The 55,470-nt window shown below is 61.0% G+C and carries 56 protein-coding genes and 1 pseudogene (1 of these 57 only partly in view); 30 read left to right on the forward strand and 27 right to left on the reverse strand.

Going from position 1 to position 55,470, the window contains the following annotated elements; all coding sequences use genetic code 11:
• The first annotated feature begins 15 nt into the window (after positions 1–15).
• A complete protein-coding gene (locus tag FJ954_RS18520; protein WP_140662456.1) occupies positions 16–231 on the forward strand; it encodes a DUF2945 domain-containing protein in 216 nt (71 codons plus the stop codon).
• A gap of 80 nt (positions 232–311) precedes the next feature.
• On the opposite strand, the gene FJ954_RS18525 is transcribed toward FJ954_RS18520, so the two are convergent.
• On the reverse strand, positions 312–959 hold the full coding sequence (locus tag FJ954_RS18525; RefSeq protein WP_140662322.1) for a uracil-DNA glycosylase family protein: 648 nt from the start codon (positions 957–959) through the stop codon (positions 312–314).
• A gap of 325 nt (positions 960–1,284) precedes the next feature.
• Here FJ954_RS18525 and FJ954_RS18530 point away from each other — a divergent pair, with 325 nt between their 5' ends.
• Positions 1,285–2,130, forward strand: coding sequence for a LysR family transcriptional regulator (locus tag FJ954_RS18530; protein WP_140662458.1), 846 nt, complete (start codon positions 1,285–1,287; stop codon positions 2,128–2,130).
• A 19-nt stretch (positions 2,131–2,149) separates the two neighbouring features.
• Here the strand turns inward: FJ954_RS18530 and FJ954_RS18535 are convergent, their stop codons facing one another.
• The 3 genes from FJ954_RS18535 to FJ954_RS18545 form a co-directional block, all read right to left on the reverse strand.
• Positions 2,150–2,911 carry an ATP-binding protein gene (locus FJ954_RS18535; protein ID WP_140662323.1) on the reverse strand — a complete coding sequence of 254 codons (762 nt, stop codon included), beginning with the start codon at positions 2,909–2,911 and terminating at the stop codon, positions 2,150–2,152.
• A gap of 181 nt (positions 2,912–3,092) precedes the next feature.
• The gene (locus FJ954_RS18540) at positions 3,093–3,596 is read right to left on the reverse strand and encodes a plastocyanin/azurin family copper-binding protein (RefSeq protein ID WP_181177859.1); all 504 of its coding nucleotides are present in this window, start codon (positions 3,594–3,596) and stop codon (positions 3,093–3,095) included.
• The gene (locus FJ954_RS18545; protein WP_140662325.1) at positions 3,593–4,006 is read right to left on the reverse strand and encodes a DUF5602 domain-containing protein; all 414 of its coding nucleotides are present in this window, start codon (positions 4,004–4,006) and stop codon (positions 3,593–3,595) included. Before FJ954_RS18545 ends, FJ954_RS18540 begins: the two co-directional genes overlap by 4 nt.
• A gap of 423 nt (positions 4,007–4,429) precedes the next feature.
• On the opposite strand from FJ954_RS18545, the gene FJ954_RS18550 reads away from it, so the two are divergent.
• The 5 genes from FJ954_RS18550 (at position 4,430) to FJ954_RS18565 (ending at position 7,189) form a co-directional block, all read left to right on the forward strand.
• A complete protein-coding gene (locus FJ954_RS18550; RefSeq protein ID WP_140662326.1) occupies positions 4,430–4,954 on the forward strand; it encodes a PTS sugar transporter subunit IIA in 525 nt (174 codons plus the stop codon).
• A 143-nt stretch (positions 4,955–5,097) separates the two neighbouring features.
• The gene (locus FJ954_RS18555; protein ID WP_140662328.1) at positions 5,098–5,562 is read left to right on the forward strand and encodes a group III truncated hemoglobin; all 465 of its coding nucleotides are present in this window, start codon (positions 5,098–5,100) and stop codon (positions 5,560–5,562) included.
• A 47-nt stretch (positions 5,563–5,609) separates the two neighbouring features.
• Positions 5,610–6,074 (forward strand): Rrf2 family transcriptional regulator, encoded by a 465-nt coding sequence (locus FJ954_RS18560; RefSeq protein WP_140662330.1) that lies wholly within the window; start codon positions 5,610–5,612, stop codon positions 6,072–6,074.
• Between the two features lie 36 nt (positions 6,075–6,110).
• Positions 6,111–6,254, forward strand: coding sequence for a hypothetical protein (locus tag FJ954_RS31635; protein WP_181177860.1), 144 nt, complete (start codon positions 6,111–6,113; stop codon positions 6,252–6,254).
• Between the two features lie 689 nt (positions 6,255–6,943).
• The gene (locus tag FJ954_RS18565; RefSeq protein WP_064994254.1) at positions 6,944–7,189 is read left to right on the forward strand and encodes a DUF982 domain-containing protein; all 246 of its coding nucleotides are present in this window, start codon (positions 6,944–6,946) and stop codon (positions 7,187–7,189) included.
• Between the two features lie 396 nt (positions 7,190–7,585).
• Here the strand turns inward: FJ954_RS18565 and fdhF are convergent, their stop codons facing one another.
• The 4 genes from fdhF to glp all read right to left on the reverse strand — a co-directional run bounded on the left by fdhF (position 7,586) and on the right by glp (position 13,780).
• Positions 7,586–10,378 carry a formate dehydrogenase subunit alpha gene (gene fdhF / locus FJ954_RS18570; RefSeq protein WP_140662332.1) on the reverse strand — a complete coding sequence of 931 codons (2,793 nt, stop codon included), beginning with the start codon at positions 10,376–10,378 and terminating at the stop codon, positions 7,586–7,588.
• Entirely contained in the window at positions 10,378–12,048 is a 1,671-nt protein-coding gene (locus tag FJ954_RS18575) for an NAD(P)H-dependent oxidoreductase subunit E (protein WP_140662334.1), read from the reverse strand. Before FJ954_RS18575 ends, fdhF begins: the two co-directional genes overlap by 1 nt.
• A 146-nt stretch (positions 12,049–12,194) precedes the next feature.
• Entirely contained in the window at positions 12,195–12,446 is a 252-nt protein-coding gene (locus FJ954_RS18580) for a sulfurtransferase TusA family protein (RefSeq protein WP_140662336.1), read from the reverse strand.
• Between the two features lie 77 nt (positions 12,447–12,523).
• Complete coding sequence (glp, locus tag FJ954_RS18585) at positions 12,524–13,780, reverse strand: gephyrin-like molybdotransferase Glp (RefSeq protein ID WP_140662338.1); 1,257 nt, start codon at positions 13,778–13,780, stop codon at positions 12,524–12,526.
• A 141-nt stretch (positions 13,781–13,921) separates the two neighbouring features.
• Here glp and FJ954_RS18590 point away from each other — a divergent pair, with 141 nt between their 5' ends.
• Both FJ954_RS18590 and mobA read left to right on the forward strand, forming a co-directional pair.
• Complete coding sequence (locus FJ954_RS18590) at positions 13,922–14,815, forward strand: formate dehydrogenase accessory sulfurtransferase FdhD (protein WP_140662340.1); 894 nt, start codon at positions 13,922–13,924, stop codon at positions 14,813–14,815.
• On the forward strand, positions 14,805–15,446 hold the full coding sequence (mobA, locus tag FJ954_RS18595; RefSeq protein WP_181177861.1) for a molybdenum cofactor guanylyltransferase MobA: 642 nt from the start codon (positions 14,805–14,807) through the stop codon (positions 15,444–15,446). Before FJ954_RS18590 ends, mobA begins: the two co-directional genes overlap by 11 nt.
• On the opposite strand, the gene FJ954_RS18600 is transcribed toward mobA, so the two are convergent.
• The 5 genes from FJ954_RS18600 to FJ954_RS18620 are packed head-to-tail and all read right to left on the reverse strand — an operon-like array spanning position 15,430 to position 20,831.
• Entirely contained in the window at positions 15,430–17,379 is a 1,950-nt protein-coding gene (locus FJ954_RS18600) for a molybdopterin biosynthesis protein (protein WP_140662342.1), read from the reverse strand. The two genes, mobA and FJ954_RS18600, sit on opposite strands and share 17 nt — an antisense overlap.
• Before the next feature lie 14 nt (positions 17,380–17,393).
• A complete protein-coding gene (locus FJ954_RS18605) occupies positions 17,394–18,521 on the reverse strand; it encodes a molybdopterin-binding protein (protein WP_140662344.1) in 1,128 nt (375 codons plus the stop codon).
• 42 nt (positions 18,522–18,563) lie between these two features.
• A complete protein-coding gene (locus FJ954_RS18610) occupies positions 18,564–19,391 on the reverse strand; it encodes an extracellular solute-binding protein (protein ID WP_140662345.1) in 828 nt (275 codons plus the stop codon).
• Between the two features lie 21 nt (positions 19,392–19,412).
• Complete coding sequence (locus FJ954_RS18615; RefSeq protein ID WP_140662347.1) at positions 19,413–20,135, reverse strand: ATP-binding cassette domain-containing protein; 723 nt, start codon at positions 20,133–20,135, stop codon at positions 19,413–19,415.
• Positions 20,136–20,138: 3 nt separating this feature from the next.
• Positions 20,139–20,831, reverse strand: coding sequence for an ABC transporter permease (locus tag FJ954_RS18620; protein WP_140662349.1), 693 nt, complete (start codon positions 20,829–20,831; stop codon positions 20,139–20,141).
• Positions 20,832–20,926: 95 nt separating this feature from the next.
• On the opposite strand from FJ954_RS18620, the gene FJ954_RS18625 reads away from it, so the two are divergent.
• Positions 20,927–21,802 (forward strand): helix-turn-helix transcriptional regulator, encoded by an 876-nt coding sequence (locus tag FJ954_RS18625; RefSeq protein WP_140662463.1) that lies wholly within the window; start codon positions 20,927–20,929, stop codon positions 21,800–21,802.
• Between the two features lie 26 nt (positions 21,803–21,828).
• On the opposite strand, the gene FJ954_RS18630 is transcribed toward FJ954_RS18625, so the two are convergent.
• Positions 21,829–22,035, reverse strand: a complete 207-nt coding sequence (locus tag FJ954_RS18630) for a DUF6494 family protein (protein ID WP_064994243.1) — start codon at positions 22,033–22,035, stop codon at positions 21,829–21,831.
• A gap of 128 nt (positions 22,036–22,163) precedes the next feature.
• Between FJ954_RS18630 and FJ954_RS18635 the strand changes: the two genes are divergently transcribed.
• On the forward strand, positions 22,164–23,423 hold the full coding sequence (locus FJ954_RS18635) for a hypothetical protein (protein ID WP_246681102.1): 1,260 nt from the start codon (positions 22,164–22,166) through the stop codon (positions 23,421–23,423).
• A 2-nt stretch (positions 23,424–23,425) separates the two neighbouring features.
• Here FJ954_RS18635 and FJ954_RS18640 read toward each other — a convergent pair whose 3' ends face one another.
• A complete protein-coding gene (locus tag FJ954_RS18640) occupies positions 23,426–25,462 on the reverse strand; it encodes a 4Fe-4S binding protein (RefSeq protein ID WP_140662352.1) in 2,037 nt (678 codons plus the stop codon).
• Between the two features lie 110 nt (positions 25,463–25,572).
• Between FJ954_RS18640 and FJ954_RS18645 the strand changes: the two genes are divergently transcribed.
• The 10 genes from FJ954_RS18645 (at position 25,573) to FJ954_RS18690 (ending at position 34,839) form a co-directional block, all read left to right on the forward strand.
• Entirely contained in the window at positions 25,573–26,319 is a 747-nt protein-coding gene (locus FJ954_RS18645) for a biotin/lipoate--protein ligase family protein (RefSeq protein ID WP_140662353.1), read from the forward strand.
• The gene (locus FJ954_RS18650) at positions 26,310–26,852 is read left to right on the forward strand and encodes a DUF6505 family protein (RefSeq protein WP_140662355.1); all 543 of its coding nucleotides are present in this window, start codon (positions 26,310–26,312) and stop codon (positions 26,850–26,852) included. Before FJ954_RS18645 ends, FJ954_RS18650 begins: the two co-directional genes overlap by 10 nt.
• The gene (locus tag FJ954_RS18655) at positions 26,849–27,865 is read left to right on the forward strand and encodes a DUF6352 family protein (protein ID WP_140662357.1); all 1,017 of its coding nucleotides are present in this window, start codon (positions 26,849–26,851) and stop codon (positions 27,863–27,865) included. Before FJ954_RS18650 ends, FJ954_RS18655 begins: the two co-directional genes overlap by 4 nt.
• A gap of 5 nt (positions 27,866–27,870) precedes the next feature.
• Positions 27,871–28,395, forward strand: a complete 525-nt coding sequence (locus tag FJ954_RS18660; RefSeq protein WP_348641139.1) for a DUF3305 domain-containing protein — start codon at positions 27,871–27,873, stop codon at positions 28,393–28,395.
• Positions 28,392–29,105: a DUF3306 domain-containing protein gene (locus FJ954_RS18665; protein WP_140662358.1), complete on the forward strand. Its 714-nt coding sequence runs from the start codon at positions 28,392–28,394 to the stop codon at positions 29,103–29,105. Before FJ954_RS18660 ends, FJ954_RS18665 begins: the two co-directional genes overlap by 4 nt.
• A 192-nt stretch (positions 29,106–29,297) precedes the next feature.
• Positions 29,298–29,969 (forward strand): molecular chaperone TorD family protein, encoded by a 672-nt coding sequence (locus tag FJ954_RS18670; protein WP_140662360.1) that lies wholly within the window; start codon positions 29,298–29,300, stop codon positions 29,967–29,969.
• A gap of 42 nt (positions 29,970–30,011) precedes the next feature.
• Entirely contained in the window at positions 30,012–30,221 is a 210-nt protein-coding gene (locus FJ954_RS18675) for a formate dehydrogenase (protein ID WP_140662362.1), read from the forward strand.
• 7 nt (positions 30,222–30,228) lie between these two features.
• Entirely contained in the window at positions 30,229–33,150 is a 2,922-nt protein-coding gene (locus FJ954_RS18680; RefSeq protein WP_140662364.1) for a formate dehydrogenase subunit alpha, read from the forward strand.
• Positions 33,151–33,166: 16 nt separating this feature from the next.
• Positions 33,167–33,763 (forward strand): formate dehydrogenase FDH3 subunit beta, encoded by a 597-nt coding sequence (gene fdh3B, locus FJ954_RS18685; RefSeq protein WP_064994234.1) that lies wholly within the window; start codon positions 33,167–33,169, stop codon positions 33,761–33,763.
• Positions 33,764–33,819: 56 nt separating this feature from the next.
• Positions 33,820–34,839, forward strand: a complete 1,020-nt coding sequence (locus tag FJ954_RS18690) for a formate dehydrogenase subunit gamma (RefSeq protein WP_140662366.1) — start codon at positions 33,820–33,822, stop codon at positions 34,837–34,839.
• Between the two features lie 48 nt (positions 34,840–34,887).
• Here FJ954_RS18690 and FJ954_RS18695 read toward each other — a convergent pair whose 3' ends face one another.
• The 7 genes from FJ954_RS18695 to FJ954_RS18725 form a co-directional block, all read right to left on the reverse strand.
• Positions 34,888–35,073, reverse strand: a complete 186-nt coding sequence (locus tag FJ954_RS18695; protein WP_140662368.1) for a hypothetical protein — start codon at positions 35,071–35,073, stop codon at positions 34,888–34,890.
• 58 nt (positions 35,074–35,131) lie between these two features.
• The gene (locus FJ954_RS18700; RefSeq protein ID WP_181177862.1) at positions 35,132–35,806 is read right to left on the reverse strand and encodes a hypothetical protein; all 675 of its coding nucleotides are present in this window, start codon (positions 35,804–35,806) and stop codon (positions 35,132–35,134) included.
• A gap of 675 nt (positions 35,807–36,481) precedes the next feature.
• Complete coding sequence (locus FJ954_RS18705; protein WP_140662369.1) at positions 36,482–37,729, reverse strand: diguanylate cyclase; 1,248 nt, start codon at positions 37,727–37,729, stop codon at positions 36,482–36,484.
• Positions 37,730–38,169: 440 nt separating this feature from the next.
• On the reverse strand, positions 38,170–38,868 hold the full coding sequence (locus tag FJ954_RS18710; RefSeq protein WP_140662371.1) for an ABC transporter ATP-binding protein: 699 nt from the start codon (positions 38,866–38,868) through the stop codon (positions 38,170–38,172).
• Positions 38,865–40,700 (reverse strand): branched-chain amino acid ABC transporter ATP-binding protein/permease, encoded by a 1,836-nt coding sequence (locus FJ954_RS18715; RefSeq protein WP_140662373.1) that lies wholly within the window; start codon positions 40,698–40,700, stop codon positions 38,865–38,867. Before FJ954_RS18715 ends, FJ954_RS18710 begins: the two co-directional genes overlap by 4 nt.
• A 12-nt stretch (positions 40,701–40,712) precedes the next feature.
• A complete protein-coding gene (locus tag FJ954_RS18720; RefSeq protein ID WP_064995207.1) occupies positions 40,713–41,588 on the reverse strand; it encodes a branched-chain amino acid ABC transporter permease in 876 nt (291 codons plus the stop codon).
• A 183-nt stretch (positions 41,589–41,771) separates the two neighbouring features.
• Entirely contained in the window at positions 41,772–43,124 is a 1,353-nt protein-coding gene (locus FJ954_RS18725; RefSeq protein ID WP_181177863.1) for a substrate-binding protein, read from the reverse strand.
• Between the two features lie 221 nt (positions 43,125–43,345).
• Between FJ954_RS18725 and FJ954_RS18730 the strand changes: the two genes are divergently transcribed.
• Entirely contained in the window at positions 43,346–44,083 is a 738-nt protein-coding gene (locus tag FJ954_RS18730) for a Crp/Fnr family transcriptional regulator (protein ID WP_140662377.1), read from the forward strand.
• A gap of 287 nt (positions 44,084–44,370) precedes the next feature.
• Here the strand turns inward: FJ954_RS18730 and FJ954_RS18735 are convergent.
• A pseudogene (locus FJ954_RS18735) lies at positions 44,371–44,520 on the reverse strand (IS481 family transposase); the annotation flags it as partial.
• A 142-nt stretch (positions 44,521–44,662) separates the two neighbouring features.
• On the opposite strand from FJ954_RS18735, the gene FJ954_RS18740 reads away from it, so the two are divergent.
• The 7 genes from FJ954_RS18740 (at position 44,663) to FJ954_RS18770 (ending at position 50,668) form a co-directional block, all read left to right on the forward strand.
• Positions 44,663–45,196: a sigma-70 family RNA polymerase sigma factor gene (locus FJ954_RS18740; protein WP_064995211.1), complete on the forward strand. Its 534-nt coding sequence runs from the start codon at positions 44,663–44,665 to the stop codon at positions 45,194–45,196.
• Positions 45,183–45,968, forward strand: coding sequence for a hypothetical protein (locus FJ954_RS18745; RefSeq protein WP_140662379.1), 786 nt, complete (start codon positions 45,183–45,185; stop codon positions 45,966–45,968). Before FJ954_RS18740 ends, FJ954_RS18745 begins: the two co-directional genes overlap by 14 nt.
• 1,379 nt (positions 45,969–47,347) lie before the next feature.
• On the forward strand, positions 47,348–48,550 hold the full coding sequence (locus FJ954_RS18750) for an FAD-binding domain (protein WP_140662381.1): 1,203 nt from the start codon (positions 47,348–47,350) through the stop codon (positions 48,548–48,550).
• A gap of 374 nt (positions 48,551–48,924) precedes the next feature.
• Entirely contained in the window at positions 48,925–49,167 is a 243-nt protein-coding gene (locus tag FJ954_RS18755) for a hypothetical protein (protein ID WP_140662383.1), read from the forward strand.
• Positions 49,168–49,337: 170 nt separating this feature from the next.
• Positions 49,338–49,835 carry an invasion associated locus B family protein gene (locus FJ954_RS18760; RefSeq protein ID WP_140662385.1) on the forward strand — a complete coding sequence of 166 codons (498 nt, stop codon included), beginning with the start codon at positions 49,338–49,340 and terminating at the stop codon, positions 49,833–49,835.
• 73 nt (positions 49,836–49,908) lie between these two features.
• Positions 49,909–50,103, forward strand: coding sequence for a hypothetical protein (locus tag FJ954_RS18765; RefSeq protein ID WP_140662387.1), 195 nt, complete (start codon positions 49,909–49,911; stop codon positions 50,101–50,103).
• Positions 50,104–50,122: 19 nt separating this feature from the next.
• Positions 50,123–50,668, forward strand: coding sequence for an SH3 domain-containing protein (locus FJ954_RS18770; RefSeq protein WP_140662389.1), 546 nt, complete (start codon positions 50,123–50,125; stop codon positions 50,666–50,668).
• Between the two features lie 297 nt (positions 50,669–50,965).
• Here the strand turns inward: FJ954_RS18770 and FJ954_RS18775 are convergent, their stop codons facing one another.
• The 4 genes from FJ954_RS18775 to FJ954_RS18790 form a co-directional block, all read right to left on the reverse strand.
• Positions 50,966–52,597: a tetratricopeptide repeat protein gene (locus FJ954_RS18775; RefSeq protein WP_140662391.1), complete on the reverse strand. Its 1,632-nt coding sequence runs from the start codon at positions 52,595–52,597 to the stop codon at positions 50,966–50,968.
• Positions 52,598–52,929: 332 nt separating this feature from the next.
• Complete coding sequence (locus tag FJ954_RS18780; RefSeq protein WP_140662393.1) at positions 52,930–53,607, reverse strand: GNAT family protein; 678 nt, start codon at positions 53,605–53,607, stop codon at positions 52,930–52,932.
• Between the two features lie 80 nt (positions 53,608–53,687).
• On the reverse strand, positions 53,688–54,641 hold the full coding sequence (locus tag FJ954_RS18785; RefSeq protein ID WP_140662395.1) for an alpha/beta fold hydrolase: 954 nt from the start codon (positions 54,639–54,641) through the stop codon (positions 53,688–53,690).
• 65 nt (positions 54,642–54,706) lie between these two features.
• Complete coding sequence (locus FJ954_RS18790) at positions 54,707–55,156, reverse strand: hypothetical protein (protein ID WP_140662397.1); 450 nt, start codon at positions 55,154–55,156, stop codon at positions 54,707–54,709.
• An 85-nt stretch (positions 55,157–55,241) separates the two neighbouring features.
• On the opposite strand from FJ954_RS18790, the gene FJ954_RS18795 reads away from it, so the two are divergent.
• A protein-coding gene (locus tag FJ954_RS18795; RefSeq protein ID WP_140662398.1) for a TetR/AcrR family transcriptional regulator crosses the window boundary here: on the forward strand, positions 55,242–55,470 show its 5' portion. 395 nt of this gene lie beyond the right edge of the window; only the first 229 of its 624 coding nucleotides appear in the window; its start codon is at positions 55,242–55,244; its stop codon lies off the right edge, out of view.

Below are 55,470 nucleotides of genomic sequence, written 5' to 3' on the forward strand. Positions count from 1 at the left end.
CCCGCGACCGTCTCGATGACGAAACGGTTTGAAGTCGGGGATCGGGTGAGTTGGAACTCGGAGGCAGGTCGCGTCAACGGAACGATCATTCAGATTCATACCCAAGATATAGACTATAAAGGCCACACGCATCACGCGAGCCCGCAGTCTCCTCAATACGAGATCAAGAGCAGCAAGACCGACCACGTGGCCCTGCACCGCGGCCAGGTGCTGACCCGATTAAGCGACTGAGGGGAGCAACGCGTGGACGGGTCTCCCTGAACACGGACAGAACTTTCGGGCCATCGGGTGCCGAGTCCGCCGCACGCTGATCATGCCGCCGGCTCGTGAGGGGCAGCCGCGCTGCCCAGGACAGCAGAAACCCGGGTGCGCAAGTGAGGCACCAGTTCGTTCTCGAACCAGGGGTTGCGACGCAGCCAGACTGTGCTGCGCCACGAGGGATGGGGCAGCGGGATGACTGTCGGACCATAGGTGCGCCACGCGGCAACGGTCGCGGTCATCAAGCTCCCCGAGGCGTGTTGCAACGCCCACCGTTGAGCGTAACCGCCGACCAGGAGCGTCAGTTCCACTCTAGGCAAGCACGCCAGAAGCGACCGTCGCCAGAGCGCGGCACACCGGGACGGTGGCGGGTGGTCGCCCCCTTTGGGATTGGTCCCGGGAAAGCAGAACGCCATCGGAGCCACGCCAATTCGCGAATCCCCATAGAAGACACTGCGATCCAGCCCAAGCCACTCGCGCAAGCGGTCACCTGAGGGGTCGTCGAATGGCAATCCGCACTCATGCACCCGTCGTCCTGGCGCTTGGCCGCAGATCAAGAGCCGGGTCTCGGAAGTGACCTGCACCACCGGGCGCGGTTCATGGCTGAATTCCCCAGCACAGGCGCGACAGGAACGAATGCTCGAAAGCAACGCGTCAAGTTGCGGCGCTTCCGACCTAGCGCGTGTTTCGGGACTCCCCAAGTCGGGCCTAGTTGCAGCAACCTCAACCAAATCGTTCTAAACCTGTTGGTGTCCTACCTACGATCAGTTCAACTACTGACCATTGAATGTGGGAGCCAGGGTAAGATTCGACCAGCCGCCACTGGGGCAGCGCGACCGTTCGCCGCGGTGAGGCAAACCCCGACACGAGATCGGGCCGCGTCGACTTGTTTGGTCGACATGTCCCGCCTAGCTGTGGCCGCGTCAACCTCGCCGAACAACCGTTTCCGAAGTCAGATTTGGACGGCATCTATCCGACAAATGATTTCGATTGACCTTTTAACGCAGTTTTCATGTTATGATCGCCATGGACATCGAGCTCGCTCGCACTTTTATCGAAATCGTTTCGACAGGGAGTTTCATTCGGGCTTCGGAGCGCTTGAACGTCGCCCAGACGACCGTGAGCGCACGAATCCGTAACCTCGAGCAGCAACTGGGTCGCCAGCTTTTCGTCCGCCACAAGGGCGGCGCTTCGCTCACTCCCGCCGGCGAGCAGTTCCTGCGCCACGCCCCGATGTTCGTCCAGTTGTGGCAACGCACCCTTCACCAGGTTGCCGTGCCCCCGGGACGCCGAGCTGTTCTGACGGTCGGCAGCGAAGTCAGCCTTGCCCAACCCCTTCTGCTCGACTGGGTCCGATGGATGCGTCAATCCCTTCCGGATATCGCGCTTCGTGTGCACGTCGATGTGCCGCAGGACTTGATCAAACAAGTCGCATCCGGACTCGTCGACGTGGCGATCATGTACGCGCCCCAGCATCGACCCGGCCTGAAAATCGATCTGCTTCTGGAAGAAAAACTCGTGTTTGCGACCACCAATTCCGAAGCGCGCCTCTTGGACGGGTCTGATTATGTCTATATGGATTGGGGTCCGGACTTTGGACATCACCACGGGATGAGTTTCCCAACTGCTGCGCCCGATCTTACTTTCGATCTCGGTTCGCTCGCATTGAACTATGTTCTTGCGGTGGGCGGCTCGGGATATTTCAGGATGAGCTCTGTGCAGCCTCACATAGTGGCCGGCCGGCTGCACCTTGTGCCCGAAATGCCGCAGTTCTCCTATCCGGTTTACGCGGTGCAATCCGCAAATGCGGATGATAGCGTAATAGGTCCTGCCCTGACAGGATTGCATTCCGTCGCAAGCGCCGACAAATAATAGCAGCTCTTTTCGGCGTCTAAGTGTCCGCTTGGATTGACGGGAACAGGAGCTCCACTGTTGTCCCAATCCCTTGTTCACTCCTTATCCGGATCCGACCATTAACCGCCCGCGCCAATGCCTGCACTTGCAACATCCCTATCCCGGTGCCCTTCTCACCCTTTGTGGTGAAGAAAGGATCGAATACCTTCCGCAAGACTTCCGGAGCCATGCCGCAACCATGGTCTTTGACGCGAACGCGTGCGTAGGTACCCGGCCCGGGTGGGTCAGGTGTCATGGTCGTTTGCACGAATCGCTCAGTGATGACGTGAATCTCCCCGCCACCTGGCATCGCATCTCGCGCGTTTATGACGAGATTAAGCACTGCAGCGTCGAACAGCGCTGGGTCGATCAAGCAGTCCGGGACGTCGGAACCAAGCTCCAGCTTGACGCGGACATCGGGACCGGCGCCATACCTTAGGAGGGGCGCGAAAGACTTGAGGAACTCATTCAAATTGCCAGCATGGGCATCGAGTTCCTGATGCTTTGCGAAGGCGAGTAGCTGTGACGTTAGCTCGATCCCTCGATCGATCCCTTCCCGCGCTGCGGCAATGTAGGCACGCACGCTTTCGGGCGCGTCAGCTCTCCGCTCCGCGAGCCCGAGCCCGGATTGGATTACTGCCAGGAGATTTCTGAAATCATGGGCAATACCGCCAGTCATCTCGCCCAGCGCAGCAAGCCGGTGCGTCGCACGTTCGCGTTGCTCGACTGCAGTTCGGACATCGAGAGGCGTGTCGGGCATCGGAGTGCGCGCGTCGCGTTCGGCCCGAGATGTTCGTTGAGTTTCACACGGAAACACACAGCCTGTCATGGAAGTCGCCCCTAAAGGTCACTGACGACATCCGAGCAACCCGCGCTCCCATCAATATCGTCGTATTCTGTCTCATTTGTTGCTGAGGGCCGTTCCTTTCCATGCGCATGATCTAAACACGCCGGACGACCCTTTTCGTCATAATGTCCTCGACAATCGGGAATGCCTTGAGGACCTGCTCCGGTAGGTCGCCATTTGCTCCGACCATTTCAGACCAGCCGTGTGCCTCTGGTTCGCCGACGATGATACGGCCGACCATCCCGGCATGCTCATGGGGGACACAATAGTAATCGTACACCCCCTGCTCGGTGAAGGTAACCGAAAAGCTTTGCTTGGGCAGGAGGTAGTCGGAATCCCATGGTTTTGCCGCCTTGGGCATGCGAAGCGGTCGCTGTGTGGTTGTGTGCGAATTGCCAGGATTGAGATTGGTCCAGCGGACCGTCTGACCCGGTTTGATCAGAATACCGATCGGATCGAACCAGACTTGTGAACCGTCGTCGCTCCCTTGCATCTTGATTTCCACCATCTCGCCGGCCCATACCGACAGAGAAGACAGGGAAAGGGCGGCGGCGAGACCGCCGCCCGCGCCCAATATCTCACGGCGCGTGAGTATCATTTGGCGACCCGCGCCTCATCTGCGGCTGGGACATGCCACAGCACAACGTGGATATGCGGCTCTTCGACCCCTGGATGACCGGCATTGTAGTAGACGTCGACGTGGTCGACATTGCCGCCGGGCGCGGCGAGGTTGTCGAAGCGTTTGTCCGGATTGAGATCTTTGATCGGCAGCATATAGATGGTGCTGACAATTTTGCCGTCGTGATCATAGGCAAGGAACGGACCGGCCGGCAGTGTCGCCGGATCGACAAAAAGTTGGCCCATGCCAGGTAGGAAGTCGGGCAGCTTCACAAGCTTGCTGACCTGTTGGTAAGGCGCGGCTGGCGGGGATTTGGTGACCTCAGACGCCGCCATGGCGCAGAGCGAGCTGGCCATTGTCACGACAAGTGCGAGGGCGAGCTTCTTCATAGGTTATCTCCTTGCTGAATTCAAAAGTCGCGATGGCCGAATTTGGGAGACCGGTACACGAAATCGTTGTTTAGCTTGTTGATACGGCCAGTCGCGCCCTTCCAGTAAGTAGGAGACCCTTATTTTCGTCAAACGAAATTAGCAGGCATTTCAGTGCAGTAATTCTGCTTGCGCCGCCCGCACTGTTTGCTTGATTTCGCGAAATCTTTCACTACCTCTCAATTGCCATGAATATGTTCAGCCTCGATTTCCGGCGAGAGCCAAACAGCCTTAAAATGGGCTCTTAGCCCGGACGCGACAAGGCACTGGCTTCGCGGCCGGGACAGCCAGGATTCCACTTCATTCGAAGGTGAAGGCAGCCCTGCTTAAGCAGGGCGGCTGATCACTGCGATCGCGTTTGGATCGACACGAAGGTTGACGCTCATGATCTCCCCCATCTTGTCAGAAGAAGACATCTCGCTTGACCTCGTGACAAAGGGGAAGCAATCAGCCTTGTCAAAAATCGCGATTAGGATTGCGCGAAGAACTGGGGTTGACCAGCACGTGGTTCTGCGCGGTCTTTTCGACCGCGAGCGTCTCGGCTCGACCGGCATCGGCCGTGGCGTCGCGATCCCCCACGCTCTACTCAGCACAATCTACTCGCCTGTCGCGTCTTTGACTCGCTTGGCCCAGCCCATTGATTTCGAGGGTCCAGACGACGATCCCGTAGATCTCATTTACACTGTGCTCTGGCCGCGCTCTGCCTCTTCCGCCTTTCTCCCTGCTCTTTCGCAAATGTGCCGGTTGTTTCGGGGCTCTCAGGTTCGAGAGCAACTCCGGCAGGCACGGTCATCCGATGAGATGTTGGCGATCCTCGAAACTGAATCGCATCAGGAATTCCCCCCCAATTTGCATACTTCCCGGGTCCGACCTGACACCGAAATGTCCAGGCAGTTCGGCAACGCCTAGACTAGGTCCCCAGGCGACGTTGGGGCCGGACCTGGGAACTTTTCGAAAAGATACATTGACAGGCTATGTTTTATTGCCATCATTATGGGCGAGCCGAGGCTTGAACCCGCTTGGATGGGACAGAGGAAGCCAGGAGCAAACAGATGAGCCAGAATGATCAGAGCAGGAGGACGATCGTCGTCGACGGCGTCCCATTGCCGGAGCTGCTCGATGAGACAACGATCCGCGAGGTGGTCCACGGTTTTTACGGCGAAATTCGACATGATGACCTTCTCGGCCCCATTTTCCACGATCGGATCGAGCCAGACAGTTGGCCACAGCATCTAGCGAAGATGTGTGACTTCTGGTCTGCTACGTTGCTTCGGACGTCCCGATATGAGGGGCGGCCACTGCCGCCACACCTGGCCATAGCCGGCCTCGGCGAGACGCATTTCCGTCGCTGGTTAAAGTTGTTTCGCAAGACGGTGCACCGCATTTGCCCGCCCGAGGTGGCAGCGCTTTTTATCGACCGCGCGCTTCGGATCGCGCACAGTTTCCGTTTAGCAATTGCCTTCAACCGCGGTGAGACCACGATTGGCATCGCACCTATTGTCGAGAAGGACCTTTGATGCAGACTGGTTGGTAGGGATTCTCGCGCCAACAGCAGGAGAGATGCATGCGGCTGACTGCCTTCTCAGACTACGCGTTGCGAATGCTGATGTACGCCGCCTCCGCCGGTGACCGGCTGATCACGATCGAGGAAGCTGCGCGCGCCTTCAACATATCGAAGACGCATCTGAACAAGGTCGCCAATACCCTCACCCGCAACGGCTATCTGAAAGCCATCCGTGGCCGTTCCGGCGGCCTTGTTCTCGGACGGCGGCCCGAGATGATCCGGATCGGCGACGTCGTGCGGTTGACGGAGCCGGATTTCGCACTGGTTGAATGTTTCGCGACTGATGGAAACCAATGCGTACTAACTGCATCTTGCAAGCTTTCAGGGATGTTTGGTGAAGCGATTGCCTCGTTCCAGAGCACCCTGGACCGCTACACGCTGGCCGACCTCATGCTGACGCCGAGGGACTTCCTTGGCAGCCCGAAAAGACCCGCTGGCAACGGCGCCGCGCACAACGTCGCATGATTATTTCGTTACGTTTTGCTCCGATGGAGACGCCCCATGCCTGAACCAAAGAAGAAGGAAAAACCGTTACCGAGGGAGATCGATTCCGGTATCGACCCCGACAACAGCCTGCTGCCAATGCTTCTTGGCGGGCTTGTCTTGATAGTCCTCGGCGCGATTGTCGTCATGATGTTTGTCTAGTTGGCGACGCCCTGCATGACGCTGTGGCAAAAACATCGTTCAGCAGCATCCGTGCAATCAAGCGCCCGCGTGACGCCAATGTAAGGCGCGGGCACTCTCGTGATGTCGCCGCTGGGGATATGTTGTCTCAGAACAGAGTCCACTTGAGTCCGCCGAAGACAATCGGAGCGCATTAGGCGACAACATGGCGCCAGTTTACGACGGCGGTACGTGGCCGGACTGTGTGCGCCATCGGTGTTGGTGCCTAAGTACAATCGGGTCCGAGAATCCTCAGTCCGATGAAGTGAGTTCGTGAACAAAAAAGGCCGGATCAGGTTTGGAGGTAAATACCTCCAGAGGGGAACGCGTCGACGAATGGGGAGAAACGCCCGACGCAACACCTATGTGGGACGCGTGACCTTATCTATCAATATCAGGGTGGTGGACCAGCGACTTGGCGGCGCCAACTGAATGGGCCTTTTTGCGAGATCAAAATGGCAGGCAGAATTGCCTGCCATTTTACGACGGACGCGGCGCCGCCGACCCAGTGGGCCATTTTAGGGACAGTCCCGCATGGCATACCTCCCGAAGGCTGAAACCAGCGGACGCCCGATATTCAGACAGCCCGGCTTTCACGGGAAGGTGATGCGTGATGATGAAACTCCGTGTTGTGACGTGCGTTGTGAGCTCTGCGCGTCAGAGGCTTTCCCATGTATGAAGCGTGGTTTTCCAAACCTGTAGCCGTTGCCACCGGCATCAGCGGCGACATCCGAAACCTTACCAACGCTCGTGAGGCTTTTGACTTGCTCAACGACAAGTGGCGCAACGAAGGAAGCGCCAAGCATCGATCTGCACTACGAGCATGCCAGCAGGCGTTGAATGGCAACGTTCCGGCTGACATCGCCAGAGACGCTTTTATTGAAGCAGCGCGGGAAGCGCGCATGCTGGTCGGGTGAGTTGCGGTGACAAGAGCTTGCCCCGCGGTTCACGGCATCCATGAACGCGTCGACCTGCTTACATACTCAGAATGAAAAACGGAAAGCCGGCGGTGAGCTGCTGTGCTTCGGCTAGCGCTCGGAAAACTGAAGCAAGCAAGCCGACACCGTTCCGTTAGAATGCATCTCGCGTCGCCTTCAGCCCAAACAAACCTATGAGGAGGACGCCGAGTGAGTATCTTCGGAATAAGCGTGGACTGAGTCTGGGCGGCAACGGCGCTTTCCGATCTATCGATCTTCGCAAAGGCCTGCAACGTGGTTGGCGCCTTCGGGACTCCGGCAATGCCGCGGCGGTAGAGCAAATGGCCTTCGTCAAGTCAGCCATCGACCAAGCTACGTCAGCGGGCAGTTTCCGAATCATTCGGCAGCTTCGACCGATCTCGATGCCGGCACGATCCGCGCGGCACAATATTTGAACTCGGGGATCTTGCCGTAAGGATCGAGCATAGGATTGGTAAGCATGTTGGCCGGGCTCTCGTTAAAGCAGAACGGCATGAACACCATGCCATCGGCGACCTCTCGATCGGCCCGCAGAATGGCTTCGACGACGCCGCGCCGCGTCTCCACGTTTATCACGTCTCCCTGCGCAAGGCCGCGGCGCCTGATCTCGTAGGGATTCATCGCAGCAATGCCGTAGGGCTCGATCGCGTTGAGCACCCCGGCGCGGCGCGTCATGGCGCCCGTGTGCCAGTGCTCCAGCAAGCGCCCGGTGGTTAGCACCAGAGGATATTCGTCGTCGGGCACCTCGTCGGGGGGCAGGAGGTCGGCGGGCACGATGCGCCCGCGGCCATCCGCGGTCGGGAACCCGGTGGTGAAGACGATCTCGTTGCCAGGAACATCAGGACCATCGGCAGGATAGACGACGGACTCCTCGCGTTCGATGCGCTCCCAGGAAATATGCTTCAGCGACGGCATTACTTGCGCCATTTCGCCGAAGACATCCGAAACGTGTTTGTAGTTCCAGTCCAGCCCCATGCGTCTGGCAAGCTCGATGATGAGATCGAGATCCTGCCGCGCCTCGCCGGGCAGGTTGACGGCGGGTCGGCCGATCTGCACCTGCCTGTTTGTGTTGGTGTAGGTGCCGAGTTTCTCCGCATGCGCGGAGGCCGGGAGCACCACGTCGGCGTGCCATGCGGTTTCGGTCAGGAAGATGTCCTGAACTACCAGATGCTCAAGCTTGGCGAGTGCGGCGCGCGCATGGCTCTGGTCGGGATCGGACATGGCCGGGTTCTCGCCCATAATGTACATACCCCGGATCTCGCCGTCATGGATCGCGTCGACGATCTCAACGACGGTCAAGCCGCGTTTGGGGTCGAGCGCCTGGCCCCAGAAATTCTCGTACTGGCCGCGGATATCGGCATTCTCCACCGATTTGTAGTCGGGGAAATACATCGGGATGAGGCCCGCGTCTGAGGCGCCCTGGACGTTGTTCTGGCCGCGCAGCGGATGGAGCCCTGTGCCGGCGCGCCCGACATGGCCGGTGATCAGCGCCAGCGCGATCAGGCAGCGCGAATTGTCCGTTCCGTGGGTGTGCTGCGAAATGCCCATGCCCCAAAAGATCATCGAACGCTCCGCCTTGGCATAGGTGCGTGCCACATCGCGCAGCACACCGGCCTCGATGCCGCAGACGGGAGCCATCGCCTCGGGCGAGAAATCCTTCACCTTTGCCTTCAATGCCTCGAAGCCGGAGACGTTGGCCTGGATGTACTGCTGGTCATAGAGCCTCTCGTCGATGATGACGTGCAGCAGCGCGTTCAGCATCGCCACGTCGCTGCCTGGCTTGAAGCGGAGGCTGTAGGTCGCGTGGCGCATCAGTTCCTGGCCGCGCGGGTCAATCACGATCAGCTTGGTGCCGCGCTTTGCCGCTTGCTTGAAATAAGTCGCCGCCACTGGATGATTTGTCGCCGGCCGCGCGCCGATGATGATCACGCATTCGGCCTTCATGGCATCCATGAAAGGCGCCGAGACCGCGCCAGAGCCAACGCCCTCCATCAGAGCGGCCACCGATGAGGCATGGCAGAGCCGGGTGCAATGGTCGACATTGTTGGTCCCGAATGCCTGCCGAACGAATTTCTGGAAGAGATAGGCCTCCTCGTTCGAGCCCTTGGCGGAGCCGAAGCCGGCCAGTGCGTTGCCGCCATGGTCGTCGCGAATGCGCTTCAGCCCGCTGGCAGCGCGCTCCAGCGCTTCTTCCCAGCTGGCCTCGCGGAACACGGTGAGCGGGTCGACATCGCGCAGATCGATGTCGCCGGCTTTCGGCGCATCGTCGCGGCGGATCAGCGGCTTCGTCAGCCGTTCGGGCGACATCACATAGTCGAAGCCAAAGCGGCCCTTGACGCAGAGCCGGTTCTCGTTCGCCGGACCATTGCGGCCGTCGACCTGGACGATTTTATTGTCCTTGACGGCGACGCGCGTCTGGCAGCCGACGCCGCAAAACGGGCAGACCGTGTCGACAAGCTTGTCGAACGCTTGGACGACACGGGTCTTGCCGGTTTCGTCCATCAGCGATTTCTCGTAGAGCGCACCAGTCGGGCAAGCCTGGACGCATTCGCCGCAGGTGACGCAGGTCGACAGGCCCATGGGGTCGTGCATATCGAAGACAGGAACCGAGTGATTTCCGCGCTCGGCCATGCCGATCACGTCGTTGACCTGCACCTCGCGGCAGGCGCGCACGCAAGCGCCGCAGGTGATGCAGGCGTCGAGATTGACGGCAATGGCCGGATTGGTGATGTCGAATTCTGGCGCTAGCCCCTCCTCGGTGAACTTGGAACGGTATCGGCTGCCCGAAATTCCCATCGAACCGGCCCATTGCCAGAACGCAGACAGGTTGTCTGGACCGTCGCTCGCCGATCGCATGTTGCTTGCGAGGAGCTCGAATACCATCTCGCGTGATTTGCGGGCGCGTTCGGTATCGGTTTTCACGACCATGCCGGCAGAAGGCTGACGAACGCAGGAGGCAGCCAGCACGCGCTCGCCTTCGATGTCGACCATGCAGGCGCGGCAATTGCCGTCGGGACGGTAACCCGGCATGTCGACATGGCACAGATGCGGAATTTTTGTGCCCTGGCGCTTGGCGACATCCCAGATAGTCTCGCCAGGGGTGGCGCTTACGGTTTGCCCATCGAGGGTGAATACCGTGCTCTCGGCCATCAGAGGTCACTCCGGAAATGCGTCAGCAAATGATTGACCGGATTGGGCGCTGCCTGGCCCAGGCCGCAGATCGACGAATCGCGCATGACCATTTCGAGGTCGCGAATCTTGTCTTCCGGCATCAGACCCTGCTCCTGCAAGAGAGCCACCATTTTTTCGGTCCCGTCGCGACAAGGCGTACACTTCCCGCAGCTCTCATGCTTGAAGAATTTCATCAGATTGAGCGTGACCTGCTTTATATTGTCGGCCCGCGAGAACACGACGATAGCATGGGAGCCGACGAAGGCGCCCTGCTTGGCCAGATCGCCGCCGAAATCGAGCGGAATGTCGCCCAGTGTCGCTGGCAGGATACCGCCTGAGGCGCCGCCCGGCAAATAGGCCTTGAACTCTTGACCGTCCGCCATGCCGCCGCAATAGTCGTTGATCAATTCGCGTACCGTTACGCCGGCCGGCGCCAGCTTGACGCCGGGATTTTTCACGCGGCCGGAAACGGACCATGAGCGGATGCCGGGGTGGCCGGGCTTGCCCTGCGTAGCGAACCATTGCGCGCCCTTTTCGACGATGTCGCGGATCCACCAGAGCGTCTCGACGTTGTGGTTGAGCGTCGGTCGTCCGAACAGGCCGACCTCGGCGATGTAGGGGGGGCGGTGGCGCGGCATGCCGCGCTTGCCCTCGATGCTTTCCAGCATCGCACTCTCCTCGCCGCAGATATACGCACCCGCGCCGCGGCGGAGTTCGATGAACCCCGGCTTGACGATGCCGGTAGCTTCGAGTGCGGCGATCTCCTGACGAAGAATGGCGAGCACCGCAGGGTATTCGTCACGCATGTAAAGATAGATCCGTTCCGCCTCGACCGCGTGCGCTGCAATCAATGCACCCTCAAAGGCACGGTGCGGATCTTGCTCGAGATAGATGCGGTCCTTGAAGGTGCCGGGCTCGCCCTCGTCCCCATTGATCGACATCAGGCGCGGGCCCGGATAGGAGCGCACGATCTGCCACTTCTTGCCGGCAGGGAAACCAGCACCGCCCAGGCCCCTCAAGCCCGCATCGCCCAGGGTGGCGATGAGCTGGTCTGTGTTCAGCGTCCCAATCCGTACCTGCTGCAAAAGCTGGTAGCCTCCTGCCTGGCGATACGCCTCCAGTCCCACATAATCGGGTATGCTTACATCGGTCTCCGCTGCCGCGGCCATGCGCAGCAGGGCCTCGGCAGTTGCCTGGTCGACCTCGCGATTACCGATACGTGCGGCCGGCGCGCCAGCGCAGCGGCCCATGCAGGGCGCGCGCATGACCCTGATCGCCGGATCGGCGCCCGCTTGCAATTCGGCCAGGAGCGTCTCGGCGCCTGCCAGCATGCAACTCACTGAATCGCACACACGGATTGTCAGCGGTGCCGGCGGCATCTCGCCTTCCTTCACGACGTCGAAATGGTCGTAGAACGTCGCCACCTCGTAGACCTCTGCCTGCGACAAACGCATATCTTGTGCCAGCGCCCGCAAATGCCGCGCTGACAGGCACCCATATCGGTCCTGGATAAGGTGGAGGAATTCGATCACCAAGTCGCGCCGTCGCTGGCGCGCGCCAAGCAGCGCCTGGACCTCGGCGAGCGCGGCGTCATCCAGCGGCCTGCCCTTTGGTCCGCGATCACGCCGCCGCTGTTCCTGCATCGTCATGTGCTCGCCTCCCGCGTGCCCCTTACCTCGTAACGATATCCGGCGGACCATGATGTCGACTATGAGGCACGATATGTTCCCTGCACGACCAAGGCTGGGCGTTGCCAGGTCATATCGTGGAACCGCGGGAGATGTGGTGCAACCCTTCAGATCGTCGCAGCTTGCGCTTTTTCGATCACGAACACGATCCGATCGTCGTCGCGTTCCGTCGATTCAAGGCGCTCTCCCATTTCAGTGAGAAGATTTGGTATGTCGATGACCGCCAGTGGGTCCGTGCAGTGAACCTCGAGCCGATCGCCTGGCCTCAAGGCTTTCAGCGCCTTACGCGTCTTCAGTGCGGGCAAGGGGCATTTAAGCCCGGTCAGATCCAGCTTCGTCGTGGTGATCATGGCCAGCATGATGCCCGACGGGGCGTGGCATCGTCAATTGGAGCCTTGGGGTCTTGGCTCCTGCTTCTGGCGCGGCCGGACGGCTGTCACAGAAGACTGGAATAGGCGAGGAAGTTGACCGTGTGGCCCGGCTCGACATGGACTATCTCCTCACCCAGTTCGACGAGACCGTCCGTGGCGACCAGAGATGAAAGCAGTCCGGCGCCTTCTCGGGGGAACTTCGTCGCCTCGTAGGAACCATCCGCGGTCGCGTGCACGTTTGCTCGTACATACTCGCGCCGTCCCTGCTTCTTGCTGTAAGAAAAGCCGGCCCGCACAGCGATCGGGATCGGCGGTTGCTGCCGCGCCCCGACGAGGGCGAGGATCGCAGGGCGGGCAATATGGGCGAAGGTGACGAAGCTTGCCACCGGATTGCCAGGAAGTCCGATCAGCGGGATTCCATCGATCACGCCCATGGCGACGGGCCGGCCCGGCTTGATCGCAACGCGCCAGAACACCAAGGTTCCGGCGCTCTCGACAGCGGCCTTCACGCAGTCGGCCTCGCCCGTCGACACACCGCCCGAAGTCAGGATCAGGTCATGGCTCGATGCCGCTTCGCGCAGCTTTTCGGCAATCAGGCGGCTGTCATCCATCAGGATACCGAGATCGGTGACGTCGCAGCAGAGCCGAGCGAGCATTGCCGTAAGCATGAAGCGGTTCGAGTCGAAGAGCTGCGCTGGTCCGCGCAGGTCTCCAGGCGCAACGATTTCGTCCCCGGTCGAGAACACTGCGACACGTATCCTGCGCTTGACCTGGAGTTCGATGAATCCCAATGCGGCGGCGAGTGCCACATCTTGCGGCCGCAGCCGGTGGCCGGCTGGGAGGACGCCTTCACCCAGTGCGACATCCTCACCCATAGGACGGACATTGGCACCCGTTTTCAAGCCGGGCGGGAGAATGACCCGGCCAGATCCGTCCACGCTCACATCTTCCTGCATGAACACTGTATCGGCCCCCTTGGGCATTGGAGCGCCAGTGAAAATGCGCACCGTTTGGCCGGGCAGCACAGGTTCATCCGGCGCCATGCCGGCCTGAACCCTCCCGGCAACGGCGAACGCCGTTTTGACGGTTTGCGGCAGGTCGGCCCCTCGCACGGCATACCCATCGACCGCAGAATTTGTGAAGGGTGGCAGCGGCAGCGGTGCGACCATCTCCCTCGCCAGGAAGCGCCCATCCGCCAGCACGAGCGGGACCGCCTCGACCTCCTGCACGGCACTCAATTTCGAGGCGATTAGCGCGGCGGTCTCGTCGATGGGCCGCATCGGTCCGCCGAAAGCGAAGCAGTCATCCGAGATTTGCGCCATTTATGTTCCCACTGCACGAGGGTGCCGCCTTGGCAGCAATCGCATCAATCCGAGCTTTTTTTAATTAGCTTCGGTTGAACACCTGTAAGATACATCAGGCCAGAGCAGTGGCGAGCCAGAATACGACGTCAGGAGACTGCCATGCATTTGATGAGACGCCAACCCGAACACGCCATCATCACACCCGACCCGCAAGACCGACGGCTGACTGAGTTGGTCGCGGGCGTCGACCATACAGGCGCGACGGTGGAGGTCCGCGTACCGATAGAACGTGCCCTGACGCTCTATCTCAACGCGCAAGAGATCGTCACCATGATGACGGTCAACGATTACCCTGAATATCTTGCGCTTGGCTATCTGCTGAACCAGAACATGCTTCTGCCTGACGACGTGGTGACGGACGTCGAGTATGACGAAGACCTGCAGGTCGTGGTCGTTCGCACCGAGCGCAACACCGACTACGAGCAGAAGCTCAGAAAGCGGACGCAGACCTCGGGTTGCGCCCAAGGCACTGCGTTCGGCGACGTGTTGGAGGCGATCGAGGACATCACACTTCCGCCCGCTGAGCTTCGCACCTCCTGGCTCTACGAGCTGACGCGCAAGATCAACACCACGCCGTCGCTCTATCTGGAAGCAGGCGCGATTCATGGCTGCGTCCTTTGCAGGGAGGGCACGCCAATCTGCTATATGGAGGACGTCGGGCGCCATAACGCCGTCGACAAGATCGCTGGCTGGATGTACCGCCACGCCGTCGATCCGGCAGACAAGATCATCTACACGACCGGGCGGCTAACCTCCGAGATGACGATCAAGACGGTGCGGATGGGCATTCCGATATTGATCTCGCGCTCCGGCTTCACCGCCTGGGGCGTGGCGCTGGCCCGCCAGGTGGGTCTGACGCTGGTCGGCCGGGCGCGCGGCAAGCGCTTCACCGTGCTTTCAGGCCAGGAGCGGATCGTCTTCGACCAGGATCTCGCTTCGGTCGATGAGGAAGCGCCGCGCCACCGCCGCAAGGGTGCCGAGCATGACGACTGAGGGAACCGTAACGCTGGGCGTGGTGCTCGCCGGCGGTCTGGGTCGGCGCATGGGCGGCGGAGACAAGCCGACGCGTGTGATCGGCGGACGCACGATGCTTGAGCATGTCATCGACCGGCTAGCGCCGCAATGCGACGGGCTTCTGCTCAACGCCAATGGCGACCCCGCTCGCTTCGCCCGCTTTGGCCTGCCCGTTGCCGCCGACACGATCGAGAGCTATCCGGGACCTCTCGCCGGCATACTCGCCGCACTCGATTGGACGGCGGGGAACAGGCCGGGTGTAGAATGGGTGGTCAGCGCTGCCGGAGATTGTCCCTTCCTGCCGAGCGACCTCGTTGCACGCCTCCAGCGGGCGCGCATCAAAGAGAAAGCAGACTTGGCGGTGGCGGCATCCGGCGGCCAGGCGCATCCGGTCATCGGGCTGTGGAAAGTCGCGCTGCGGGATGAATTGCGGCATGCGCTGACCAACGAGGGTCTCCGCAAGATCGACCGGTGGACCACCCGCTTCGGCCTTGCCACCGTATCCTGGCCGGTCGGGCCGGTGGACCCGTTCTTCAACGCCAACACGGTCGAGGATCTTGCCGAAGCTGAGCGCCTGGCCGCGTTGCTTTTTGCTAACCCGGCCGGCTGAACCCAGCGCGCTCCAGGCCCAAAAGTACCTCGTCGGTCTGGAGAGCCTCGAGGAATGCGTGCACCGAAGGCCGTTCCTTTCGCGCAGATATCAGTGCGAAGTCGTAGTGCTCTTCGGTCAGCGCGATAAAACCGAGCCGCGCCGCACGCGCGACGGGCGCGATGGTGACTCCCCAGTCGGCGCGCTCCTGCGCCACCGCCGCGGCGACGGCATTGTGCGAGCGTGGCTGGTTCCAATAGCCGTCCGGGCGTTCCGCGCCGAGCAGTTGGTCGATTAGGATACGCGTTCCCGAGCCTTGGTTGCGGTTGACCATCATGCAATCAGGGTCGGCGAGCGCCGCACGGACCGCCTCCTCCGCGCCGAGGCCCTCGAAACGCTCGTCCCCTTGGCGGAATACCAAACCTTGCATGCGCCGCCAGCCTGGCACGAGTTCGAGACCGTCACCGAGGAAAGGCGCGTTGTAAATCCGCGTCTTCGGGTCGAAGAGATGGATGGGGGCGAGATCGCACTCGCCGCGCTTGGCCGCCGCAAGACCGCCCAGGCTTCCCACAGGCAGCGAGCGCACCGAAATCCCGCGGCGCGAAAGTTCGCCAACGACCAGATCGAGGCCGATGCAATGACTGCCAATGACGACAAGGTCGGGAACGCGGACCCCCGGTGTGAACAGCGTCACCGCCACGTCGGCACCGGCAGGCACGTGATCGGCCAGGGCCTCGATGCGGATGAAGCCGTCCGCCTGGGCAAAGGATGTTATTGCTCCCGAACCCTTACCAGTCGGATAGGCCGTCAATCCTCCCTGCCCTTGCACAAGAGAGACCATGGCGAATTCGGTCCGTCCGAGTTCGGAAGGAACCCGCAACGGAAGGCTTGCGGTGACCTGAGTATCGACGCGAGGCGGCAGCCCCGCCATGCGCCGCAGGGCGGGTACCACCATGTCATGGAAGGTGAACATGGCCGAGGTCGGAAATCCCGGCAGGATGATGACCGGCTTGCCCCCGCACACAGCCAGGCAGAGCGGCTTTCCGGGCTTCAGCGCAACGCCGTGGGCGATGATACCGGGCTTGCCCAGGCGGCCGATAATGCGATGCGTGACATCCCCTGCCCCCTTGGACGTGCCGCCCGACAGGAGCAGCACGTCGTGGGCGGCGAGCGCCTCGCGCATAGCCTTCTCAAGTCTCGCCTCGTCGTCGGGAAAGGCGCCGAGAAAATGCGCCTCGCCGCCATTTTCAGTGACAGCCGCAGCGATGATCGGGCCGTTGGCATCATAGATGCCGGCCGGTCGCAACGGCTCGCCCGGCTGAACGAGTTCATCGCCAGTGGAGAGCACGGCCACGCGTGGCCTGCGAGCCACTGTCAGCTGTGCGATTCCGCAGGCAGCGAGCATCCCGATCTCGCGCGAGCCGATTTGCGTTCCGGTGCGCAGCAAGACTTCTCCTCGCGCCATGTCCGACCCCGCGTTGGAGACAAACTGGCCGGGCGAGATGCTGCGGCCCACCTCAATGGCACTCAACCCGGCGGGATGGGTATGCTCCACCATGACGATTGCGTCCGCGCCGCGGGGCAGCGGTCCGCCGGTTGCGATGGACGTGGCGGTTCCGGTCAGAACGGGGAGTTGCGGAACCGTGCCGCAGGCAATCGCTTCCGCATTCAGCGCAAGCCGAACGGGACGCGTTTCAGACGCGGCAGCGAGATCGGCCGCACGTACCGCGAAACCGTCGACATTGGAGCGGTCGAACGGCGGCACGTCGACCGGCGCTGCGACGTCCTCGGCAAGAACCAGCCCCAGCGCGTCGGCCAGCGTCCGCTTCTCGGTCGGTAGTGGGCGAGGAAACAGCTCGGTCTCGAAGCGCGCCAGTGCAGCTTCGCGCGATAGTATCGTCAGGAACTGCTCCTGGCCGCTGTTCTGCTGGGCCGATGTTGGAGAATGCGTCATGGCGGAACACTCGATCAAACGTTGCGGAGCGGAACGGCGGCGACAGGCGTGCCGGCGGCATACCCCTCGCTATCGTCAGGAACTGCAAGCCAGGCGTCGGCAAGACGCATGGCGTCCAGCGAAAAGTCGCCGACAGCGAGCGGTGTCCACACATCCCGCTCCTTTGCGAGCAGAACGATCTCGCAAAGCCCGACCGCGGATGAAATTTTCCGCGAGAGCGGCAAGATAATGCCGGACCGTTCAGATCTGCCCGACAGGCGGTCCAAGACTGGCTGGACGAGTGCAAGGAACCCCGCGAAAGCCTGCTGCGGCGATCCGGCCAAGGCGACAATCGGTGTCTTGCCGAGCCGCCCTATCGCCGTTGTCCCCCCGGGCCGCAGAGCAATGCCATGCGCGAGTAGAACCCGGCGCCGCGCGAGAGCCTCGGCGGTCACATCGGCGCAGCCATCGCCAGTACCGCCGATCAGGAGCAGCAAATCGTAGGCCTGGCCATTAAGAGCGGCAGCGATCGCTGTCGCGTCACGCTCGACGGCCTCTATTTCGGCAATCGAAGCGCCCGTGGCACCCAGGCTCTCGACCACGAGCCGCATGGAGAATGTCTCGTGGCTCTCGGCAGCGACGTCGATCGCGCGCACGCACGGAATCCGTACGGCAAGTTGGCTCAATCCAACTTTGCGAGCGACCAGCAGGTCAGCGACGCCGATTGTCTTTCCTTCAAATATTGGCGGGCGGTTCGCCGCCATATCCTCGCCCATCCGGCGCACACCCTGGCCAGGCGCGGCTTCAGATACCGCCTGGATCACCGGTCCATCGCAATCGATAAGACCGGCCTGCAGCACACAGTCACGATTTCCAGGCATGGCATCGCCCGTCTCCACCCAGAGGGGCGGGGTCGGCAATGCTACTGGCGAATAGGCCGACGCTCCCACGAGGTCAAAGGCGCGACACGCCCAGCCGTCGATGGCAGCGATATCCCGCGCAGGCTGGGCCGGCACGACAGCCGGCATCCCGGCAGCCACGCGCCCAAGAGCCTCATCGAGCGGAACCAGGCAGGTGGCGACGGGCATCACACTGTCGAGCAGCACTGCGAGCGCCCTCTCAAGAGTGGTGAGCGCACCTGTCGGAGAAAGTGTTCTCGTCATGGCCCGATAGTGAAGCAGACCCGAGCCCGTTTGCAACAAGCTTCAGGAACGCTCGTGCTGCGCGTTTGGGAAGAAGAGCTGCTGTCCGTCGATTTTGTACTCGCTGATCGCCTTCTGGCCCTCCGCAGAGATCAGCCAGTTGATGAAGCGCTGGCCGGCGTCCGCTTTGACACTTGGATGCTTCAGCGGATTCACCAGCATGACGCCATACTGGTTGAACAGCCGCTTGTCACCCTCGACGGCAATGCCCAACTCGCCCCGATTCTTGAATGACAGCCAGGTACCACGATCGGAAAGCGTATAAGCGTTCATGGCGGCCGCGGCGTTGAGCGCTGCTCCCATGCCCTGGCCGATCTCCTTGTACCAGATGCCCTTGGCCGCCTCGATGTCGATGCCGGCCGTTTTCCACAGACTCAATTCGGCCGAGTGGGTGCCGGACCTGTCGCCGCGCGAAACGAAGGCCGCTTTCTTGGCTTCGATGGCGATCAGCGCGGCTGCGATATCCTTGGTCCCGCTGACGCCTGCTGGGTCGCTCTTGGGCCCCACGAGGACGAAGTCGTTGTACATCACGTCGAAGCGCTTCACCCCGAACCCTTCCTCGATGAACTTCTCCTCCTGCGCCTTGGCATGGACAAAGACCACATCGGCATCGCCGCGCCGACCGGTGTCGAGCGCCTGACCAGTGCCCTGAGCGACAACCTTCACGCCGATGCCGGTCTTCTTCTCGAACAGCGGCAAGATGTGGTCAAACAGCCCAGAATCCTGCGTCGAGGTCGTTGACGCCACAACTATCGACTGCTCCTGGGCAGGCGCGCCGCTCGCGAGCATCAGAAGCACCACAAGTGCACAGAACATTCGGCGGATCAGCATCTCAATCTCCGTCCAGGTTGATTAAAGCACGAGTTCGCCGCGCACGAACGCAGCCGCTTGCCGAGTCGCGGGACGATCCAGAAAGTCGCTGGCAACGGCATGCTCGCAAACACGCCCCCGGACAAGAAAGACGACGTCTCCAGCGATCCTGCGCACCTGGCCGAGGTGGTGCGACGCCATGACGACCTTCGTTCCGGATTGGGCGGCGGCCACGATGATTTCCTCCACGAAGCGTGTTGCCGCCGGATCGAGACTGGCCGTCGGCTCGTCGAGCAGCAGGATTTCGGGCTGGCGCGCCAGTGCGCGAGCGAGCGCCAGCCGCTGCTGCTCCCCGCCTGACAAATGCCGTGCCGGACGTGCCGCCAGATCGAGAAGACCCACGCGGTCGAGCAGATCCTCCGTGCGCGCCGCGCGAAACCGACGCGGACAGCCGGCCCTAGCCAGGCCGTAGGCGACATTCGCGGCCACCGAGCGCCGCAGCATCACAGGCTTCTGGAACAGGATCGCACGCCGCGTCTTCGGGGAGAGGGTCCGACCGCCCCAAGTCAGGGTTCCGGCCGAAGGTACAGTAAGCCCCATGCAAAGCCGCAGCAGGGAGGTCTTGCCCGACCCGTTTGGGCCGACAATCACCGTCGGCGCATGTGGCCCGATCGTCAGGTTCACCCGCTGGAGTATGGTCGTCGCGCCAACGATAAGCGACACGTCATCGAAGACAAGTGGAAGATCGCTCTGAGCGGCCCGCATCCCCTAGCCCGCCCGTTGCTCGGACCACACCCGCACGCCCCAGGCGGCCGCGTTGATCAGCAGGATAAGAAAAATCAGAATCAGGCCGAGTCCGATGGCGAGCGGCAGATTTCCCTTTGAGGTTTCAAGTGCGATTGCCGTCGTCATGGTGCGGGTGAAGCCATCTATGTTGCCGCCGACGATCATTACGGTGCCAACTTCGGCCGCCGCCCTGCCGAAGCCCGCGAGCAGAGCCGTGACAAGGCTGAAGCGGCCGTCCCACAAAAGCGTCGTGACCAGGCCCGCCGGCCCGACCTCCATCGCGTTCAGTTCCTCACGATATTCGCGCCACAGATCCTCGACCGTCTGGCGGGTCAGAGCGGCGATGATGGGCAACACCAGCAGCGCCTGCGCGCAGACCATGGCGGTGGGCGTGAACAAAAGACCGAACTCGCCCAGCGGCCCGGATCGCGATAGCAGCAGATAGACGGTCAGCCCGACCACCACCGGCGGCAGGCCCATGAAACCGTTCAGCACCACGACGATCGCCGAACGACCTGGAAAGCGCGAGAGCGCGATAATTGCGCCAAGCGGCAGGCCGGCGACCATGGCAATCGCGACAGCCGAAAGGCTGACGGCGAGCGACAGGCGCACGATGGCAAACAGCGTGGCGTCACCGCTCGCGATCAGTTGCCATGCGCCCAGCCCTTCCGACATTGCTCCTCGCAATCCTGTCCAGCGTCAATGTCCTGCAACTCCTCCGTCAGAGTCAAATTCTTGAACCGGCACAGAAATATGCATATCAATGCAGGATGGAATTGCTAACGACATCTGAAGCCGCCGACTATCTGCGCATTGGCGAGCGCAAGCTTTACGAACTGATTGCGCAGGAGCGCCTCCCCTGCAGCAAGGTGGCCGGCAAGTGGCTGTTTCCCCGACATGAACTCGACCGTTGGGTCATGTCGGGACTGGTTCGACCCGGAGGAATGATCCAATCCGACCCACCGCCGATCGTCGGTGGCAGCCAGGATGATCTGCTCGAATGGAGCCTGCGTCAGTCGGGCTCCGGCCTGGCCTTTCTGACAGAAGGCACGGAAGCCGGCGTGACACGCCTGCTGCGCGGCGAGGTGTCTGTCGCCGCGATCCATTTCCACAGCGACGACCCGGACCCGAATGTAACCGCGATTGCGACGAGGCCGCGGCTGTACGATGCGGTGCTGGTCGGATTCGCCCGCCGCGAGCAGGGCCTGCTGCTGGCGCCAGGCAATCCGAAATCGCTCAACACGTTGACCGACGTACTTGCGACCGGCGCGCGCATTGCGGTTCGTCAACGCGGCGCAGGCGCGGACATGCTGCTCACTTTGTTGCTGACGGATGCCGGCGCGAGCCACCGCGACGTCAACCGGTTGGAGCCCCCCTGCCTTACCGGTCCCGAGCTCGCGGCCGCCGTGCGTACCGGACGGGCCGATTGCGGAATCGCCACCCGCGCCGCCGCCTGCGCCGCCGGCCTCGATTTTGTGTCACTGGCCTGGGAAAGCTTCGACCTGCTGATGCGGCAGCGGACCTACTTTCAGCAACCGATCCAGGCGTTGCTGCGTTTGCTGCAGCAAGACACCTTCGCCAGCCGCGCTGCCGAGCTTGCCGGGTATGATCCATCGCCGGCCGGGCGGATCCGGTTCGCGAAGTAGCAGCCGAACCCGACCTCGGTCGCTGCTCACCCCAGATCGATCTCGCCCTCCACGACATGGTGCAGGCCTGCTGGCTCAGACGTGACGAGGGCCCTCACGGTCAGTCGGCCTTGTCCTTTCAGGCCCTTCTCCGCCACGGCTTTCTCAATTGCCTGCTGCGAAGTCACACCGACCTGCTTAAGGAACTTGCGCATGGAGACGTTGAAGGGATCGGTTTCCATATTCTGGGTCATATGATTGCCTCGAACGGTTTGAACGATATGGCCGGTCCAGCAAGCTTGATGCCCGCAACGGCGGCGCTGCGCCAAGGGAGCACGGAACGGCCTGGTGTGCAATGAAGACGACGCTCGCAATGTGTCTGATGGCAACTGCTCCGTTCCTCTTCGGTGTCGCCGCGCTGGGTGCCGATCTCCGCGGTCACGGCGGACCAGTGCGGGCGATTGCCGTGACGGCGGATGGGCAAACGGCGATCACCGGCAGTTTCGACGCCAAGGCGATCATCTGGTCGATCAGGACCGGCGAAGCGAGGGACGTGTTGCTGTTTCACGATGGGCAGGTTGATGCGGTCGCAGCCCTGCCGCAAGGCCGCTTTGCCACCGCGGGGGCGGACGGCCGCATTGCGGTCTGGGAGGCCGGACGAAGCACGCCAGTCTCCGTCCTGCAAGGCCATTCGGCGCCGGTCGTGGCGCTCGCAGTTTCGCCCGACGGCTTAACCCTGGCTTCGGCTTCCTGGGATGCCAGCGTGCGGCTGTGGCCGCTTTCGGGCGGGCCGCCGCACGTCCTCGAGGGCCATCGGGACAATGTCAACGCGGTTGCATACCTCTCCGACGGGACGCTCGCAAGTGCCGGCTACGACGCGGCAGTCATGCTTTGGCCGGCCGAAGGCGGAGCTCCGGTCAGGGTCGCGATGCCTGCACCCCTCAGCGCAATGGTGGCGACGAGGAGCGATCGCGTGTTCGTCGGGGGCGCGGACGGCAAGCTGAGTGAACTGAACCGCGGCGGGACGATCCTGGCCGAAGTTGCAGCTTCGTCAAGTCCGATCACCGCGCTCGCCGTCACGTTGAATGAACGATACATCGCCGCCTCTTCGATCAAAGGTGAAATTGTGCTGCTCGACGTCAAAAGCCTGCAGCCTGTTCGCACATTTGGCACCGCGGGCGTGCCGGTTTGGGCCCTTGCCTTCTCGCCTGACGGAAAGACGCTTTTGAGCGGCGGCGGGGATCACGTGGTGGGAGAATGGAATGTCGAGAACGGGCAACGGCTCGGAACCACCGTCGGGGGTTCTGCCGATCCGATGGCCGAATATGCCGGCAATCCGGACGCGGAGGTGTTCCGCGCCTGCGTCGCATGCCACACGCTCGATCCCCACGAGGGCGATCGCGCCGGCCCCACGCTTCACGGCATCTTCGGCCGCAGGATCGCATCCGTGCCTGGCTACCGATACTCGCCCGCTTTCAGGGAGATGGACATCGTCTGGACGCCCGAAACGGTATCGAAGCTGTTCGAGCTTGGCCCGAGCAGATACACGCCGGGCACCAAGATGCCCGAGCAGACCATTCGCGACCCCGAGCATCGGGCGGCGCTGATACGATTCCTACAGGCCGAGACCCGCAGCAACTGAGTTTAGACCCGTTTGGTTTCCGAGTTCCGGTCCCGGAGATAATCCTCTGTCGTTCGCGGGGCCGGCCGGCCAGGACCGGCATAGGGATCGAGGTCTTCGCTCATGGCGGCATCGACGCGGCAATTGTCGCACATCCGCACCAGTTCCAGCCGCCGCGCGTTTTCGCCCGAGAACATCCAGTGCCTGCCTTCCAGCTTGGCGACGATCCGCTCTACCGTACTGCGGGTCCCGAACGGATTGCCGCAGCGGATGCACTCGTAGGGCTGTTCTTGCTTGACGACCCGACGTGGCGCGCTCCATGCCGGGAAATCGACCCGCGGGGCGAGACGGATCACCTTCTCCGGACAAGTCGCAGCGCAGAGCCCGCATTGGACGCAGGCGCTTTCGGAAAAGTACAATGCAGGCTGTTGCTCGCTGTCGGAGAGCGCACCCGTTGGGCACGCCGACACGCAGGAGAGGCAGAGCGTGCAGCCCTCGACATTGATATCGAGCCCGCCGAACGGCGCTGCCGCTGGGAGCGCTACGCGCTCCACTGGCGTCGGCGCGGCGCGATGCAGTTCGATCAAGGTGTTTCGCAACAGGCTGCGCTTGTCCCCCAGGGGCAGGAAGGTCGTCGGCGTCGGCGTGCTGGAGCCCGGTTGCACACGGTCGAGCGCCAACCTCAGCATGTCCGGATCATTGGTTTCGATCAGGCCGCAGAGTTCTGACCCGTAGCCGAGCGATCGCGCGAGCAGATTGGCGATGGTGACGTTGCGGGCCAAGCCGGTGAGCTCGTGCTTGGGCTTCGCGGAGGCGAGCGCCATCACCGCCGCCGCGCCCCATGCCACCGGCGCTATCCACGCCTCTATTCCCAATTGCGTTATCTCGTTCACGGCGACTGGCAGTACATTCGCAGGCAGGCCTGGGCCGAACCGCGCGAGCGCGTCAATAAGCGGCTCGCCGTGGTAGCCGTCATGGAACAGAACGACCGGATCCCTGCCACCCGCCTCTCGATATGTGACCAGGAGCGAACGCAGCCGCCGAAGCAGGATTTGCGCATCCGGAACGGCATATGCGGCTGCACCGGTCGGACAGGCGGCCGCGCAATTGCCGCAACCGGCGCAGATTTCTGCGTCGACGATCACGTGATCGCCGGCCGAGGCAATCGCACCGGTAGGGCACAGATCCAGGCAACGCGTGCAACCGATGATGCGGGAGCGTGAATGGGCGCACAGATCGGCGGAAAAATCGATGTAGCGCGGCTTGTCAAATTCGCCGACGAGGCCAGCAGCCTTGGCGATCACGGCGGTTACCGCGGCCCGGTCGGCGGAATCCGCTTTGAGGTAGCCCGCGCGCAGGTCGTGAGCCGGAAATAGCGGAACGCCGCCGGAGAGGTCGATCACGATGTCCGCTTTAGAGATTGCGCCGTCACGAGCCGCACCGAAGCGCAGGCGGTCGCGCGAAGAGGGAACTGGCAACGCGAAATCGTCAACGGTCAGCTCGAAGGCGCCCAGATGGCCTTGTGCGTTGCGGATCCTGCCCCGCACGACGGGGAAATCCCATACGCGGTTGGGTGTAACCTCCTCGGGTCGCGTCAGCAGGACGGTCACGTCCAGATCCCCGGCAAGCTGGCGGGCGACCTCCATTGCCGACTGGTCGCGGCCATAAACCAGCACCACGCCATTGCTTCGAAGCGTGACGAGGGCGGGCGGCGAGGTCGGTTCGGCCACCATCGCGACGAGTGCCGCCGCCTTCGGCCCGGCGGATGCGGCCTCTGCCGACCAGCCTGCCGCCTCGCGGATGTTCACGAAATCGAGGTCACCCGCAAAGCCGATTTCCTCAGCGACTTCGCGGAAAAGCGGCGCCTGCTGTGTGCAGGCTATGGTGATGGCTCCCCCCTCGCTCAATCTGTTGCGGATACGATCGATTTCGGCGCCGCACAGCTGATCGCTCGATTGCACCTGAGCGTCTTTGCATCCGCGGCGCACGCTGTCGCCAAAACCAGGCATGCTGCGCTCGCAGGAGCAGATGAAGACCGTGCGCGGTTTGTCCAGGCTCATTTCGCCTCCCCGCTACGCGACACCGCCCGCTGCGGTAGCGCCTTTACTGTAGAGACAGTATATACATTATTGGAGAATTAGGCCGCCGTCATCAAAAATGGATCGGCATTATGTCCCAGCGTGCTTCGGTCACCGACCGCGCCCTCGATCTGCCCCCGCTCTACAGCCTCACTGTCTTGAGAGAAGCCGGCGATGCCTTTGAGCACGCCCGCGCCATTGCCGGCGAGCAGGGTGCAGGGACGCTGGTCTGGGTACGGCGCTATGATCTGGCCGAGTTCGCGGTCGTCCTGGAGCCTGAACAATCGTTGGCGCAGGCCCGCCTTGCCATCTATGCCGGAATGAACGCTCTGGCCGACGCGCTTGCCGCGCGTGCACCGCCTGAAATGCCGGTCACCTTCGACTGGCCGGACGCGATCCACATCGACGGCGCTCTCGTTGGCGGCGGACGCCTGGGCTGGCCTGAGGGAGCTCGCGACGAGGAGACGCCGGCCTGGCTCGTCTTTTCTGCCATGATCCGCATCGCGGCCGTGCGCGCTTACGAACCTGGCGAGCGGCCGCTACTCGGCGCGCTTGACGAATTGGGCTTCGAAGCCCCCGATCCTGGTGAGATCATCGCCAGCTTCTCCCGTCACCTGATGAACGCGTTCCACGAATGGGGCGAAACTGGCTTCGCATCGCTCGCCAGCCAATGGCTGCACCGCTCCTCACACCGAGGCCAGGACGTTCGGATCGCTGACAATGGCGACCTGCTGCTTCCGGGGAAGCCTTGCCCGGGAGCCTCCGAAAAGCGGAGTTTGGTGGAAGCTCTTGGCTCACCTTCGTGGCTCGATCCCGCTACGGGTATGCCATGGCTCTAAAGCTTCTGCGCACGATCCGCCTAGATCCGTCGGATGGCTTCGTCTATTCCCACGCCGCGGAACCCGGCGAGTGGGCCGTCGCGGGGACTTTCCGGTTCTTCGCCGCCGATGTCGAAAGCCTCTCCGGCAAGGAACGACAAGCCTTCCGCGCCGGCTTCCTGGGTGTTGAGAGCTTCGGCTGGTCCACCCTCGTCATCGTGACGGAGGCCACCGCGGAAGAAGTCGCGGCTGCGACCGAAAGACTGGCCGAGCAGCTTGTCGCCCGTTGCGGAGCGCCCGGGATGGCGGTCGCGCGCGCGGCCGCCGAGGAGGAAATCGCCTTCGCGCAGTCCCTGTGCAGTCATCCGCCGAACACCCTTGTTGCGCTGCACCGCGCTGGCGAGGAGGCGGGCATCCGTGAATCGTTCCGCACCCTGCACCGGAAGGTGAGCCGCCTTGATCCGGCGGCCGCATTCCGCATCATCGAGGTCGAGGGAGAAGAGGGTGCGATGGAAGAAGTCGACATTGTGGTGCTGGCGGGTAGGCACAAATGATGGATTTCTGGATTTCTTCGGGCCACCATCTGCTCGATCGCGACAAGGCAGGCCGGTTGATGGTGACTGATCCGTTCCTCAAAGCTTATTTGGCTCGCCCTGAGCTTCTGCCGCCGGAAGATGCGTGCGCGGCGGAGTTGCGGCTGCATCACGAGCTGCTGATGCACGATCCGCGCCGGCCGGTCGGGAACGAGGAGATCGCAGCGATCGACGACCCGGATGCTCGGGAAAACTGGGAGTTCATGATTGCCTTTCGAAATCGCCTTTTGGCAGCGCCGTCCCTCGAAGCCTGCTATCTCGAACTCGCGCGCGGCTCGGCTGCCGACATTCCGCCCCTGTTCATGAACCAGCTTGCGCAGCTGGTGCTGCGCAATGCGCTTGACGGGGACGACGATCCCTTCGTGCTTCGTGCGGCCGAGCTGTTTTACCGTGCCCAGCGGGTGACCCTCCATGAAGGAGCGCTGCTGCTCGCCGACGCGGAAACCATTGAAGTCCACGAGCAGAACCGTCACGCCTCCCCTCTCCTGAACATGCTCGGAGGGCCTGCCGTCACCGAGCTGCAGATCCTCGAGGAGAAGAATGCCGGCAGCTATTTCGGCAGGAGCGATGCCTTTGACATGGTGCTTGGCCTCGGCGACGTCGACAGTCCGGCGCGGCGCGGCCTTGCCGCCGCGATCGAGGTCTGGATACGCCATCTGCTGGCCATTGAGGTGAGCGTTGAGCCGGTCGAGAGGACCGAGGACGACGATTGGGCATGGTTCGTCGGTCTGGACGCGGAGGCGACGCGTATCGGCAATGCGCTGTGGACAGGCAAGGACCTTGACCCTGAGGCGGCAAAGCGCATTATAGCTTTGTTTCGGCTCGACTTCTCCGAATTCGACGAAGTTAGGCCGGAAGTGGGTGCGCGGCCGATCTGGTTGATCATGGCGATGACACCCGACCGCATGGTTCGCATGAAGCCGCAGAACCTAATCGCCGGCCTGCCGCTTCGAGCCGCCACACCCGCAAGTTAGGCATTGTGGACAGTCAGGATTCCGAATTGGTTCGGGAAACAACTCAAGTCGGTGTCGTCGTCGAGCGACGAACTCTGCAGAACCCGTGGGTCGATCATGCCTGGATGCCCGTTGCGGTGCTCGTCGGCGTTCCGGTAGCCGCAGCTTGGACGGCGCTCGATGAAACCGCAACAGTAACCCGCTATTATGCGGGAACGGCGGACATCGAGTTCTTCGGAGCGGACACGACGATGTACCGGGAGAACTTACGTTCTCAGCAGCCGAGCCTGTGGGTATCGCTCCGGCACACGAATGCGCCTCCCGGGGTCCTGCTGCAATTGGTAACCGCCGATCCCTCGGACGCCGAGTCGCTGACGGAGTCCGGCACCGACATCATCGAGGCGGTGCCGATGCCGGTCGAGATCCAGCAGCAGCTTGCCGCCTTCGTCGAAGCCCACCATGTCGAGCGGCCGTTCGTCAAGCGCAAGCGCGATCGGGCAAACCTTGATGCGGGGCGCAATTGGCCTTCCGGGACTGGAGACAAGGAATGAGCGGCGGCAATGATAACATCTTCGCCCGCTGGTCGCGCCGGAAGCTGTCTGTGCGCTCCGCCGGACTTCAAGCAACGGACGACGAGAAGCCGGTACCTGACGCTGCGGCGTTGGATGCCGGCGCTGCCCGCCGAGCCACGGCTCAGGATGCGGGATCGACGCAAAACGAACCAGACGGACCCGCCGAGCCCCTCCCCCGCGTCGAGGACCTGACGCCTGAAAGCGACATTACGGCCTTCTTGAAAAAAGGCGTCCCTGCGGCGCTGAGGAGCGCCGCGACGCGCAGGATGTGGTCTCTCGATCCGGCAATTCGCGATTATGTCGGTCCCTCCGAATACGCTTGGGACTTCAACCAGGCGGGTTCGATGCCAGGGTTCGGCCCGCTGGACGCGAAGGAAGCAGTCGTCAGCTTTCTATCAAAGATGGCTTTACCCATCGAAGCGAATGAGCGGGAAACAGCCGCAATTCCCCGGCCTTCGCCCGCCCGGGCGCCCGGCGAAGCGCACGCCCAATGGCCGGAGAATACGCCGCCAGTTGGCGAAGCTGATATCGATGCGCCAGAAGCCCAGACCGTCGAGCCTACCGAGGTGAGGTCGCCAGTTGACGGAGCAGGTGAGATAGAGGCGGCGGACGCGGGCCCTGTCTCTCCGCCCTCGCGAAGTACCGAGGTCCTCTCCCGGCCGCGCCACGGCAGAGCGATCCCGCGCTGACGCCGGGACCTGCTGCACCCGTACTCAGAGCCACGATAGCTCACCCAATCAGGGGCCCACGATCAAGGTCACACGACCAACACCGACTTGCTACTAGACCAGCCGCACGAATTCGTCAGACAGCTGTTGCAATCGTTCGGGGTGGGGCTACAATCGCTGACCTAATCTCGGAAGCACGGTCAAGGTCACACGATGAACCCGGACTTGCCCCTGGACCAGGCGTATGGATCGTCGGATGGAGCGGATGCTTCAATCATCGATTTCGATGGCGCTGATCTTGACGATATCGATCAAGCCCGCGCCGACGAATATGCCCTCTTCGCGCTGCTATTGCTCAGGCCACCCGATAGCGGCTTCCTGACCCGGCTTGCCCGCCTGCAAAACAGCAGCGACACGCCGCTCGGTCGCGCTCACGCTGCCTTGGGCCGGGCAGCGGCCTGCACCTGCGCCGATGATATCAATCGCGAATATTTCGAACTTTTCATCGGCGTGGGACGCGGAGAGCTTCTCCCCTACGCTTCATACTATCTCACCGGCTTTCTCAACGAACGGCCACTCGCCCGGCTGCGCCAGGACATGATGCGCCTGGGCATCGAGCGAGCCGCCGGCCACTGCGACCCCGAGGATCATCTCGGAACGCTCTGCGAGATCATGAGCGGCTTTGCCAGCAATCATTTCGAGGTGGCGGCGGGCGAAGAGCAGGCTTTCTTCCAACGGCACCTCGCGCCCTGGGCCGGACGTTTCTTTGGCGACCTGGAAAGCGCAAAAACGGCGAAATTCTACCGATCGGTCGGCGTGGTCGGTCGAACCTTTATCGACATCGAAAGTGAAGCCTTTGCCATGGAGACGCGGCGAAGCGCATAGGAAATGCAAGCGGGCCGGATGCCCTGACAGATGGAGGTTGCAATGCAGGAGGAGCGATCGACGGGACTGAGCCGGCGCAGCTTCCTCCGGGCGTTCGGCGGCGCCTCCACCACCGCCGTTGCGGCGGCGGCACTGGCTCCGAGCGAAGCGCAAGCCTATGACCCCGGTGAAGACGAGATGCGGGCCCGCTACCGGGAAACCGATCACGTCAAGGCCTATTACCGTGTGAACCGCTACCCTGAAAAGAAGTGAGGCCGCCATGCTGACGAAGCGCAAAAGCGGACAGGCAAGCCGCACACGACTGCAAAGCCTCATTGCTGGCACGGATTCGGCTCCAATCGACCGACGGACATTCCTCCGCCGCTCCGGCCTCGCAGTTGGCGGAATAGCCACTCTCAGCTCGTTTCAGTTCGGCACGGTAAGCAAAGCCGCGGCGATCAGCCCGCCGCAGCCGGGAGTGCCGACCGAGTTGAAGAAAAGTGTCTGCACACATTGCGCTGTCGGCTGCACGGTCACCGCGGAAGTCCAGAACGGCGTGTGGACCGGACAGGAGCCATCCTGGGACAGCCCCATCAATCGAGGCTCGCATTGCGCCAAGGGCGCAAGCGTGCGCGAGCTGGTGCATAGCGACCGCCGCCTGAAATACCCCGTGAGGCTTTCCGGCGGCAAGTGGGAGCGCATCTCCTGGGATGACGCCATCAATGGGATCGGCGACAAGCTTCTCGACATTCGTGAGAAGTCCGGACCGGAATCCGCTTACTGGATGGGATCGGCGAAGTTCTCCAACGAGGGTACTTACCTTTTCCGCAAGCTTGCGGCCCTGTGGGGAACCAATAACCAGGACCACCAGGCGAGGATCTGCCATTCGACGACGGTTTCGGGCGTGGCCAATACCTGGGGCTACGGCGCGATGACCAATTCCTTCAACGACATCCGCAATTCCAAGACGCTCATAGTGCTGGGCGGGAACCCTGCCGAAGCCCATCCAGTCGCCATGCAGCATCTGCTCGAAGGCAAGGAACTCAACAAGTCCAACTTCATCGTGATGGATCCGCGGTTCACCCGTACGGCCGCGCACGCCACCGAGTTTGCTCGCATTCGGTCTGGCACCGACATCGCGGTGCTGTGGGGCTTGCTCTGGCACATTTTCAAGAATGGTTGGGAGGACAAGGAATTCATAGCCCAGCGCGTTTACGGGATGGACGAAGTCCGCAAGGAGGTGGCGAAATATCCGCCCGACGAGGTCGAGCGCATCACTGGTGTGCCTGGCGAGCAGATGAAGCGCATCGCCGAGATGTTCGCCACGCAAAAGCCATCGACGATAATCTGGTGCATGGGGCAGACCCATCACACGACCGGAACAGCCAACGTCCGCGCCAGCTGCATCTTGTGCCTCGCCACGGGCAATGTTGGCAAGCCGGGCACCGGCGCCAACATCTTCCGTGGACATGACAACGTGCAGGGCGCGACCGACATTGGATTGGATGTGGTGACCCTGCCCTTTTACTATGGCCTGACGGAGGGCGCCTGGAAGCATTGGTCGCGAGTCTGGCAAATTCCATACGACGACCTTCTGCGCCGGTTCGACTCCAAGGAGGCGATGGAGACACCCGGCATCCCGTTGACCCGATGGTTCGATGGGGTCGTGCTCCCCAAGGAGGACATTCAGCAGCGCGACAGTCTGCGGGCGATGTTCGTCCAAGGCCACGCCAGCAACAGCATCACACGCATACCGGAATCAATGAAGGGCCTGGCCGGCCTCGAACTGCTCGTCGTTGCCGATCCGCACCCGACGACCTGGGCATCGCTGGCAGTTCAGGCCGGGCGCAAGGACAACGTCTATCTGCTGCCGGTCTGTACGCAATTCGAGACTTCCGGCTCGCGCGTCGCCTCCAACCGATCCCTGCAGTGGGGCGAGCAGATCGTTAAGCCGAGCTTCGAGCAGAAGGACGACTATCAGGTCATCTACCTGCTCGCGAAGAAGCTGGGCCTTGCCGACTGGATGTTCAAGAACATCGCGGTCGAGGGTGACCGGCCGCAACCGGAGGACGTACTGCGTGAGATGAACCGCGGAAGCTGGTCGACCGGCTACTGCGGTCAATCGCCGGAGCGCCTCAAGGCGCATATGAAAAACCAGCACAAGTTTGATCTTGTGACGCTACGCGCGCCGAAGGACGATCCGGAGGTCGGCGGCGACTATTACGGCCTGCCCTGGCCATGCTGGGGCAAGCCGGAAATACGCCATCCTGGCACGGCCAACCTTTACAGCACCGGTCTGCATGTAATGGATGGCGGCAGTCCCTTCCGGGCCCGTTTCGGTGTGGAGCGTAACGGCGAGACGCTTCTTGCCGAAGGCTCCTACACGCAAGGCTCGGAACTGACCGACGGCTATCCGGAATTCACGATGGCGGTGCTGCAAAAGCTCGGCTGGGACAAGGACTTGAGTGCGGAGGAACTCAAAGTCATCCGGACGATCGGCGATGATATGGGTGACATCGGCAAGGTCTCGTGGTCGACCGACCTGTCGGGCGGCATCCAGCGCGTCGTGCTCAGCCACGGCTGTCACCCCTACGGAAACGGGAAGGCCAGAGCTGTCGCCTGGAACCTGCCCGACCCGGTGCCGATCCATCGCGAGCCGATCTATACCCCCAGGGTGGACCTAGTCGCAAAATATCCGACCTATCCTGACGCCAAGCAGTTCCGTTTGCCGAATATCGGCTTCAGCGTTCAGAAGGCGGCGGTGGACAAGGGCGTCGCGAAATCGTTCCCGATCATCCTGACGACCGGTCGCCTGGTCGAATATGAAGGCGGCGGCGAGGAAACCCGCTCAAACCGGTGGTTGGCCGAGTTGCAGCAGGAGATGTTCGTCGAAATCAATCCCGCGGACGCAGCCTCCCGGGGCATTGGCGACGGCGTCTGGGTGTGGGTGACCGGCGCGGAGAATGATTCCAAAGCGCGGGTGAAGGCTTTGGTGACCGAGCGTGTCGGCAAGGGAGTAGCGTTCATGCCTTTCCACTTCGGCGGCTGGTTCCAGGGTGAGACCCTGAGGGCCAACTATCCCGAAGGCGCCGATCCCTATGTGCTCGGTGAAAGCGCGAACAGCATCACCACCTACGGCTATGACCCGGTAACGGGCATGCAGGAGCCGAAAGTCACGTTGTGCCAGATCGCGATGGCGTAACAGGGAGGTGCGGAAAATGGCCAGGATGAAGTTCCTCTGCGACGCCGACCGCTGCATTGAGTGCAACGCTTGCGTCACCGCCTGCAAGAACGAGCACGACGTGCCTTGGGGCATTAACCGCCGCCGCGTCGTCACCATCCATGACGGCAAGCCCGGCGAGCGCTCCGTCTCGATGGCCTGCATGCATTGCACCGACGCCCCGTGCGCGGCGGTGTGCCCCGTTGCATGCTTCTATACGACCGCCGACGCGGTGGTGCTGCACTCTAAGGATTTGTGCATCGGCTGTGGCTATTGCTTCTACGCCTGTCCGTTCGGCGCGCCGCAATACCCTCGCGTCGGCAATTTCGGATCGCGCGGCAAGATGGACAAGTGCACGTTCTGCGCGGCCGGTCCGGAGCCGGACTCGACCGAGGCCGAATATGCAAAATATGGCGCCAACCGGCTGGCCGAAGGCAAACTGCCGCTTTGCGCCGAGATGTGCTCGACCAAGTCGCTGCTGGCTGGCGACGGCGAGATCATCGCTGCGATCTACAAGGAACGCGTGACGCAGCGCGGCTACGGCTCCGGTGCGTGGGGGTGGCAGACGGCCTATCGGGAGACAATTGAGGTGTAATTCATCGCGGTGCCGATTGGTTCGCGCAGACAAACAAGCTCAGGAGGACCGAGCAAATGCGTATCTCGAGCCTTGGTCGAGTGATTTCCCCGGCGGCCGCCGCACTCATTCTGGCTCTCGGCCTGCTTGTTGTTCCGGCCAGGGCGCAGGACGCCGGTTCAGGAAACAACCCGACCGCCCAGGCTGTCAGCGAGCGGCAACTTCTCGATGAACTCAACAAGATCCGGGGCCGCGTCACCATACCGGACGGCAAGGCCGCCACGCTGCAGCAGCCGCAGGGCCGCGACTACCAGGGCTTCCATGAGCGCGCGCTGCCCTGGATCGGCGGCATTGCCATCCTCGGCATGCTGGTCGTGCTGGCGCTGTTCTATTTCGTTAGAGGCCGCATCCGCACTGCGGCGGGTGAATCAGGCGTCAAGATCTTGCGCTTCAACGCCGTCGAGCGGCTCGCTCATTGGACGACGGCCACAGCGTTCATCATCCTGGCCATTACCGGCCTGAATCTCGTCTTCGGCAAACGCCTGCTGATGCCGCTGATCGGGCCTGATGCGTTCTCGACGTGGTCGTTCTGGGCGAAATACGCGCATGACTTCGTCGCGTGGGCGTTCATGCTGGGCGTACTTGTCATGCTGGTCACCTGGATCTGGGACAATCTTCCCGATCGCTACGATGCCAACTGGCTGAAGGTTGGCGGGGGATTTTTCGACAAATCGAACAGGACGCACCCGCCGGCGGGGCGCTTCAACACGGGACAAAAGCTCATCTTCTGGGCAGTCCTGCTGGGGGGAATTGCCTTGTCGGTGTCCGGCATCTACATGCTGTTCCCATTCTCCTTCGCCGATATCAACGGCATGCAGACCGCCCAGTATGTACATGCGGTCGTAGGCGTCCTCCTGGTCGCGGTGATCATTGCGCACATTTATATCGGCACGCTCGGCATGGAAGGCGCCTACGAAGCCATGGGATCCGGCACGGTGGATTTGAATTGGGCCAAGGAGCATCACAGCGCCTGGGTGGCTCAGCAGCAGGCGGAGACGGATGTTAGGCCGCAAGCTTCCGCTAAACCGGCCGAATAACGTTTTTTTATCGCTGGTCGGCTGCAGCCGACCACCCTCAGGTTCTGGTCATGATTTGCCGGCGGCTGGATCGCCCGACCAGTTCTGTCCGACGAGATTGTGGCCCGGATCGCCCACTCGGGCGCTGTCTGTGCTGAAGACCTGCCAGGAAGGCACCTGCTGCGCCTGCAAAACATAGCCGGCACCGAACGCGACTACGACCGTCACGATAATTCCCGTCAAAATCATGCGCATGCCGCCTGCTCCTTCCCTTCTCGAAACCGGCCCGCCAGCCAGCCGTTCCTGCACCTGCCTATTTCGGCGTGGGCGCCTGCGGTGCCAGGGGCTGCCCGGCGGCAGTCCCAGAGGGCTCGACCGGCATGGCCGCCTTCTGCTGATATTGCATGTCGAGTGCTGCCAGTGCAATCAGCGGCGGCGGCATGGCAACGCCGGCAACTCTCATGGCGCGGGCCGTTTTCTGGCACTGGGCGATATCGTTCGCGTTGGCGAGTTGCTCCGCCGCTTCAACGGTCAACACGGATTGCTTGGGCGTGCTGGTAACGTCCGCGGGGGGCAGGGGCGCGGCCCTGCTTTCCTTCTGTGGGGCATTATTCGCAGATCCGCTGGCTGCATTGTCCTTGCCTGGCTCGGGTGCGTCGGTCGCCACGCCGTCCTGCCCGGTGATTTTTTGCGCAGAACCCGTACCGCCCTCCGACTTCGCTGGGTCGCCCGAACCGGTCGTGCCCTGCTTAGCCGAAGCCGCCTCCGGCTTCTTTGCCGCGCCGGTGGGTGGGGGCGTCTCCGGAGGGGGCGCTTTCAAGAAGGCGAGGATCTCGTGACAGAGGTTGGCCGGGCCGCCTTGCCGCGACGCAACCACCTGACCGGCAGGCGTCTCAGTAGTCGGTGCGGCTGGCTGAGGGGTCGTGGTCTGTGCCTGGGAGGCCGGAACCGAGAGTATAAGCATTCCCGCAAGGGCAATTATTCTCATCGCTAGCTCCTTCCCTTTCGTGTCAGACGATGCCGCCGGATGCAGTCGGGGCACCACCGTCGCACGCGTTTATTCAGACGAAATGTCCAACGCCGCCTTGCGTTCCATTGCTGCCTTCAACTATCAGGTTCCCGCATGCTGCCCCGAGGGGAGCCGGTCGGCTGCGCAGAGGTACGAACCGACCCCTCGTTCGTTGATCGTTCCGCGCCTCGCAGTGAATATGTCCAAAGCGACGATGGACGTAGCAGCGGTCATCGAACCGATGGCGCCCCCTGAGGGCTGGCTACCAAATGCCGTCGAGGGTGGAGATCAGGTCCTCTATCCGGCATCCGTATCGAGTCGACGAGAACGGGCTCAAGAGATTGTCGACGTCCCGATGAAACGGATCGGGCCGCGATTGGCGATTGCAGCACAGGCGTGCAGACAACAGGTGAATGAAGAAAATGTGGCCATTGCGCAGACGCGCTACCGTGGATGCTCCATCAGTTCCATCGTGAACAGACGCGGGCGTGACTGCGCACCCGCGCGTCGAAGAAACGGATTTCTTTCGCCGCATTACCGACGTCAACCCCGTTATGACGGCTCGCGCACCCGGGTTGGCTTATGTCGCCGAGCCGGTCTGCTTCAGCCGCACAAGAACAGCACAACGACTTTCGCCCTAACGTACTCGAGGCATCACCGTGCCGGCTGAACATGTTTTCGCCCGAATGACGCCGATCCGTGGAGCAGCACTCGGTTGCGGCCGGATTGTTTGGCAAGGTAGAGTGCCGCATCCGCGTGACTCTGTAACTGCTCGGGTGAGATGGCCTCGTCAGTCGTCTGAACTGCAACTCCAATGCTGAGTGTGACGCTGCGCGACACGCGGGATGCAGGGTTGGGAAAAGCCGCGGCCTCAACGCTCTGACGAATTCGCTCGGCCACAGCGACGGCCCCTTCCTCGTCCACCCCGGGCAGCAACACCAGGAACTCTTCGCCGCCGTAGCGGGCCACCTGATCGCGGTCGCGCCTCACGTTTTCCTGGATCATTCTGGCGACCTCGACCAGACAGCGATCGCCCTGGGCATGGCCGAGGTGGTCGTTCAGCTTCTTGAAGTCGTCAATGTCGCACATCAGCATGGCGGCACCGCCCGGGCATTTCCTGCCACCGTCCCATAGACGGTCAAGCGTTTCCGTCATCCAGCGCCGGTTGGCTATGCCAGTGAGCGGATCAGTCCTCGCCAAAAGTTTCAGCCGGTCATTCGCTTCCGCCAGTTCGGCGACCCTGCGCCGGTCTCGAAGCTCAAACAGGAAGGTTTTCTGAGCGAGAATTGTCATGATGCGCCGCGCGGCGACCGTTGCGAAGATGCCGCTGGTGAAAAACAACGTCGCAGCCACGGCGCTGCCAAATTCGATGCCCGGGTTGTGTAGTTGAAAAACGAGATAGAGACCGAGCGCCAAGGCGGCAATAGTCACCGTCCAGGCCAGCGGAACCCCGAAGATGATGATGGCTGTGATGGCCACGAACAGCATGATGTTCAAGTGCCGTTCGTAGAACTCGCCACTAGCGCTTACGCCGACCAACGCAACCGACAACAAAATGAGGAACAAGCCCGCGATCAGCGAAGCCCCTTGTAGCCACGGCGCCCGCGGCTTTCGCCAGATAAGAACGACGGCCACAGCGACGGGCGGAATGATGGCGCCAGGCAGGAGCATGGATAGCGCAGTTGCCCTTGGGAGCATCACCATGTTGAGCGCGAGTGTCAGCACGTCCAACAAAGCCACCCAGACCATCCAGGCTCGGATGATCTTCGCTGTCTGCGACCAGACACGCGCTCGAAACAGGCGGTAGATCTCGCCCGTCAGCCGGATATCGCGCGTGCGGCGCGCCAGTAGTCGGTCGACTTCTGCAGTTATGGCAGGACTATCCTGCACGTCCAGGTGCATCCGTTCTGTCAAATATCGGCCCTTACACTGGTTTCTCCTGAATGTTCCGCCCGAGCCATCCGCTCGTCGGGATGGACAAGAATGCCAAGCTATCCTGAAGATTTGATTTCTAGAGGTACCGACTTGCGAATTCCGCTGTGATCCTGCAAGCGTTTACGGCTCCATCATGGCTCGCGGCCTGCTGCCAAGCCGCGCCCACTGACGAGACCGTGCCCCCGATCAGTGTCTCTTCGAGCAAAGGCGTACGGAGCGCATGAGAATGTCTTGGACTGCCCCTCCACTACCAAGTCGGGGTCGTAGTCCAAAAGCCACCGTCTGCTGGCGGCTCAAGGCACTTGCTAACTCCTAGCTATCTTTCCGATCGTGATAGCCACAATCTGACGAATTCTCTGGCGGGGATGACACTGTCGATGAGGTCGTCGGATTGTCCACAGGCTGACCTAGACGCCAAGATGGTGTTGCAGCAGCCCCGCCTGCATCTTGAGTTCGGCGGCCGGGCCTTCGTGGGCGATATGGCCATTGTTGATGATATAGACGCGGCTCGCGAGCGCCAGCGTCGCTGCGATGTTCTGTTCCACCAGCACAATTGTCTGCCCTGCCTGGACCAGCTCGCGGCAGGCGCGCACCAAGTCGTACACAATGACTGGAGCAAGTCCTTCGAAGGGTTCATCAAGCAGGAGAATCTTTGGGTTGCGCACCAGTGCACGCGCTATAGCCAGCATCTGCTGTTCGCCACCTGACAAATCCGTACCACGGCTGGCGCGTCGTTCCTTCAGCCGGGGGAACATCGTGTAAATGCGTTCCAGCGGCCACCGGTCATCCGCAGTCAACCCGGCCAGAATGATGTTTTCCTCGACGCTCAGGCTGCCGAAGATGCGCCGATTCTCGTGCACCAGTTGCATGCCTTCCCGAGCGATGCTGTGCGCCTTCTTGCCAACCAGTTCGACCCCGTCTAGTTCAACCGAGCCGGTCCGCGGCGTCACCACCCCCATCAGGCTCTTCAGCGTCGTCGACTTGCCAGCGCCGTTGCGGCCCAGGAGCGCCACAACCTCATTCTTCTCGACCCTCAATGCAACGTCGAACAGAATGTGACTGTCGCCATAATAGCTGTTCAACGCCCTGACATCGAGCAGGCTCATGCCACCTCTCCATGTACCCCGCCAAGGTAGGCTTCCTGCACCTTGGAATTGGCCTTAATCTCACTGGGCATGCCTTCGACCAGCACCCTGCCCTCCTGCAGGACGGTAATTTTCTCGACCAGCTCGAAGAGCGAATCCATGTCGTGGTCGATGATGATCATCGTGCGTCCACGCGCGATTGACTTGAGCAGCGCCACGGTCTCGACGCGCTCGCGCGGGCTCATGCCGGCAAGCGGTTCGTCAAGCAGGAGCAAGCTCGGCGACGTCGCCAGCGCAAGGCCGATTTCCAGCCGCCGCTTCTCGCCATAAGCCAGTTCCGAAACGGGCCGCTCGAGCCGCGCCGTAAGGTTCACCAGCGCCGCCGTTCGCTCGACCTGCTCGCTGAGACCGGGAACGCTGTGGATACTCTTGAACAGGTCAAGCCGAAACTTTCCACGCGCCTCGCCCAGCGCGGCAATCATCAGGTTCTGCCGCACCGTCAGGCGGTCGAACAACTGGTTGATCTGGTAGCTCTTGGTGAGCCCGAGCTGGCAGACCTCGGACACGCCCATGCCCGTAATATCGCGGCCGGCCAGCATGATGCGGCCGGAGGTCGGCGCGGTCTCGCAGGTGAGCATTTTGAAAAACGTCGTCTTGCCCGCGCCGTTTGGTCCAATGATGCCCCGTATCTCCCCGTGATCAACGCTGAAGTCGATGTCGCTGTTGGCTGTGATGCCGCCATAGCGTTTGGTTAGGCCCTGCACCTGCAGGATCGGTCCGGATGCTGGCGCAGTGCCATGCCGGCGCGCCGGCATCGGTTCGACGGCGGTCACGACGTGCGGCGCACTCTCGACCGCGGTATTGGCCGATTCGATGCGCTTGCGGCCACCGGTCAACCCATAGAGATCTGCGATCGCACCGACGATGCCGCGCCGCAGGAAGCAGACCAGCAGCACGAAAACGATGCCGAGCACCAACTTCCATGTGGCGCCGAGATGCAATGTGTTCTGGAAAAAGTCGCTCAGATAGAGCCACACTGTCGCGCCCACCAGCGGCCCGAACAGTGTGCCGGCACCGCCGATCGCCGTCTGCATCACGACCTGGCCGGACGTGTCGAACATGAAAGCGTCCGGTGGCATGAAGCCCTGCATCACGCCCAACAGGCCGCCGGCAAAGCCGGCATAGATCGCGGCAACCACGAAGGCCGTGAGCTTGTAGCCGTGTATGTCGTGGCCCAGCGCCGCGGCGCGGAGCGGATTGTCGCGGATCGCCGAAAGGATCGCGCCAACGGGCGAGCGTACGATGCGCAGTGCGACGGCAATGCCGATGAAATACCAGAACGCCAGGAAGGTATACATCGTCCAGTCGGTGTTGAATTCGAGCACCGTGAAGCCGAGGTTGACGACCGGGGTTGGCACGCCAGGCAAGCCGTTCTCGCCGCCCGTGAATGCCGAGAGCGGATTGAACTCGACAAAGAAGAAGACTTCGGCGATCGCCACCGTGATCATGGCGAAATAGATACCGGTGCGTCGCAGGGCGATCAACCCGATCGCGAAGCCGACGACACCCGACACGACGGCGCCCAGGACAATGGCAACCATGACATAGGAGAAGCCGGTTTCAGTCAGGAGATAGGCGGCGAACATCCCGCCAGTACCGTAGAAGGCCGACTGGCCGAAGGACAGCAATCCCGTGTAGCCGAACAGGATGTCGAAGCCTATCCCGAACAGTCCCCAGATCAGGATACGATTGATCGTGCTGGGCGAGAACCCGAGATGGGGCAGAACGAAAGGCGCCAGGACGAGCGCCAGCGCCGTCAGAAGCTCGACGAGGAAGGGATGTTTGATGTTCATGGCCGACCGCGTCTACTCACGCCCTGCCGTGCCGAGCAGCCCGTGCGGTCGAAGCACCAACACCAGCGTCATCGCCACGAACAGCATGACATACGAATAACCAGGATTGAACATCGAGGTGATGCTGATGATTTCGCCGGCGATGAGGCCGCCAAGGATGGCGCCGGTAAAGGAACCGACACCGCCGATTACCACGACCACAAAGGTCTGGACCAGTATGGCTTCCCCGACATCGGGCGCGATCGACACCACGGGTGCGTTGACAATGCCGGCGAAGCCAGCTGCCATGGCTCCGATGCCGAAGACGAGCATGAAGATCTTGTAGACATCTATTCCAAGTGAATCGACCATTACCGAATCCTCGATGCCCGCTCGCACGATCATCCCGATGCGGGTGCGATAGAGCACGACATAGAGCATCAGCAGCGCCAGGGCGACGATGCCGAGGAGCGCCAGTCGGTAGGTGGGATAGACCATGAAGCCCAGATGGGTGATGCCGACTAGCGAGGCGGGCGGCGGCACCGTGTGCGAGAGGCTGCCGAAGAAAAAGCGGACCGTCTCGACGAAAACGATGCCGAGCCCGAACGTGACGAGAAGCTGGTCCTCGAGCGGCCGCGTGTAGAAATGGCGAACGATCAGCCGCTCGATCAACACCCCCACGATCATCACGAACAGCGATCCGGCCGCCACCGCGGCGAGGAATGAACCTGTGTAGGTGTAGGCGAGCCAGCCGGCATAGCCACCGAGCATGAACATTGCGCCGTGGGCAAGGTTCAGGACGCCGAGCGTCCCGTAGATGATGGTCAGCCCGGAGGAGATCAGCGCCAGAAGCGCGCCGAGTACGAGCCCATTGAAGCACTGCGAAATGAAATTTGCCCAGTTGATCACTCTGCGCCCACCTTAGTCATGAAAAATATGCCTGCCCGCGCGCCAGCAAGGGTTTGGCAGACAAGTCGCGAACAATCGACATCCCACCAACCGCCGGGAGACGAACCGTCTGCGTCCGGCCAGAGCCAGTCCCGATGCGAGCGCCCTCTCCAGCCGTGGCGAGCGGAGAAGGCGCTGCGGGCATCAGGTGTAGCTGCCCAGGTTGCAGCCGAACTCGTCGGGCTTCTGCATCAGCGGCGCGCCATCGACGACCTCCACCACATTCCAGTAGTCGTCGTCGCTCTTCATGTCCTTGGGATCCTTACCCTGAACGAGTACGACCGGTCGCACGCACTGATGGTCTTCCGGCCGATAGTGAACGTCGCCGACGAGTGAAGGGATGGTCTCACCCTTCTCGTATTGCTTGATGACGTCCGGCGGATAGAAGCTACCGGCCTGCGACACCATGCGCGCCCAATGAGCGAAGCTGACATAGGCGTTTTCGGCGCCCCATTCCGGTCGATAGCCGAACTTTTGCTGGAACGCGTCCACGAACTGCTTGGCGAGCGGATACTTGTCCTGCAGGGTCCACCAGAAATCGGTAGCGGCAAAAACCCCGGCTGTCAGTTCGGGGCCTACTTCCTTGGCAAGGAAGGGGATCTGGTAGGGGATCACCATCTTCATGCTCGGGGTCAGGCCGAACTGCTTGGCCTGCTGGATTGACAGCACCGCGTCGCGGCCCCAGTTGACGTTGACGATGAATTCGGCGCCCGAATTGGCGATATTGGTCAGATACTGGCTGAAATCCTGGGTGCCCAACGGCGAGACCTGGTCCGTCACCATCTCCCATCCGCCCTGAGAGGTCAGGTAGTCGTTCACCGACTTGGTCACGGTGTGGCCGTAAGTGTAGTCCGGCGTCATGAATGCCGCCTTCTTTCCCTTGCCGTAGGTCTTCACAAGAATCGGGCCGATTGCGTTGGCTGCGGTCTGGCCGTAGAAATTCTGGCGGAAGCCGTAGCGAACGCAGTCCTTGCCTGTTGTGTCGTTTGAGCCGGAGATGCCCGCGACGTAGAGGATCTTCTCGCGCTGCGCGAATTTGTTGAGCGCAACCGCGACCGCCGATGAAGTCGAGCCGGTCATCAGGATGATGTTATTTTGGTGGATGAAATTCTGCTCGAGCTCGACGGCCTGGTTCGGCTTGGCCGCGCTGTCGGCGGACAACAGCTCGACCTTCTTGCCGAGCAACCCCTTGTCGACCTTCGGCGCCAACGCCTTCATCAACTCGTGGCCGTTGTTGATGTGGTCGACCGCGAGCTGCCAGCCCTTAAGTTCGTCAGCACCTTGCACGGCATAGGCACCTGTAAGGGGCACGGCGGCTCCGATGTAGACGGTGTCGCCCGCCGACCCGGCCGGCCAGGTGCCTATCGCGGGCTTGTCGTCGGCCGCAAAAGCCGCAAAGCTGGATAAGGGCAGAACGGCGCTACCGAGAAGACCTGCGCCCGCGTGCAGCATGCTACGGCGGGATATATGGGAAGTATTTTGATCGTCGAGTGACATCAGCTGTTCCTCCTTAGCGTGGAGCCGTCGGACGACTCTCATTGTTGTTCCGGAAACCGGTTTTTTTCAGCGAGACGCTGAAAATGGCCTATTTGCATGGGCATTCGCAGTGGCGTAGGCCTGCCAGTCAATACAACTTTCGTTTGATGATTCTGTTCATTGATCTGGATTAATAAGCATAGGAAAGTTTCATTGAAGGTCATGAACATGTGGAGCATGGCATGCCGCTGACCGGCCACCCGATCGTGACCCGACTGACACGTGCAATGAAGCTGGAATCGCTAGACATCAAACGTCTTGAGGCAATATTCGAGCGCGATCTTACCATTCGGAAACGGGAGGAACTCGTCGTTCACGGCTCCGAGTTCCGAAACCTGTGCTTTGTTAAAGACGGCTACGCGATCCGTTACAGGTTGCTGCGCAGCGGCAGGCGGCAAATCCTCAAGCTTATCCTGCCGGGTGATGTCATTGGATTCCCGGTCAGCTTTTTCGATCGATCGACTTGTGCGGTCGTTGCCGTGAGCGAGCTGACCTACGCCGTGTGCTCGTTCGACGCTTACGTTCGTCTCTGCTACGAGCAGCCCCAATTCGGTCTGGTGTTAAGTTGGCTCGCCGCCCAGGAGGCAGCGACTTATGCGGAACACATTGTCAATCTGGGTCGGCGCACTCCGATTGAAAGGCTGACGCACCTTTTGCTAGAGATCCACGCGCGTCTCCTGGAGGTGGAACGCGCTGACGAAGAAAGTTTCGACTTGCCATTTTCGCAGGAAGTCATGGCGGACGCGCTCGGGCTGAGCGTGCCCCATCTCAATCGCGTCATTCAGCAATTGCGCGCGGAAAAGCTTATCACCAGCAACGCGCGCTTTGTCGAGCTGACCGATCTTGCGGGCCTTCAAAGATTGGCTCAGTACCAGCCCATGACCCTAATCCCCATCCCGGTGCCGAAACAGCTGGAGTGATCACACAGCCCCATTGCGACGGGCATCGAATGCGTTGTCGATTTGGCTATGTCTGTTATCAAGAGCAACTTTATCAATGCTGACTGCCAGCTACAGTTGCGTCATCCCATCCGTGCTGAGCATGATCGACCGACTTCACCGAGTGGCGAATGACGTTTCTCCGGGTCGAGAAACTTGGCCGTCAGATTGCAACGATGGGTTAGCAGAGCAGCGTTTGGCAGCAGCTTCCTAGCGATGGTCTCGTTGATCAGCGGCATGGCCGAACCGCCGGCGCCGGGCGTGGTGAACTCGTGCAGCTCGACGAAGGCGAACTTGCAGGTGCGGTCGGTGGCGACGAACATGTTCAGCTTGCCCTGCTCGGTGCGAACCTCCGCGACGTCGATATGGAAGTAGCCGATCGAATAGCCCTTGAACTTCTTCTTTGCCGGCTTGCCGCCGGCGCAGCCGCCGCAAATAGCGGCTCGGACCCCTCACCACCGCAGCTTCGCTTTCGAAGTTGAACCCGGTGCCAAGGTCACTTGAGGACAAAAAAGTCGCACCGGCTTGGAATAGCTTCGCCATCGTCTCAGTATACGGCACATGAATGCGAGCTTCGACGTCACTCCGCATCTGGAGGATCTGTGGCGGTATGGTCGAGTGCTTACGCACAACGACGCAGACGCCGACGACTTGGTGCAGGAGTCGCTTGTCCGCGCTCTTTCCTTGGCTCGCAGCTACGATTCTTCGCGTCCTCTCATGCCCTGGCTGATCACGATCGTGCGAAATACCTTTCTAACCAGTGCGGTCCGTGCGGACGCAGAGAGGCGGCGGATTGCCGCCTTTGCGGAGCAGTCTGACCCACTGTTACTGCCATCGCAGGAGCACAGCACCGAACTCTCCAATGTCAGAAAGGCGCTGAGAGAGTTGCCTACGGAGCAAGCCGAAGTTCTCCATTTGGTCGGCGTCCTCGGCTTCACCTATTCTGACGCCGCAACAGTACTCGGCGTACCGCAGGGAACTGTTATGTCCCGCCTGAGCCGCGCACGAGTTGCCCTGAAGAACAACATGGAAAAACTACGCGATTGCGCGCCTTCCCAGTTAAAAGTTGTAGGAGGCCGTGATGTGGCCAAGTGACCGTATTTCCGAGGACGAGATCAATCGCTTCCTTGACGGCGAACTGACCCAGCCTCAGAGATCCGACCTCCAGGCACGGCTTGCCCTGGAGCCGGAACTGGCGGCGGAAGTTTTTGCCCAGGCACAGCGCATGGAAGCATTGCGCGTCGCTCAACCGCAGCGGCTTTTCCCGCCCCGAGTTAGCGTGGACAAGGCCAAGCAACTGGAAAGTGCGTTTCGACGGCTAAGAATATTCGGTGCGCTCAAACTGCAAACGGCAGCTGCCTTGCTCATTCTGGCGGGTTGGTCGGCCAACTCATTGACAATGCCTCTCCGCCAGGGAGGCCAAACCACCGATGAGAATTTCATTCTTGCCGCGCGTGATGCCTTGCGAGTCGCCCAGCTGAATGCCGGTCCCGAAAGGGGCAGTGAGCCAAAGCAGGACAAGATCGAGCGACTGGTCGGCGCCATGAACATCAGCATGCCCGCTCTTCCAGCGACATGGAGGGTGAAAGATGTTCAGGTGCAGCCCTGGAACGGGCGGCAGAGCCTTGTCCTGACGGCTGACACACCGAGCGTTGGCCAGATCACACTTGTTGCGGTCGCGATGAGCGGCGAAGACGCCGTACCGCCTACTCCCGCTACGGATGGGCGCGTGCCGACCATATACTGGCAATCGGGCGGCACGGCCTACGCCCTGATGGGCCCCGCCGCGCCCGACCGACTTGAAAAAGAGGCTAAGGAAATCGAGGTGGTCACCCGAAGGAGCGTTGCTGCCAAAATACGGGGCTGAGGACCATTGGGCTATCATTAGTCAAAGGAAAGTGAGACTGCATGTCGGCCGAACAAATCCAGAAACATTTCATACGGTTTCTTGGTTCGGATGTCGGTGTATCGTTCAGTAATCCGTTAGATCCCCGCGAAGTCATTCTATATCGGCCTGACAGATTGTCAGAGACATTTGTAACGTGGGCGTTCGAGGAACTGAAAAAGACCACGCCCGACGTCGCAAGAAAGATTGACCGATTGCTTGTATCATATGAAACCCGACATGGCCGCACTCGTCGCGGGATAGACATCTCCTCAACCAGCAATGTGCCTCAGCAGCGAAATCCTGAGTCATCTTCGCGAGTTGAGGCTTCGGGGCGGGCGGCATGATAAGGCTTCCGCCGCCGACCCTAGGAGCCCTGCGGTATTACCCGTCGACGTGCCCGATTTGCGAAGAAACCGCGCTCGCGGCCGACATTATCTTGCGAACGGTAGAATTCCAGTGCGCCCGCTGCGGAGGATACGAAATCACCGCCGCCGCACGCTCGGCAATGCGAGCTGTGTCCCCGGAGCGCCGCGTGCTGTGGCTTTCGCAGGCCCGGCTACAAATGTCCGGCGCTCAAAGAATAGCTCTCATACTCTGTGCGAGTGCAGATTTGATCGGCCTGAATAATTGCGGTTTTGCGAAATCCCCATCGAGTTCGGATGCAGGCGCCCATGAAAGAACGCGCGGGGAGCACAAGAGTGATGCTGTTTGAGCAAGTCCGCCGGCGGGCGTTTCCTGGCGGCCCGGCATTTTCGGCGGAGTTGGTGCCGGACCGATCCGCTATGTTGTTTTCGATGTGATCCATCCCAAGACGACGGAGCGGCAGGCGCGGAGTTTCTGGAAGTTGATGAAAGGAACGTTCACTTGACTGATGTGTCTTCCGGGGGCGAGGCCCAAAATGCACGGCTGGCTGATCTACGGGCAGCGACAATGCTACGCGAGACCGCCCATGTGTCGTTCGATGCGGCGACCGAATCCGCTCTATCGGCAATAGCCGCCGAGATGAACATGAGTCGACCTGAGCTCATTCGGATGGCATTGGTTGACTGGCTGGAATCTCACAAAAACTCTCGTGGGGCTGCGAACGATTAGCTGCGCCGCGAACGCGCCCGATGCGTCCGCCCAGAATACCAGGCGAAGCTGCCACACCCACCGCGAACCTCACATCGCGCGAACGGCGGACCATTCGGCATTTGTAATCTCTTGAGTCACGGGAAGGCTGCCCTGTTGGGAAAGAGGTGCGGTTAGCAGCCTGCTTAACCGCGACGCCATCCCCGGGCGGCCTGGGCAGCGAATCATCATTCTCGTGCCGACTGACCTCTCCTTGCCAGAGCGGCGACTTCCACTAAATTTTCAATATGGCCAACGGAACGGTGTTGATTTCCGGCGGCGGAATCGCCGGTCCCGCCCTTGCCTTCTGGCTGGCAGCCGGTGGATTCCGACCAACACTAATCGAACGAGCGCCCCATTTGCGCACGGGAGGCTACGTCATCGATTTTTGGGGCCTTGGTTATGGCCTCGCCGCGCGAATGGGGCTCGAGGATGAGATCAATCGGGTAGGCTACCATGTACGCGAAGTGCGCTTTGTGAACGATCGTGGAAAGCGCGTCACAGGTTTTGGCACGGACGTCTTTACTGAGGTGACAGCGGGCCGCTTTGTGACACTCGGACGCAGCGATCTCTCTCGGCTGCTTTTCGACAAGATAAAGGATACGACCGAAGTCATATTCGATGATGAGATCCTCGGCATTCAAGAGCATCCAGCCGGTGTGCGCGTTAACTTCAAGCGTGGAGGCGAGCGCGCGTTCGATCTGGTGATCGGCGCTGACGGTCTGCATTCCGGCGTTCGCCGTCTGGCCTTCGGGCCACAGCAGCAGTTCGAAAAGAAACTCGGTTACGCTGTCGCGGCCTTCGAGTGCGCTGGCTACCGTCCACGCGACGAAGACGTGTATTTGATGTACGGCCAGCCAGGAAGAATGCTCGGGCGTTTCACGCTGCGTGATAACCGAACGCTCTTCTTGTTCGTCTTTGCGGCGGGCAACGACCCAGTGCCAGCGACGCTGGAGATGCAGAAGGCAGTGCTGCGAAAAATTTACGGCGGTGGCGGGTGGGAATGCCCAAGTATTTTAAATGCGCTGGATGGGATCGACGATCTCTATTTCGACAGCGTCAGCCAGATCAGGATGAACAGGTGGTCGCAAGGCCGCATTGCTCTAACGGGCGATGCCGCGTTTTGCGTGTCCTTATTGGCCGGACAAGGTTCAGCCTTGGCCATGATTTCGGCCTATGTCTTGGCGGGGGAACTTTTCAGGGCCGAGGGACGATATCAGGAGGCATTCCGCACGTACGAAACTCTCTTGCGGAATTACATCCATACGAAGCAGCGCGGCGCCGAGCGATTTGCCACAGCCTTTGCACCAAGGACGCGATTGGGCCTGTTTGTGCGCAACTTGGCGATAAGCACATTTGCAATCCCCGGTGTCGCACGCTTGGCCATCGGGCGAGAAATTGCCGACGCTCTGCAGCTACCTGATTATCGCTGGCCATCGCCGACGAATTGACGACAGCGGTGGCGCGCGCCAGCCTCCCGCGCCAACCTTCCGAAAATAGTCGCCATGCTGGAATAGTTTCCCGCCACGCTCGGTATATGCCGCATGAGAGTGAACTTCGACGTGGCGCATCAAGCAGCGGACCATCGTCCAATGCCGGGAGCGGCAGCGCCATCTTGGGAGCGCAGTGCGAGTGCTGATGATCACGACAACGTCAGTGCTCGCGGTCGGGAGGAGCGCGCTCTCATTGGCCCAGCGGTTGTCCCCCTGTCCATGGCCGCTGGGCCGGTCCGCCGATGAAAAGCACAAACATTCCAGGCGTGATTGGCGCAGCGGAGACACGGCCCCGCTGACCACGGATGCGGCGGACGGCACACGAGACGAGTATGCGGAAGCTAGAAGACTATGAGGAGATCGCGCTCATCGGTTACCCGTACGACGGAGACTACATAGCCATGTTGGACGGCAAAGGCGATCGTGCTCGACTACTCGGCGGCGAATTGTGCGGCCTCGATGGCGCAACACTGACTGAGCAGGCGTCGGCTTTGCCACGGTACTATCCGTGGGCCACACATCTCGTTATCGCCACCGTCAAAGGGGACCGGCTTGTTGCGATCCGGGACTACTGAAGGCAAAGTCCAACGCCCGACTGGAGGCAGCTCGATGAGGCCAAAGCACGGCCGTCTTGATGGTGGTCAGAACTTCCAAAGCTCCCATTGAGAAACCCATCCTAAAACCTCAGTGATACGGAAACCACCTTGACCACGTTTGCTGCGCTCTGAAATCTGGAAAGGATATGATGACCATCAAAGCAGTTGTGACAAGCATTGCATCTTTGCTACTTTCTATCACTTGGGTGCAAGCTGGCCCAAAACTTCTCTCTCAGTACGGTGCATGGGGCGTCTATTCATATCGTTCAGACACAACATGGTGCTATGTCCTGAGTGTCCCTGTTTCCGAACTTCCTGCGGATGTCGATCATGGCGAGAACTTTGTCATGATCTCGCGAGCGCCGAAGGATGACCAGCCCGAAGCCGTCATGGGGTATCGCCTTAAGCCGGGGTCGGACATCGATGTGGTGATCGCAGACGAGCACTTCTCAATGTTTACTCAAGACAACAAGGCTTGGTTGGCGAGCGCCGAAGAGGATCGATCGATGGTCAATGCCATGCGGGCAGCCAGCAAAATGAAGCTGTTGGCCACGTCCTGGAGAGGTACACAAACCCAGTACGCCTATTCGCTGATGGGGCTCACCGCCGCCTTGAAAGCGAGCAAGATTTGCAAATCAGCTCGTTGAGCGAAGTCTGGCGACGCGCTCCAAAGCCGCCCAACTGACTTGGAAAAAACCACACAGGCGCGTGAATCCTTGGATGAAGAAGATGAGAGAGTTCTTCAATACCGCTATCGTTATCCTCCTGATAGCGATTGCTGTCGTCCTGCTCTTGCTGGCACCAAGAGGCTTTCAGCTCGGTCCGCCCGATCCGCTTATTAGCTCACGTGCTTCTGATTTGATGCCAGGGGTCGACGCCATTGTGCAGACCTCTTTAACAAAAACTATGGTGTGAAGTGGTCCCGCCGCGCCGCATGCAATACTTTTTCGAAACCGAACGCGGCGTCAAGGTTTTTAAAGCGTGGGCGCTCATTCGATCTGCTCTCACGGTTGGGTTGGTAGCCGCATCTGCACCGACGACAGGATTGCGGGCCGAGACCACTAGCGTTCTTATACCCCGCTTCGTCTCGTTGAAAAGTTCACCCGCGAACCTGCGGATCGGCCCTGGTGTCGATTACAGCGTTGAATGGGTCTACATGCGCCCGGGCATTCCCCTTGAGATTTACCAGCAATTTGGTAACTGGCGGCGGGTACGGGATTGGAGCGGGGCCAGCGGATGGATCTATGCCCCGCTTCTGTCTGGACGCAGAACGGCCGTGATCGCTCCTTGGAGCAAAGGTAACGTTGCTCTGCGCAAAAAGGCTAAATTCGATGGCCCGGTTATCTCCTGGCTGGAACCTGCCGTTGAAGTCAAACTCAGGGGATGCGATGGTCAATGGTGCAGCGTCGCGCTGAGTTCGATGTCAGGCTTCATCAAACAGTTCGACTTGTGGGGGGCTTATCCCGGCGAAGTGTTCTGAATGACGAGGCCGGAAAATCGTTGACGGACGTTCATTCACTTTTCGGCTGATCTATGTCCTCCCCTCCGGTGTAAGCGTCATCAGGTGCCCACTGTGAATCCAGACACCCCACGTCCTCACAATTGCTCGAAGCTATCAGTTCGATGCATCACGCGCATCCATCGTATGGGCGGCTACGACAGGAGTTCAGCCTGCGGATGGGCCATCTGCCCGGCTTCGCGCCATGGATGCGTGCGACTCGATGCTGGCTCTTTTGGCGCTGAGGACGTTGCAACGTAGCGAGCGGAACCTTGCCACTTATCGCGGTGCACTCCGACAGGCACATGATGCCATGATCGGCACTTCTGCATGCGCAAGTGCCTGATCGAACTGCTGTCGGACGTCGCTGATTTCGACCGCGTCACTCCGTCGGCTAAGGCATTCAAGCAGGCCGTGAAGGCTCCAGACGTTGCGTGGGTGTTGGCAAGGCCGCGGCAACGTCGCATCAAGCCCAAGGTCGGCGCGATAGACAGCCTCAGCTTCGCCATATCGTTCGGCATCCATCAGCAATGCGCCAAGCGCGTGTCGCGTCGGCTGCATCCAACCCCATGGCTCGTCATAGAGCAAATTGTCGTCGAGATCGACCGCACGCCGCAGGAAGTCCAGGCCTTCATGGAGGCGGCCGGACTTGTAATACAACTCCCCCAGCATCATGGCTTCGGCAACCTCGAGGATATCAGCGCATGGGTTGTTGAACAGCATGCGCTCGGGTTGCACTGCGTCGCGCGCGGCCGCGAAAAGGCTGGCGCTTTCCTCTGCCTGGGGGATTCTACCGAGATTGGCCAGTGCCACGGTCCGGGCATAATGCAACAGGACGGTGCTGAACGAGTAGAGCTCTGCGTCGTCAGGGAAGGCCTCCTCCAGGATGCAGGACCAGCGGCCAAAGCGGATAAGTACGTGCAACTTCATCGGCGCGAAGGCTTCAAACATCTCTGGCATGTAACGCACCACCGGCTCTGGCAGATTTTCCGCCAGTGCCCTCGCGGCCTCGAAGGCATCCGAAGGGCGACCAAGAAACATGGCCCCGTAGATTTGAAAGTGAAGGTTGTGGATCCGGTAGACCGTGTAAAAGTTCTTACCGCCTGCATGAGCGAAATATGAACGATCCACCTGAGCCGCCTGCCGGTTGCGCATCACGACTTTGTGGTAGTCGCCGCAAAGCACGTCGATATGCGTCGCCATATGCACAAGATGCCCAGAGTCTGGCACGAGGCGCACCAACCGATCTGCATGCGGCCAGGCTTTTTCCGGCGTCGACGACATCTCCATTAGATGAATGTAGAAATGCAACAACCCCGGATGTCCCCAGGCTGCTGGCTGGGTCGTGAAGGCGCGGTCCAGAGCCGCGTGCGCTTCCTCCGTCGAGGTGCCAGCCGCAGGCTGCCCGGTACGAGTATCCCACAGCGCCCAAGGCGTGCGGTTGATCAGCGCCTCGACAAAGATCGCGGTCACATCCAGATCGTCAGGGAACCTCTCGTATACTGTGCGCATCGCTGCAGCGAAATCGTCATTCCAAGGGCCATAATCCGTAATCTCAGGGTCAGTAGGGAACCGCGACGTCAGCGCATCAAGCAATGCGCGCTCGACTTCGATTGCAGGCAGATCGCACGCCTCCGCCAACAATACATGCGCCCGCGCCAAAGCGACAATACGCTCTTCAGGCCCGAAGGAGGTCCATAGCTTGTTGTAGTTTGGACCTAGACAGTGGGCAATTCCCCACCGCGCCATGACGTTTGTAGGCGCCACTTCGAGCACACGCTGGTAACAGGCAATGGCCTCTTCGTGGTTAAATCCGTATTGCCAGATCAGCCCCCGGTCGAACCACATCTGCGCCTCGGAAGGCGTGTTGTCCAGCCGGCGGGAGAAGGTGCCTAGATCGAAATACGTCATCGTATCCAACTCCATGGCTGACGGCGACTACCGGCCCAAACTACATCAAACCCGGGAAGGAAGGGAGTTCGACAGAAGGCTGACCGCTTGATCTCACCGTGCCATCTTCCTCAACAGCCGCGATATCGTTCGCCTTTCCCAGCCCCGACTCCGATTTCGTACCGGGCCGAAAACGATGTCCCCTCGATGGACGACGTCAGCGAATTCTTGACCTGTTCATTCGGTGGCTCCGAGAATCGGAAACGAGATGAAGCTGAGTGCGGCGGGGCCGGAAGCCGAAGGTCCGCTTCCGTAAGGGGAAAGGGAACGAGGCTTTCACTGAGAAGGATCGATTACATGCCGCAATCCAGCTCCGCGAGCCGCGCCATCTGATTGCCCGCGGCGTCGAAGTTTTCGCTCATCAACCATCGACTTATTGTGGCCCGACGACAGGGCCACTCTTCTTTTAAGATGGAAAACCAAGCCACGTCACGCTGCCACCCGTCAACGATTGCCGCGCGTCGCCATGTTCCTTCGTAGGTAAATCCTAGATTCTTGGCAGCCTTGAACGATTTCTGATTTTGCGACTGACATCTCCAGACAAGACGTTGATAACACAACTCATCCATCGCATGACACATCAGCAGAAAAATAGCTTCCCGCGCCGCGCGTGTCCCCTGCAACGACGGGGAGAACCAGATACTGCCGATTTCGATGCTGCTATCCTTTTGATCCACGTCGCAAATTGAAAGCCATCCCTGCGGCGCTTGCCCTTTTGGCTCCACTATCCAAAATGGTTGGTGCGTACGAGCGCTGACCTCCTTAAGAAATATTTGAAGGCTTTTGATTTCTGCAAATGGTCCGTATCGCAGATAGGTAAAACTCTCAGGGGCTGCAACGACAGCCGGCCAGAGAGCGTCAGCGTCATTCGCGCTCAAAGGCAGCAAATCGACATAGTTACCGGCACGCCGATCCTTTATTGGAAAGGGCCAGCTTTCTTGGGAAATCCGAGTGCCCAGCGATGACGTCATACAGAAAACCTATGCTCTTGGACGAACGAGCTCCTCCAACGCCTGTGTCAGAATACAAAGCCGTGGAATGAGCTTCATCCTCAGGCCACTGCCCGCAAGATCCTGGTCCGCGCTTCCCGGCCTTCCGGCGTTGGCATCCCAGGATAATTGTGCGGCTGGCCCTGTTTAAGATGAAGTTCGACCGTCACTCCTGCCGCCCATGCCTTGGTGGCCATGTCGACGCAATCAGGATAAAACAGGTCGAGCGTCCCGGAAAAGATGATTATCGGCGCCAGTCCACGGAAATCGCCATTCAATGGACTGACATATGGATGGGCGATATGAAGGTCTCCGGCAAAGAGGCGCCCGACTTCGCGTACGCCAGGTATATCATTGACAGGATCCCGCGCAGCAATCGGCACCTGCTCCGGCCGGCTGACGGAAAAATCCCCGCCAGGCGAGATCAACACAAGTCGGCTCGGTTGTGTGTGTCCACGATCTCGCAGCCACTGGGCCGCTGCCAATCCCAACGCAGCTCCGGCCGAATTGCCGACCACTGTCACCTTCACCGCCCCCGCATCTTGCAGGATTTTACGCAACAGTTCGCCCATGGCCGGCACTACCTCTTCTGCGGTGTTATGGGGTGCCAATGGATAAATAGGAACGATACAGCGTACCTCGGCAGTTCGGGTCAAGTAGCCGACAATGCGCCAGTGGGCGCGAACGATCTCATTGATATAGCCGCCGCCGTGCAGGAAGACCACGATGTTGCAACCTTCACAATGTGCGGCGGGCGCTGTGTGATAGATTGGCCATCCAGCCACGTCCTTTCTCGTCACCTCGACGCCGCGCCCCAGTCCTGTTGGTCCGAAGAGAGCCGGCCGCAATGCTAATCGGCGCACGCGCTGTTGCACGGCACCAGCGGATGCCATCCGCTTCTTGACACGAAACAACCTCAGCAACCCAACGAGGATGCGGCTCTGCAAGCTTGGACAGTCTGTGCCCGAAGTAAGCCGTTGCAGCGTTCTTTCATTGCCGCGAACCAAGGTTGCCATTTTTAAACTCGCTTTCGAATATATTTCGTTCGCTGGGGCGTGCCGACGAGCCTCAGAGTCCAAGACTATGCGAACCCGTTCAATTCAGGTTTAGCGACCATCAAAGCGATGATGAGCGCAAAAAGCGCTATGACGGCTAATCGTCCAGCCATAGCACGGCTGTCGGCGGCCAATGCCTTGACGTCCACTGCCGAGCCGCGATGCCCCATTTGGCCTCGCATCGCCCATGGACGAACGAATGTGTGCTCAACGGCCATTAGAGCGCCGATAAGCGCGATGGACGCCACCAACCACGGCGTCAACAGGGACCAGCCGCCAAGAACCACAAGGACGATACCGGCGAGGACGCCAGCGCCGGTCAGAGGTCCCGCCAAGCGACTGGCCAAGAAGGCCATTCTTGCCGGTCTTCGGTAGCCTCGTCTTGCCGCAAGGAGCAGAAACTCTGCCGCCACGAACAGGAGCAAAGCAGTGCACATGGCATAGAGATGAATTCCCAAAACAGCTCCATAAAGCATTCATTCGTCCGCTCGTTCACAAGAATGGTGGACATAATGCGAGCGATGGCTCACAATTGTCTACTCGCATTAGGACGGGAGAAACATGGCGCCTAAGCCGCTTATGAATCCAAGGAAGGGCGCGTCTCAGGAGAGGTCCCGCGCGACGGTCGATGCGCTTGTAGAAGCGACCGCTCGCATTTTGATCAGAGAAGGCTTTGACAAGGCCAGCACCAACCGTATTGCCGTTGAAGCGGGCGTGAGCGTTGGCTCGCTTTACCAATACTATCCTGGCAAAGAGGCGCTCGTCGCCGCCGTCATCGATCGCCACAATC

It is taken from the genome of Mesorhizobium sp. B2-3-15, from assembly GCF_006442875.1.
Lineage (GTDB): Bacteria > Pseudomonadota > Alphaproteobacteria > Rhizobiales > Rhizobiaceae > Mesorhizobium > Mesorhizobium australicum.

What these genes read in the sequence shown, in the direction of transcription:
- FJ954_RS18700 (WP_181177862.1), bottom strand. Translation starts at nt 35,806, where the DNA reads ATGAGAATAATTGCCCTTGCGGGAATGCTTATACTCTCGGTTCCGGCC.
- FJ954_RS18740 (WP_064995211.1), top strand. Translation starts at nt 44,663, where the DNA reads ATGAATGCGAGCTTCGACGTCACTCCGCATCTGGAGGATCTGTGGCGG.
- glp (WP_140662338.1), bottom strand. Translation starts at nt 13,780, where the DNA reads ATGGCGCAAATCTCGGATGACTGCTTCGCTTTCGGCGGACCGATGCGG.
- fdh3B (WP_064994234.1), top strand. Translation starts at nt 33,167, where the DNA reads ATGGCCAGGATGAAGTTCCTCTGCGACGCCGACCGCTGCATTGAGTGC.
- FJ954_RS18540 (WP_181177859.1), bottom strand. Translation starts at nt 3,596, where the DNA reads ATGATACTCACGCGCCGTGAGATATTGGGCGCGGGCGGCGGTCTCGCC.
- FJ954_RS18530 (WP_140662458.1), top strand. Translation starts at nt 1,285, where the DNA reads ATGGACATCGAGCTCGCTCGCACTTTTATCGAAATCGTTTCGACAGGG.
- FJ954_RS18760 (WP_140662385.1), top strand. Translation starts at nt 49,338, where the DNA reads ATGACCATCAAAGCAGTTGTGACAAGCATTGCATCTTTGCTACTTTCT.
- FJ954_RS18715 (WP_140662373.1), bottom strand. Translation starts at nt 40,700, where the DNA reads ATGAACATCAAACATCCCTTCCTCGTCGAGCTTCTGACGGCGCTGGCG.
- FJ954_RS18520 (WP_140662456.1), top strand. Translation starts at nt 16, where the DNA reads ATGACGAAACGGTTTGAAGTCGGGGATCGGGTGAGTTGGAACTCGGAG.
- FJ954_RS18640 (WP_140662352.1), bottom strand. Translation starts at nt 25,462, where the DNA reads ATGAGCCTGGACAAACCGCGCACGGTCTTCATCTGCTCCTGCGAGCGC.
- FJ954_RS18615 (WP_140662347.1), bottom strand. Translation starts at nt 20,135, where the DNA reads ATGCGGGCCGCTCAGAGCGATCTTCCACTTGTCTTCGATGACGTGTCG.
- FJ954_RS18560 (WP_140662330.1), top strand. Translation starts at nt 5,610, where the DNA reads ATGCGGCTGACTGCCTTCTCAGACTACGCGTTGCGAATGCTGATGTAC.
- FJ954_RS18745 (WP_140662379.1), top strand. Translation starts at nt 45,183, where the DNA reads ATGTGGCCAAGTGACCGTATTTCCGAGGACGAGATCAATCGCTTCCTT.
- FJ954_RS18775 (WP_140662391.1), bottom strand. Translation starts at nt 52,597, where the DNA reads ATGACGTATTTCGATCTAGGCACCTTCTCCCGCCGGCTGGACAACACG.
- FJ954_RS18785 (WP_140662395.1), bottom strand. Translation starts at nt 54,641, where the DNA reads ATGGCAACCTTGGTTCGCGGCAATGAAAGAACGCTGCAACGGCTTACT.
- FJ954_RS18770 (WP_140662389.1), top strand. Translation starts at nt 50,123, where the DNA reads ATGCAATACTTTTTCGAAACCGAACGCGGCGTCAAGGTTTTTAAAGCG.
- FJ954_RS18730 (WP_140662377.1), top strand. Translation starts at nt 43,346, where the DNA reads ATGCCGCTGACCGGCCACCCGATCGTGACCCGACTGACACGTGCAATG.
- FJ954_RS18750 (WP_140662381.1), top strand. Translation starts at nt 47,348, where the DNA reads ATGGCCAACGGAACGGTGTTGATTTCCGGCGGCGGAATCGCCGGTCCC.
- FJ954_RS18620 (WP_140662349.1), bottom strand. Translation starts at nt 20,831, where the DNA reads ATGTCGGAAGGGCTGGGCGCATGGCAACTGATCGCGAGCGGTGACGCC.
- mobA (WP_181177861.1), top strand. Translation starts at nt 14,805, where the DNA reads ATGACGACTGAGGGAACCGTAACGCTGGGCGTGGTGCTCGCCGGCGGT.
- FJ954_RS18765 (WP_140662387.1), top strand. Translation starts at nt 49,909, where the DNA reads ATGAAGAAGATGAGAGAGTTCTTCAATACCGCTATCGTTATCCTCCTG.
- FJ954_RS18790 (WP_140662397.1), bottom strand. Translation starts at nt 55,156, where the DNA reads ATGCTTTATGGAGCTGTTTTGGGAATTCATCTCTATGCCATGTGCACT.
- FJ954_RS18565 (WP_064994254.1), top strand. Translation starts at nt 6,944, where the DNA reads ATGTATGAAGCGTGGTTTTCCAAACCTGTAGCCGTTGCCACCGGCATC.
- FJ954_RS18690 (WP_140662366.1), top strand. Translation starts at nt 33,820, where the DNA reads ATGCGTATCTCGAGCCTTGGTCGAGTGATTTCCCCGGCGGCCGCCGCA.
- fdhF (WP_140662332.1), bottom strand. Translation starts at nt 10,378, where the DNA reads ATGGCCGAGAGCACGGTATTCACCCTCGATGGGCAAACCGTAAGCGCC.
- FJ954_RS18665 (WP_140662358.1), top strand. Translation starts at nt 28,392, where the DNA reads ATGAGCGGCGGCAATGATAACATCTTCGCCCGCTGGTCGCGCCGGAAG.
- FJ954_RS18605 (WP_140662344.1), bottom strand. Translation starts at nt 18,521, where the DNA reads ATGACGAGAACACTTTCTCCGACAGGTGCGCTCACCACTCTTGAGAGG.
- FJ954_RS18575 (WP_140662334.1), bottom strand. Translation starts at nt 12,048, where the DNA reads ATGACGATGCAGGAACAGCGGCGGCGTGATCGCGGACCAAAGGGCAGG.
- FJ954_RS18695 (WP_140662368.1), bottom strand. Translation starts at nt 35,073, where the DNA reads ATGCGCATGATTTTGACGGGAATTATCGTGACGGTCGTAGTCGCGTTC.
- FJ954_RS18645 (WP_140662353.1), top strand. Translation starts at nt 25,573, where the DNA reads ATGTCCCAGCGTGCTTCGGTCACCGACCGCGCCCTCGATCTGCCCCCG.
- FJ954_RS31635 (WP_181177860.1), top strand. Translation starts at nt 6,111, where the DNA reads ATGCCTGAACCAAAGAAGAAGGAAAAACCGTTACCGAGGGAGATCGAT.
- FJ954_RS18635 (WP_246681102.1), top strand. Translation starts at nt 22,164, where the DNA reads ATGGCAACTGCTCCGTTCCTCTTCGGTGTCGCCGCGCTGGGTGCCGAT.
- FJ954_RS18550 (WP_140662326.1), top strand. Translation starts at nt 4,430, where the DNA reads ATGATCTCCCCCATCTTGTCAGAAGAAGACATCTCGCTTGACCTCGTG.
- FJ954_RS18655 (WP_140662357.1), top strand. Translation starts at nt 26,849, where the DNA reads ATGATGGATTTCTGGATTTCTTCGGGCCACCATCTGCTCGATCGCGAC.
- FJ954_RS18780 (WP_140662393.1), bottom strand. Translation starts at nt 53,607, where the DNA reads ATGACGTCATCGCTGGGCACTCGGATTTCCCAAGAAAGCTGGCCCTTT.
- FJ954_RS18650 (WP_140662355.1), top strand. Translation starts at nt 26,310, where the DNA reads ATGGCTCTAAAGCTTCTGCGCACGATCCGCCTAGATCCGTCGGATGGC.
- FJ954_RS18670 (WP_140662360.1), top strand. Translation starts at nt 29,298, where the DNA reads ATGAACCCGGACTTGCCCCTGGACCAGGCGTATGGATCGTCGGATGGA.
- FJ954_RS18705 (WP_140662369.1), bottom strand. Translation starts at nt 37,729, where the DNA reads ATGCACCTGGACGTGCAGGATAGTCCTGCCATAACTGCAGAAGTCGAC.
- FJ954_RS18710 (WP_140662371.1), bottom strand. Translation starts at nt 38,868, where the DNA reads ATGAGCCTGCTCGATGTCAGGGCGTTGAACAGCTATTATGGCGACAGT.
- FJ954_RS18555 (WP_140662328.1), top strand. Translation starts at nt 5,098, where the DNA reads ATGAGCCAGAATGATCAGAGCAGGAGGACGATCGTCGTCGACGGCGTC.
- FJ954_RS18755 (WP_140662383.1), top strand. Translation starts at nt 48,925, where the DNA reads ATGCGGAAGCTAGAAGACTATGAGGAGATCGCGCTCATCGGTTACCCG.
- FJ954_RS18625 (WP_140662463.1), top strand. Translation starts at nt 20,927, where the DNA reads ATGGAATTGCTAACGACATCTGAAGCCGCCGACTATCTGCGCATTGGC.
- FJ954_RS18590 (WP_140662340.1), top strand. Translation starts at nt 13,922, where the DNA reads ATGCATTTGATGAGACGCCAACCCGAACACGCCATCATCACACCCGAC.
- FJ954_RS18545 (WP_140662325.1), bottom strand. Translation starts at nt 4,006, where the DNA reads ATGAAGAAGCTCGCCCTCGCACTTGTCGTGACAATGGCCAGCTCGCTC.
- FJ954_RS18580 (WP_140662336.1), bottom strand. Translation starts at nt 12,446, where the DNA reads ATGCTGGCCATGATCACCACGACGAAGCTGGATCTGACCGGGCTTAAA.
- FJ954_RS18535 (WP_140662323.1), bottom strand. Translation starts at nt 2,911, where the DNA reads ATGCCCGACACGCCTCTCGATGTCCGAACTGCAGTCGAGCAACGCGAA.
- FJ954_RS18675 (WP_140662362.1), top strand. Translation starts at nt 30,012, where the DNA reads ATGCAGGAGGAGCGATCGACGGGACTGAGCCGGCGCAGCTTCCTCCGG.
- FJ954_RS18610 (WP_140662345.1), bottom strand. Translation starts at nt 19,391, where the DNA reads ATGCTGATCCGCCGAATGTTCTGTGCACTTGTGGTGCTTCTGATGCTC.
- FJ954_RS18600 (WP_140662342.1), bottom strand. Translation starts at nt 17,379, where the DNA reads ATGACGCATTCTCCAACATCGGCCCAGCAGAACAGCGGCCAGGAGCAG.
- FJ954_RS18725 (WP_181177863.1), bottom strand. Translation starts at nt 43,124, where the DNA reads ATGTCACTCGACGATCAAAATACTTCCCATATATCCCGCCGTAGCATG.
- FJ954_RS18630 (WP_064994243.1), bottom strand. Translation starts at nt 22,035, where the DNA reads ATGACCCAGAATATGGAAACCGATCCCTTCAACGTCTCCATGCGCAAG.
- FJ954_RS18680 (WP_140662364.1), top strand. Translation starts at nt 30,229, where the DNA reads ATGCTGACGAAGCGCAAAAGCGGACAGGCAAGCCGCACACGACTGCAA.